This is a genomic window from Clostridioides sp. GD02404, from assembly GCF_045898275.1.
Taxonomy (GTDB): Bacteria; Bacillota; Clostridia; order Peptostreptococcales; family Peptostreptococcaceae; genus Clostridioides; species Clostridioides difficile_A.
Genome location: NZ_JBJOCA010000030.1, coordinates 1 through 49,657, shown reverse-complemented (window position 1 = coordinate 49,657; position 49,657 = coordinate 1). Strand labels below are relative to the sequence as shown.

Genomic DNA, 49,657 nt, shown 5'->3' with positions numbered 1-49,657 from the left:
TTTTCTACAAATGGCGCAATAGATTCTTTAAAAGTTTTATCTTTAAACTCTACCATCTGAGTATTTAATTCATCCAATTTTTTAATATTATTTTCTTTATCCTTAATTGCATCTTTTACAACCTCTATCTTACTTTCAAAACTAGACTTTACATTAAGACAATTATTAACACCGCTAATTGCTGTATTAACAAGAGAACAAGCAGAACTACCAATACTTAAGGCATTTTTAATAGCAGCTGTCTTTTGTTGTCTTTCAACAGCTTGTTTGCTCTTTTCTAGTGCAGCTAATTTATCTTTTTGTTGTTTATTGCTATAATTTGCTTCTAGCATGCCTATTTGTTTCTTCTCAATTTTTGTGTAGATTTCTTTATATTCGTCTTCACTTAATCCATTTCTTGCCGCTTGAATATCACTATCTCTTTCTGCATATGCAGGATTATCTACAGACTTAACTATAATATCTTTAATCTGGTCAAACTTCTCTCTTTTTCCTTCATCAACACCTGCTAAGTTATGTGTCATTTTTTCTAAAACATTCTTTCTATCATCCTTCAATTGAGCTCCAAGAACAACATTAATACCCTCAGAACTTAATTTAAAATCTGAGAACTCAACCATTCTGTTAGTCCAGTTATATTCTTCTTCTTTAGCTGAAAGATTTTCACTCAAAGATTTTGCACTATCAAATGCCCCTAAACAAGCTTGACCAATGCCACTAAATGCTGTTAATAAGCTCAACGCACTCTGTATCCCTGAAAGAATTAACTGTGTTTTCATCTGTTCCTCAAGTTTTTTCTGTTTCTCTTTTAGTTTCTCTATATCTTCTTTTTCATCTTCTTTTATCTTTAGAATCTCTTGAATCAATAGATTCATTTTTGCAGAAACAGAAATCATTTTATTCTCAAGTTCATTTCTTAAAACTTCTATTTGCTGATTTCCAGATTCAATTTGAGTCAGTATACCTTCTTTATATGTGTTGAAATATCCCTCTTTTAATTTGTCCTTCTGCCCTTGTTCCAATTCTTTTAAGGTCTTATCTAGGTAATTTGTTAAAGCACGAATATCGGTAACACGATTTCCTCCAATTTCATTTTCCTCTATCATTTGCACATAGAACGCAGTCTTTTGCTCAAGTGCAAATAAAATCATACTCCATTCACTAAAATTCTGTTTTTCTGCTACAAAAGATTCTATTTTATCAGACTGCATCAATTTATTTATAAGATATTCATAAATCTCTTTTGCCTCTTGATAAAATTCTTTCTTTATATTCATATCTTCTATAGAAAGTGGTTCTTTCTTTTTGCTCTCAAATTTAAAGTACTTTTGAAGTATTTCTTTATTTAACTGCATCTCTACTTTCTCAACGGCATGAAAAATCTCATAAATATGTGAAAGTTCTAAAATATCAGCTTCTAAGATTCCTACAGCACATAACAGTTTAAGGTTTCTATATCCCTTACTTCCAGTAAAACCAAATCTATCAAAGAACTCATAGAAGAACATATCCATTGATAAAGAATACTCTTGCTTTAATAATTCCTTTTCTTTTAGTGCATTTCCAAAACGCCCTTCTTTTCCCTCTGCTCCATCTGAACCTGAATCTTCACGTTTGCTAATTTTCCAATCTTTATGTTTTTCATAAAGAGCATTTAATTTTACTCCATCATCTGCTACCTCTGTTGAGTCTGAGGCGTAACTTAATACATATCTATCAAAATAATAATAGTTTCTATCACTATAATCGCCCCCTTCTCCACGTCTTATTGTTTCTTCATATATTCCTCTAATTCCTCCAAGACCTCCAGAGCCTCCTTTTCCTCCAGAACCTCCTTTTCCTGCCATACCATGATGTCCATCTTTTGTACTTATGGCACCTTTTAGTACAGATGCTTTTCCAAGAAGATAAATCTGTCCAGATTTACTTCCAAGACCAGCATTTCCACCGTCTCCACCTGTACCTCCAATTCCACCTTGTTTTCCTTTTTCTGCTTTTATCACAAAATATTTTGTATCGTTATCGTTAGCAAATTCTTTCGACTCTTTTTCAGAACCTATCTTTGCATTTGCTCCAATTTCTCCTGTTATTCCTGTCTCTCCTATTTTTCCATCATGTCCATTTCCACCTAGTCCACCATCTACATAAAGTTTAAGTTCTCCCTTTTTTTCTATCTCTTTAAAAGATAATAAAATGTCACCTGCAGTTCCTGCATTATTACCATCTCTTCCATTCATTCCATTATAAATAGTGTCTTCTCCAGCCAATTGCTCTGCATCTTTACCAGATACGTTAATTGAATGAGTTCCTTCTGGTATACATAATTTTTTTGCTAACAATACAATATTTTTACCTGAGAAAACTTCTTTCTCCATATTACAATCGATTTTTATCTCACAATCTCCATACATATATATAGACGATAAAATATTAAGTTGATAACCAGATATTATTTCAGTTAAATCTGATAAATTCACCTTAGGTATAGGTATATACATGGAAAGTATATTTTCTTTATCATATGATTTTATATATGTACAACTTCTAATCTTATCTCTTCTATATTCTGCATCTTCAAGCTTTTTGGCCTCTTCTTTCTTATTTTCCTCTTCTATTATCCAATATCTAATATCCCTTAATGCATCTTCTAATGTATTCTTTAGTAATGATTTTAATAGCTCGCTTAAGCCAACAATGTGAGTTTCACTACAATAACTATTTAGTTCTAAGAGAAGGCGTACTTCTTCTAATAGATTAACTTTTTGTAATCCGTCACCATATGAAAGTTCCTGTACAAACTCCATAAGTTCTCTAATATTAGCTACTTTACTACATAGATTTGTATACATACTCTCCAACTGTGATTCTGTATCTTTTAGACTTTTTATAGAAGGTAAAATGGAAATAGAGTCTTCTATACCTTTTTTTACACTTTGTATATAAGGAACTAAAAGTTTTTCTGTCTCATTATATGTTACATCAACAGCTTTTTGTATTTCTATTTTACAAGAAGCAGTAAGCATCAAGCCCATATCTGTCTTTTCAAAATTTCCAGGAAGATTCTTCATTTTATCTAATAATACTTCTGGCTTTTTATCCAGTGGATTACACAGTTTGATAGATATATTGTCTGATAAGATTACATTTAATAGATATACTAGCTCTTTGTAACCGTCATAATCTTTCTCTTGATTGTCTAGGTCTTTTTTTACTTTCTTCAATATAGCTCTTATTTTCTCTTCAGTTACTTTATCACTGAGTGACTTAGGTATTTTATTAATAAGAAAGAAAAAATTTTCTTTATACTTTGTATAATCATTAAACATATCTTTTAAGTTTTTAGCTGTTTCTATTAATAGTGTATGTCTAGAATCAAGTAGAGACTGGTAGTCTAAAATAACTACCATTCCTTTCACCTTTGAAGATGTAAAGATAGTTTCTCTTACAAGCATTGCTCCTGCAATCATATACTCTGGTCCACGATTATCAAAAAATCCTGGACAATCACATAATGAAAAGTCTCTATTTGTAACATCTACAACTTCTGGGCATAACGTCTTAGAGTATACACCATTACCAATTTCAACAGCTGAATCTTTTGCAGTAATATATACTTGTCCAGTTTCTGCATCTGTTTTTTCTTCCATTTCACAACCTTTTAAATAATTGATACAAGTGCTCTTTCCAACACCTGAAGCGCCTAAGAATAATAAAATTGATTTTTCTTTTAAGTTATATTTTTCAAGTGTGTCCCTTCCCTCTTCCAAAAGGTTTACGATTCCACTATAAAGTTTATTTGCCATATATCCATCCCTTTCTATATTTCAGAACAATAGCTTTGATATTTTTCTTTAATTAGACTTTCTTCTACTTTTGAAACGGCTGTTGATATCTTGGTATTTGGTGCATTAAATCCTCCATTGTCTCCTCTATCTCCATATTCAGCATACTCTCTTGATGGTCCTGTTTTCCCTTCACTCCAACTTCCACCACTAAGTTCCACACGATAATAAAATACTTTCTCTATTTTATAATCCCAACTTGTAAAATATCCTGTATAGTACAGAGTCTTATCTATACCACTTGCAGAGAATGAAAGCGTATTATAACCATTATAACCACCTTTGCCTCCATATCCACCTGAGCCTGGTACACCATTTGGACCTGCTTCTCCATCTCTCACTGTTACATCACAATGATTAATTATTCTATTTTTTTGTTCTTCTGAATCTGAAACGAAGTAAATATTACCTTTCTTACCAGCATTTCCACCTATTCCAGCATTTCCACCAGTTCCACCTTTATCACCTTTTTTACCTTTTGTGCCTTCTGCAAAATATCCCTTAAATATTTGTGCAGCAAAATAACTTGTATATCCTGCATCTGCTCCATTAGCTCCACTTGCTCCATCATCTCCACGTTTCCCATCTGTTCCTTTAGAGCCATTTCCTCCATTTGCAATTAATGTTAAGCGATAATTTCTAATTTCTTTCTTAATGTATAGGTAAATATTACCTGCATCTCTACCATCTTTACCATTTTGTCCATACATAGAATTATCTACAAGGTCTCCACTCTTTCCACTTACGTTAATCTTTACATTGCTACTTACATCGAGATTATTACAAGAAAGAATAATATTTTTCTCTGATGCAAATTCCATTCCAAGGTTATCATCCATATAAATAGTCTCTTTAGCAAAGAACATAAATGTAGTAGTATTGTCATCTACTTTTCTATTTTTAAAATATTTCAATACACTACTAATTACTAAGTTTGGAATCAATGCTCTTATTTCAACACACTTCTTATCATTAATATTAATTGTTTTTACTATAAATGGATTTAAGATGTATTTACTTACAAATTCTCTAATTATTTCGTTTCCTTCTTCTCCATATGCATTTAATCTTGTTATACTGTCTACTAATTCTTCACGCTGTACAGTCGTAACATTCATCAAAATTTCTTCAAAATCATTTACACTATACATATAATCCTTTTTATTTGCAACTTCCATCAATTTTTCTCTATTTTTTAATGTAAATACTTGTTTTTGTACTTCATGAGAAACTAAAACTTTTTCTAAATTCTTTCTTATTATAGTGAAGTTTTGCTCCATTATCTTTTTACTTACTTTTTCTATAATAGATTCCATGTGTACAGAAGGTAATAGAATTTCCCCAGTTCCATTCTCTATATATTTACTTAGGGCATCAATTATATCTAAATTTCCCTTTATCTTATTTTGTAACTTCATGCAACTATCTTTCAAGAATAATCCACTTTCTTTAGATAACACATTAATAAATTTGTCTATAGTAAGACTTGATGTATTTTCCAACCAATTTTTAAATGTCCCTACAACTCTATCATATGTTGATATTTCTCGAATCATTGTTATTCTTTCAATAACATTAATAAAGTCTTCTGTATATGCCTTCACATAATCTTCTAAACTAGATACTATACTACTTTGAATCTCTTTTATTAATGTATCTAAAACTAATCTTGCATCCGAGCTAATTGGATATTGGAATGCTGATGTCTTATCCTTGACTTCATTTAATTCTAGTGCTTGTTTTAATAAAGTCTCTCTCTCTTCAGCTACAAGAGGCTTACAAAGATGAATATTTTTGCCATTATCTTTTAGCAATTCTTCAAATAACCAAGCCTTTTCATCTATATTACTTTCTGAGGATTCACACAACTGTTCATATTTTTTTCTGATAATATTATATAATTGTTTTTCTGTTCTTCCTAAGAAGCTTTTTGAAATGAAAAAAGTTATACTTCCTTTAAAGTTATCTTTATGAAGACACATATTTAACTGTTGGAATAAATCCAGCACTTTTGTAAGTCTAGAGTCTAATATGTCTGCTTCTGGTATTAGTACAATTACTGCACATATAGATGCAGAATTTTTAAATACCTCACCTAATGAAACTGCTGCACTAATATCATGAGCTACTCCTCTATTATCACTAAATCCTGCAGTGTCACATAATTTTGCATTCATTCCTTCCACTGGTTTTCTCATATCTACAATATTCGGATATAGAGTTTGTGAGACAGCTCCTGAGCCAATCTCTGCTACAGGGTCTAAACATTCAATATATGATGTACCAGTATCTTCATCTTCTACTTCCTTCATTACACATCCCGCAAGATAATTAATTGCAGTACTTTTTCCACAACCTGTACCTCCAAGAACTAGAATTAAATTTTGACCTTGTGCCTTATTTATCGCTACTTTTCCTTCATCTAATAAGAGTGTTATTTCATCTAAAAGTTGATTTTGATTTTCTAGCATTTATTTGCCCCCTAAATTATAAATTTTGATTTAAATAAAAGGTTTTATTTTACTTTTGTAATTGATAAATTTCTATCTTATTTAGTAAAATAACTGTGTTGCAGAATATAGATTTTGTCAACACAGTTATTTTAATTAGTTCATTTATTTAGTTATATTTTTTTGTTATATCTTTAAACACTATCTTTTCATAGTTATCATATTTGTAGACTTTTTTCTTTTTATTATAGTTATACTTCTGTAAGAAATTTAGACATTACACCACTACTGGCTTAAACATTACACTTCCGTGATTATACTCTCTATCTTCAACTACAATAAAAACAGGTTCTAAATCTTTAGTAGATGTTATTTTTAATTCTAAGAAAATATTATTAGTTGGTAATATTTCTACATTATAATTATTTAAATTATTGTCTGTGATACTATTAAATACATCACCATGACGTTCAAAGAAAACATTATCAACTATTACAAAATAGACATCTTCTTTTTTACTATTTTCAACCTCTAGAGTGTTTTGTTTCGTTATATTTAATCTCATATCCTAGCTCCTATTAATATTACTTAATTACATTAATACTTGTAATTGTTGCATCATGCTCATCACAAGGAAGAGGTTTGAAAACTACTATTTCTGCTAAATAATCGTGTGGAGGATTTGTGACTGAAGTAGCATTACAAATAAATTTATAATTTGTTCCTGCAACAACTTGAGTAGCAACAATAAGTGCTTCATAATCAACACCTTTTAACATTCCTACAGCTTCATTAAATACTTTTAAATCTTCTTCCTCGACAGTTCTAAATTTTGACCATCCACCAACAAAAAGACTCATATAAAATACCTCCTATATATTTTTTTATTTATCCATATAATATTACTAATTTTCTTAATATTCAATATATTTCGTGTAACTGGTCAATCAAAATGCATAACTGGATAAATATTCAAGTAAATCAATATTTTTAAACAATCTTGTATAATTTAAGATAATATAATACACAAAAAACAATCATTCTATTAGGATAAAATGTCGTAAAAATTTCTTAGAATATTTTTTCATATTAAAATATTTATCTAAAAATGAAATATATTTCTTATAATTACTCGTTTGGAATCGAATTATTACATAAAAATATACATATAAACAAAAAACTCTCTAAGGGATATTTTCAAATATTACCTTTAGAAAATATCCCTTACTTAAATATATTGATTCTGTTAAACCTGTGTGTCGATGATTACACTTCCTTAGAAAAAGTAATCACAAGAGAGATTTTCCAAGAATACCAATATGTTACACTAACTACTTCCCAACCTTGCTTTGCCATGTCATTCATTATTGTTTCTGCTTGAGACTTCTTAGCTTCTACAATCTTATATTCTTTCATTGCTAATATCCCTCCTTAAAATGTTTTTGTTTCTCTCTACCCAATTAAGCCAATACAAACCGTTACCTATGTACTTGGTATAAAAATGTCTTACTCAAACTTTCAAGTTGCTATGTAGGGAATTAATATGGTTAATATGATAAATTAATAAAGTTTTATTCTATTCCATCATCATTGGCTTAATATAAATATAGCATTTTTCAACCTTTGAAAAGAGTCTTCAAAGACATTAGAAAAAGCTGATGCAAAATTTTTAATATCACCTTTTTTTAAATATGTAAGTATCTCGAAACATACATCAAAGCGTGTTTTCAAAATCTCATTATATTTTTTATGAAAGAATCTCTCTAAATAAATTCCAAATATCGTATGTTGTTTTAAATGTCTGAAAGTTTCCTGTACTACATAAATGTGTGTACAGTCTATTATCTTACAAAGTAAAACAAAGTCTGGATATACCTTACACTCTTTATAACTATTTTGTAAACCTTTTAAATGAGCTTCTATATTCTCTATATCTACATAATCCATTCTACTACCTAATAAAAATACTACATCTTCAAAGGTAATTGTAATAAACTCCATAGCTTCTAAAAGCAGTGTCAATCTTTTAGCTCCTTTTTCTGTCTTTATATAATCATCTGCATATTCAGAAAAAAGTGTTATATAAGTTCCTTTTCCATTAATTGTTCTAGCTATACCACACTCATTTAGTTCATTATATGCACTTCTAACTGTTGGAAGAGATACATTATACTTATTAATTACTGAAGTAATTGATGGTAGACAGTCTCCTACTTTAAGATTTCCTTCAAAAATTTTACAAATTATATCTGAAACAATAAAGTCATACAAATAACTTTTTTCTAATGATACATACTTAAAATTGTTTGAATACTTATCTTCTGAAACATATTTTTTTATCATGTTAAGTGTTAATTTTCTACAACTTTCATACATGTAAGTCAATAACTTCTTAAGTTCAATAAAATCTCTATTTAACCCATATAAATAACTTTGTCTTACCTGCTCTATATACTTACTACTAAAAAAAGTAACATAACAGTTCTCCAAATTATTGACACTATAATCCATTGGTGAAATCATAACATCATATTGAATAATATCGCAGAAATATTGAATCAGAGAATTATTTGTTTTGCTTATTAGTTTGTTTATATATTTTATCCTCTGTTTTCTAATTATAAAAGTGTCAGAACTATTCTCTTCCATATGATTGATAATATCATTTAATTCTTGAAAGTCTTTAGATGTAAATTGCTTAACATTATTAATAGCAATAGAAGGAAATATCAAACTGAAAATTTGATATATATCTGACATTTGCAAGATTTTCTCATATGATAATTCAGATTCAATTGATTGTTGTGTACTTGCATTGTATATCACAGTTGCTCTAGACCCAGCTTTGGTTTCTATAAAACCCTTTTCTAATAGCATTTTTATTACTGTTTTTATAGTATTTTTTGATACCATATACTCTTTGGACATCTTATTAATAGAATCAAGCTTGTCACCAACAGTAATTCTGCCTGTATAAATTTGTTTAATTATATCTTCAAATACAATTGAATATTGTGGTTTTCTTTTCATATTTTCCCTCTTTAATAAATTAAAATTATTGACTTTCATAATCTATATTTATTTTTATTTAATAAATTAAAATAGTTGCTTATTTTTTATTCATAATCTATAATTAGTATAGACCATTCATATATATGGTCTAAGTTTTGTGATGTTATAATTAAGTAAAATAGCATATTACTGATATAATACAATTATGTACAACAAAAAAGTGTAGATATGTTAAGTCTACCTAATTTAGATTTTAGCTTATGTTACCCTATAGATAAAATAAAAGAACACATTTATATAATAACTCAAAATCAAATGGAATTCAGTCTGTTTTTAAAGTTTATTTGGTTTACTTTAGAATATATACTGTTTGATAGTATACTGATTACATTTTCACCAACAAACACTCTAACTTATTACTTTATAATCGAAAGTAATATATTGCTAACCTTAAAAATACTTATATTCATCAATCATATATATTCCATTGAAAAAATATTTATTTAGAAAAAATGCCATAAATTAGAAATTATAAAACAAGTTGTATAGAGATATAAAAAATAGCACTTAATATCAATAATGAATTATCAAAACTAAGTGACACTTAAGTAGCATTAATGGATACACTTATACCATTTCTACCAGTTATGGATTAATTAAATGATATGGTATATCTGATATTGAAACTTTAATATCAAAATTGAATTCTTTAATGTATAAAAATAAGCTTAAAAATAAATCCAATTTAAGTTAGGTAATTTAGATATTCTATGAAATATATGCTATAAAGGAGTCCTAATAATGTCAAATCATGAAGATTTTGCAAATATTGAATATAGTTTATTAATGAATGCGTTAGATGTAAGCGTTAGTAGACACCAATTAGATGAACACTTTACTGTTGTTTGGGCTAATGACCGCTATTATGAAATGTTTGGTTATACAAAAGAAGAATATGAATCGCTATTTCATAATCAATGTGACCTTTTTTACAAAGATAATCCAGAAGATTGGAATTCACTTGTAGATTATGTGGAAAAGAAATTCTCTAATGGAGAAAAAAAATATGACTATGTTTGTCGTATGAAGCATCGTAATGGAAAAAAATTATGGATAAAGTTATTTGGATTTTTAACAGGAGAAATTATTGATGGATGCCCTATTTCATATTCCGTTATGATTGATATTACTGAACAAATGATGATTAAAATAGAGCAAACTGCAACTTACAAAAATTTTCCTGGTCTCATTGCTAAGTTTAAGGTTACTGATTTTGGTTTCCAACTTCTTGATGCTAACCAAAAATACTTTGATATTTTTAAAGATAATGTAAATTTCCTATTAAAAGATATAGATTCAGAAAGCTATCTTAGTGAAGTGTATAAACACTATAGTGATTTTAGAAATGGAAAATACATTTGTTTTTCTATTTCTCCACAAACTATCAATGGAGACATCGTTCACATGCAAGTTGTGGCTGAATGTATAGATTGGGAAGATGATAAACCTATATATCTTTTAATCTATTCAGATGTCACAAAATTAGTAAAACAAAATGAGATTATTGAAAAAAATAATAAGGAATTAAAGGAATTAGCTTTTATTGACCCAATTACTGGAGGTATGAACCGTACTAAATTTAACATAACAGTAAAAGAAGTTATTGAACAGTCACCATCTGATACATATACTCTTATATGGCTAAACATGCAAAAATTTAAATTAATAAATGATTCAGCAGGAAATATAGCTGGAGATAAACTTTTAAAATATATCTATAATTGCATAAACGAGCACTTACATGAAGGTGAGCTTGTAACTAGAATCTTTGCTGATAATTTCATTCTTCTTTTTAAAAATAATCAAGAAGACATAACTTCTAGACTAAACTCAATAGTTAAATATATCAATAAATTCAATGATAATGCTGATTATAAATACATGCTTTACTTTACTGCTGGTGCCTATGTAATTCATGATACTTCTTTAGATATAACAAATATCCAAGATAGAGCAAATGTAGCTTGTAAAGCAACTAAAAATATAGAAAATCATGGTTTATGTATTTGTAATTTTTATAGCAAAACAGATAAGGAAAAACTCATACTAGAGAAAAGTATAGAAAATAGAATGTATGAAGCACTTGAAAAGAGAGAATTTCAAGTTTATTTACAACCAAAATTGGAACTATCTAATCAAACGATATGTGGTGCAGAAGCTCTAGTTAGATGGATTCTTCCTGTTGGGAAAATAATCCCTCCTAATGAATTCATTCCATTATTTGAAAAGAATGGCTTTATTGTACAGTTAGATTTATACGTTTTTGAAGAAGTCTGCAAAACCTTAAGAAGATGGATTGATTGTGGATTAAATACTATAAATATTTCAGTAAATATGTCTCGCTATCATTTTTCATTCAAAAACTTTATTAATTCATATAAAGAAATAGCCCAAAAATATGATATTCCACCTAATCTTATAGAAATTGAGATTACAGAAACAATTGTATTTGAAGATGTTAAAGTATTTAGTGAAATAATAAATGAAATCCATAAATATGGCTTTAAATGCTCTATTGATGATTTTGGAAGTGGTTATTCCTCAATTAATATGCTTAAGGATATTTATGTTGATACTATAAAATTAGATGGCGCATTCTTTAAATCAGAACGCCTAGATTCTGAGCGTGAAAGAGATATAATTATCTCTATAATTGAATTAGCTAAGAAACTAAAAATGACTACTGTAGCTGAAGGAATAGAAACTAGTTTTCAAAAAGACTTTTTACAAGAAATAAAATGTGATATGTTACAGGGCTATATCTTTTCTAGACCTTTACCAATAGAAGATTTTGAAAAGCAATTATTTCAAAAATCCTCTAACTAATCAGTACAAAGTTATTTATTCTAAGAGATATATTACATAAAAAATGAAAGTTTAAAAAATAAAGTGGAGAATTAAATTCTCCACTTTATTATATTTCTGACTATTTTAGTTACTTTCTATAATCATTTTATTTATTCCTAGTCATTTACTTATAACTCTTTAACATTTACCACTACTGCCTTAGGTCTAGTCATAGCCTCAATTGAATACTTAACTCCTTGAGTTCCCATACCAGATGCCTTTACACCCAAGAATGGGAAATGGTCTGGTCCTCTTTCAGTCTTGTTATTTATTTGAACAGTTCCAACTTCAAGCTTATCCGCAACATAAAATGCTCTATCAATATCACTTGTAAACACTGATGATTGAAGCCCATACTCTGACTGATTAGCAATTTCAATTGCTTGATTTATATCTTTAACTCTTATAATTGGAAGTACTGGACCAAAAGGCTCCTCCCAAGCAATCTTCATATCAACATTTACATTGTCTAATAATGTTGGATAAAATAAATTATTTTTTCTAACATTACCTGTTATTAATTTTGCTCCTTTATGTAGTGCATCATCAACTAAACCTTGAACAAAATCAGTCGCTTTATTATCTATAAGAGGCGTGATAACTACTTCCTCCATTGGATTTCCAATCGTTAACTTCTCTACTAATGGCTTTATCTTTTCCACTAATTCATCAGCTACACTCTCTTGTACTAGGATTCTCTTCACTGCTGTACATCTTTGGCCTGAGTATGAATAAGCTCCAGACACTATATTCTTAGCTGCAAAATCCAAGTCTGCATCTTCTAATACTATAGCGGCATCTTTTCCACCAAGCTCCAATAATAATGGTACCATTCTAGATATTTTAGATATATGTTGACCAACTTCAGTACTACCAGTAAAGTTGATAAAATTAATTCCTTTGTGAGTTACAACATAATCCCCTATCTCACTACCCCTACCTGTAATAGTGTTAAGTACTCCATCTGGTATACCAGCTTTTCTCATAATTTCTACTACATGAAGTGCACTAATAGCTCCTTGTGTTGCAGGTTTTAATACAACTGCATTTCCACCAATAAGTGCTGGTGCAATCTTTGACATTGATAAATTCACAGGATAATTAAAAGGAGATATCGCTAGAACAGTACCTAATGGAACCCTTGAAACATAAGACATCTTATTTCTTGTTCCACCAGGGAAGTTATCACCACTAATAGCTTCACCTTCCATATTTTTTCCTACATCGGCTGTATATCTTAAAAAATCTGCCGTTCTTTCAACTTCTGCTCTTGCAGACTTTATATCTTTGGCTATTTCAAGTACCAATATATTAGCTATCTCGTCCATATTTTCTAACAATAAATCAGCAGCCTTATGGAATATATTAGCTCTCTTGTATACAGGCATTTCAGCCCATACCTTTATACTCTCTTTTGTATTTTCAATGGCTTCATCTACTTCGTGTTTTGTCATAGATTGTACTTTACCAACAAGAGAATTATCTATTGGTGAGTAAATTTCTATTGGTTTTCTTGAATTAGATTCCACCCATTTTCCATTTATTAAATTTTTATATACATTTTCTTTTGTTCTAAGTTCATTAAACATATTTTTATTCCTCTCTCTGATATAACTTTGTGTATTTAAATTATAGCCATTTATTCATTATGTAAACATTTCTTTTTTTAATAAACGTTTACCTTAAAAATTTTTTTCATAATCTATATTTTTTGTATTTTAAATGGCATTGTATTTTAAATAATTCTCTCATTATTTCACCCTTATATTTCTTGCAAGGTATAATTACACATATCATAATGTCAACAAGAATAGGACAGATTATACAATTAAAAGAACGCTATTCTCTTAATTATTGACCCTAATTTGCATATATGATATAATCCTAACAGAACACTATTCTGTTTAAAACTCAGAATAAAAAATAGACTGTTACAAGTCTTATTCAACAGATTTTGGAGGTAAAAAATATGCGTAATGTAATCTACTACTTTACTGGAACAGGAAATAGTATGCGAGCTGCTCAGGTAATCGCACAAGAACTTAATAATACGGAGATTATCTCAATGAGAACATCACCATCTGATTATTCAAAATTGACTGCTGAACGAATAGGATTTATTTTTCCTGTATACCATTGGACTATACCAGAAACTGTAATTCAATTTATAAAAAATTTAGAGTTATCCCCTGATGCCTATATATTTGCAATTTCTATGCCTGCTTTTATTAACGGAAAAAGCATGGAAGAATTAGCATTGTTACTCAAGGAAAAAGGGTGTAATTTATCTTATGGGAATAAAGTATATAGTGTTGCTAACTATGTAGCCATGTATCCACCATTTCCTAACCCTAAAAAACGTGTTCCTAAAACGGAGGAACAGCTTAGAATTATATCAAAAGAAATATCGCAAAAAGAAATAAGAAACTACCCAAAACCCAATTTTTTAGTAAATACACTTTTTCATAAAATAATGGACCATTATATAAAAAATTGTCCATCTAATGATAAATATTTCAAGGTTTGGGATGATTGCATTTCTTGTGGATTATGTTTTAAAGTATGCCCTTGCAAAAACATAATAATGCAAAATGGTAAACCAACATTTCAACATCAATGTAATCAGTGTATGGCTTGCATTTCCTTTTGTCCAAAAGAATCCATTAATTTCCCTTATTTCACTCGAAAACGCAAAAAATATCATAATCCTTATATTAGTTCAAATGATATAGTGTCAAATCGAAAATATTATAAATAAGGTTAGGAATCTGAAAAATATAGTGCTTAAAAATTTTTCGCTATCCTATCTCAAATATAAATAAGAAAATCTTATCACTGTAAAACAATTAAATTTGCCAGCTATCAAATACTAAGATATAAAGACATAAAGCCAATAACCTATAAATAACATCCCTTATGGCTATTGGCTCTTTTCATATAACAGCTTCCATATGAGATTAATAACAGATTGTAGCAAAAAATATTACTTACTTGTCAGGGTCAAGCTTGACAAATTTGTAAATGAACAATATTATATATCTATGACTTAAAATATATTTTAAGTCATAGATAACATATACTTATAGAGAGGATTGATAAATATGGCTAAAAGCTTTACAGAAATAGAAAAAAATAATATTAGAAAAAGACTAATTTCAGAATGTGAAATTCACTGGTCTAAATATGGATACAAAAAAACTAACATTGACGAACTTTGTTCAAAATCAGGAATTGCAAAGGGTTCATTTTACACATTCTTTGATTCAAAAGAAAAGCTATTTTTTGAAGTATTAAATGAAATTCAAAACAAACTTATATCATCAGTAGATGAAATTTTAAGTAACATGCCTCAAAAAGAGGGTTTTGCAAAAGCCTTGAAGATGTTATACCGATTATATGATAAAAACCCATTCTTATATTCACCAAACAATGCTGATTACATCTCTTTATTAAATAAGATGCCTAAAGAGATGCTTTCACAACTTGAATATAATAATGTACAAAGTTTTTACAACTTAATTGAAAGATACAATCTCAAATTAAAAATAGAGAAAGAAAAAGCCTTTGGTGTTTGCAATGCCCTACTTTCAAGTCTATTGATAAAAGAAGATATTGGATATAACTACATTGAAGTATTTGATTTTATGGTAGACAATCTTATAGAACACATACTTGAGTAATAATTTAAAATAAATTTTCTAAACATTTCTTTATAACTAGGAGGGGTAATATGATTGAATTAATACAAAAACTAAATGATATTATTTACAAAATAAATGATAAACTAAATATCCACACAAAACTAGTAGACCCTAGCAGCGAACTCATGCCATTCTACTCTATCTTATCTATAATATTTTCTGCATTTATAATAATATTAGGGATTAAAACAAGAAAAAACTTCCTTATAGTCATTGCTGTCATAGCAATCATTATAAATATTTTAATAATCTTAGATAGGTAGGTATATATATGGTAAAATCATTAAATACTTTTAATAAAAATTTTAACTTAATGGTATTAGGTCAAATAATTTCATTATTTGGTGCATCAATACTTAAGTTTGCTTTATCTCTCTACATACTTGATATGACTGGTAAGGCAGAAATATTTGCTACGATACTTGCAGTATCTTCAATCCCAATTGTGGTATTCTCCCCTATTGGTGGGGCTATTGCAGATATATTCAACAGAAGAAACTTAATGGTTATTTTCGATTTTTCAAGTAGTGTTGCAGTACTAATCTTATCACTCTTCTTATTTAATGATAATGGTTCAATACTACTTATAGGAATTATTATGACCATACTTTCAGTCATAAGCACAATGTATCAACCAACAGTTCAGTCAAGTACACCCATTTTAGTAGATAATGAACATTTAATAAATGCAAATGGTATCGTAGCTGGAGTTGCCTCTCTTACAAATATAGCAGGTCCTGTATTAGGAGGTGTTTTGTATGGTATCCTTGGTATCAATGCAATTGTCGTTATCAGTTGTATAAGTTTCTTTCTATCTGCAATTATGGAGATATTTATACAGATTCCTTTTGTTAAACAAGAACAAACTGGTAACATTATAAAAACTATATTTATTGATATAAAAGATGGTATTATCCATATATGTAAGGAAAATAGATTTACATTAAAAATACTCTTTTTAGCAATGGCAATAAATCTAGTTTTAAGTTCTATGCTAATCGTAGGTATCCCCTATATAGTAAAAATAACTATGGAATCTAATAACTTTCTATATGGTGTAGCAGAAGGAGCAATCTCTTTTAGTTCGTTAATAGCTGCTGTGAGTATTGGTATTTTCTCAAAGCATCTGAAAATAACCAACTTACATATTTGTTTCATCATATGTGCACTTATATTTATACCAATGGCATTTTCAGTCTATCCATTTATATTAAATACAGGATTTCCAGTTCCATTTTTAATCTTTATTATATCCTCTATGCTAATATTTTTTACAACGACTCTTATCTCAATATATGCTATAACAATCATACAATTAAAAACTCCAAATGAACTGCTAGGAAAAGTTATGGCTATTCTTTTTGCAGGAACATCTGTCGCAATGCCTATTGGTCAGGTTATATATGGTAGACTTTTCGATTTATTATCGGATAGAGTGTATATTATTATAATAGGAGTAGGATTTATTACATTACTTATAGCGTTTATATCGAAAATAACATTACAGAATGAAAAAATTTAGATACTCAGAATTTAAATAGAAAGGTTTTAGACCTAAAAACCAGACATAAAAATTCAATTTTCACTAATTTCTGAATTTACATGCAAAATTGTGTATCAGTGTGTTGACGTATTGGAAATTGATTGATATAATCAATGGAAAATAAACTTTATAAAAATTCAAAATATTCAGCTAGAGGAGTGATAAAAATGAGTTACATGCCAAATATAGAACAAGCATGGGAAATACTAAAAAAATACAATAAGGAAGAATTTCATATAAGACACGCTCAAATCGTATCTGGAGTTATGAGATACTATGCAAAAGAATACGACCCTGAGAGAGTAGAATTTTGGGAAGTAGTTGGACTTTTACATGACTTAGATTTTGAAATGTATCCTGATGAACATTGTGTTAAGCAAAGAGAATTAATGACAGAGCTTGATTTAGATAAATCTATAATCGATTCTACTGTAAGTCATGGATATGGACTAACTGGCTCAGATGTCAAGCCAGAACAGTTTATGGAAAAGGTATTATTTGCTGTAGATGAACTTACTGGTTTAATTGGTGCCGCTGCAATAATGCGTCCTTCAAAGAGTGTTTCTGATTTAGAATTAAAATCTGTTAAAAAGAAATTTAAAGATAAGTCATTTGCTGCTGGCTGTTCTCGAGATGTTATAAGAAGTGGTGCAGAAATGCTTGGCTGGGAACTTGATAAGCTTATTCAAACAACTATAGAAGCTATGAGAAGCTTAATCCCAGAAATGGCGATATAGCCTCTCATACATATATACCATAGAAGTTACATCTTTAAAGAGTTTTTCTATTTTTGATGCAACTTCTTTTTTTATTTATCACAATAAAAAGCTTACTATCTTAAGCTTATTAATATGCCCCATTTATAATATGTATAATATCCCAACTTTGAAAAATTTTGATAAATAATAAATAATTTCAATATGTACACATAATTATAGACTTTACCTGTATACATTAAATTACATGATTGACTACCTTTTTCACATTTTTAAGTGGTATAGCAATTTTAACTACAAATTTGTCATCATCATATTCAATTACAACATTACCACCATACTTGTTTACAGAGTTTTTTATACTTCTTATTCCAAAACCATGAAAAGGACCTGTTTTATCTGTCACAATATCTCCATTTTTAGTAATAATCTCATTTACTTTAGTATTTTCCACTCTTATTAGATAAAAATTTTGCATGACATCGCCTTTAATACAAATCTTTCTATCACCACTATCTATTTTGTTACATGCTTCAATCGCATTATCTAAAATATTAGAGAATATATGACATACATCTACTAATTCAATAGCTTCACAATGACTAAAATTTATTCCTGTTCTTAGTTCTATATCATTTTTATCACAGATTTCTTTCTTTTCACTTAATATACTATCTAATATGAAATTACCAGTATTAAAAAATAAGTCATTACCATGAATCTCTCCTTGTAGATTATCTAAATATGAAGTAACATCAATACCTTTTTTAATCATGGCATTTATACACAATAAATGATTTTTCATGTCATGACTTAATAATCTAGTCTTTAGATATTTCTTTTCTATATCTTCATAATACTCACTTTCAGATTTTAAAACGTTTTTAATCATATTATTTTCTACCATTAAAGTATTATATTGCTGTAACTTCTTAGCAATTAAGATTAAAATAATACTTGATATAAGCAGTACAACAGAAATCATAACAAATTGACTATTATGCATTCCACTACCAGACTTTGAATTAAATATGTATTTAAAAATAATAAAAAAAGATGCTATATTAGCGACTATTGGGATGATTATATAAGAGAATGTCTTTTTGTTTATTTCTATATTCAATTTTATCTTTAATGTTCTGTATAAAAATAAAGCTAAAATCAAAAGCATCTTTCCAGATACCATAGACTCAATTCTGTATATATAACCTGTTGCCATCTTACTCATATCATCTATAGAATTAAGCCAAACTGTTAAAGATATGCTTAAAGCATCTGTAGCAATTAATAACATCCAGTAAATTAAGGATATTAATACAGACTTCATAAACCTCACATCATATGAGATTTTGTAAAATACGACAGTAAACACCACAGATATAATTACTCTTATATCTGGAGATACATCAAAAAAATAAATTATATTAGCAAAAATAATAATGCTACCCATGTATATATTTATTTTTCTATTAGAAATTTTTTGCTCACTTGTATAATCTAGCATTTTCTTACAAAGAAACCATTCTATTATAAAGGATATCATAATGAAAATATTCCAAAATAAGCCTGACTTTATCATAATACTTTCTCCTAACGTATTGATAAATTATTTTTTATATTTTACGTATAATTTAATTATATACGACTCTACACGTGTAGTAAATAGATTGTCAAAATTATTCCAAATAAATCCATATTTCTTTTCTTTTTTAATTATATCACTTATTTTGCTAAATTAAATTAGACTTTATATCATTTTTTAACATAATGACTATATAAATTTATCTAAAACTAAATATAAAATATATTATCCATAAAACTTTTACATTATTTTCATATAAACTCTTATAATCTTATAATAACACTATGAAATATTTTTTCTCATGATATACCTTGACAGGCGAGGTATATCAAAGTATTATATATTTAATCGGAGGTGATGTTCATGACAATCGCATCTGACATGATAAGAGGTCATACAGAAACAATTATCTTAAAACATTTACTTGAAAAAGACAGTTATGGTTATGAGATTAATAAATCTATACTTGAAAAGACCAATGGATTGTACGAGTTAAAAGAAGCCACTCTATATACAGCGTTTCGTAGACTTGAGCAGTCTGGTGCAATAACCTCTTATTGGGGAGATGAAGCTACTGGAGCTAGAAGAAAATATTATTCTATAACAAACATAGGCAGAGAAAAATATATAAAAAGCCATGAAGAATGGGATAATACAAAAGCACTAATAGACATATTAATTTAGGAGGTGAAAATATGTTAGATAAAATACGTACTTATATTGATAATAGCTTTACAGGAATTAATGAAACAAAAAAAGTCAGAGAACTTAAAGATGAATTATTTGAAAATCTAAAAGAAAAATACAACGACCAAATACAAGATGGTAAAACAGAACAAGAAGCATATAATTCAGTAATCTCAGGAATTGGAGATTTATCTGAGTTAATTGAAAGTGTTAAAGAACCATATTTTGTACCTTCTGAATTAATTGAGGAAAAAAAGAAAAGAGCCTTAAGAGCATCAATAGCAATTGCTCTTTTTATAGTAAGCCCTTTCTTGTTTGTAGTCTCAATTGTGAGCTTTGGTATAGAGCCAACTCTAGGGATTCTTTTAATGCTTATATTAATAGCAATTGGAGTAGGACTACTAGTTTATAATCAAATGACAAAACCAAACTATGCTCTATATAATGATACTTCAACAAAAGAATTCAAAGAATTTAAAGAATTTAAAACAAATTATGATGATATAAATCCGGCTTACAAATCATTTATTAGTGCATATTGGATTATAATAGTTGCTATATATCTAATCACAAGCATGCTATTTAATATTTGGTCTTTTTCATGGATACTATTTATAATAGGTTCTGCTGGTGTTGAGATTATTAAAGGAATAATACAACTAAGTGAATCAAAGGAGGATAATAAACATGAATAAAAAACTCATAAAAACAAAGATTTTAGTATGGAGTATTGTTGCAATATCACTTTCTATAGTATTTATCCTTCTTCTTATAGGAAACATATTCTCGCATTCTTTTAATCTTTCTTTTAATAATTTACATTCTAAATACAACTATGATAAGTATATAGTAGCTAAAAATGAAAGTTTTTCAGATAAAATAAACGATATTAATGTTGACTGGATTTCAGGTGAAGTTAGAATTAAGAAAAGTGATTCTAATCAAATCAAATTAATTCAAAAAACTCCTTCTAATTTTTCAAAGAAAAAACTTGCGAAGATAAAGGTTGATGGAAATTCTCTTTCTATAGATGATAATTCAGCAAAGAAATTCTTTATTGGAGTTAATCTTCCAAAACCAACAATACTTGAACTATATTTGCCTAATAAGCTTTATGATAAAATAAATTTATCTACTACTTCAGCAGATATATATAGTACTTACATAAAAGGTAATATAATGGAAGCTAGCACGGTTTCAGGCATAATAGAGCTTTCTGGTAATATTAATAAAGTAAACTTAGACACAACTAGTGGTGATATTGATATAACAAAACTAGATAGTAAAGACGCCACATTTACATCAACATCTGGCAGAATACAACTTTCTGGCAAAATTGATAGTTTAAATTTAGATACAACTAGTGGTGATATAAGTTTAAAAGATATAAATAATAAAAGCCTTGTCTGTAGTACAGTTTCTGGACGAATGGATGTATCTGGAACACTTTCTGATATTAAAGCAGAATCAACTTCAGGTGATATAAAAATTATATCTAACAAAATGTTGTCTTCTCTAAACTGTGAGACTACTTCTGCCAATATTGATTTGTCTATTCCTGATAATCCAGGATTCACTTTAAGCTTTGATAAGATTTCTAGTTCTTTAAATAGTGACTTTGAATTGAATCGTCACGATGATTTATACACTTATAAAAATGGGGCTACAAATTTCTATGTAAGTGCTACAAGTGGAAATTTTACTATTCTAAAAAACAAGAATTAGATAAAATGATTATTACAACCAAAATACTTTTATTATTATGACAAAAACATTTTTATTATTAAAATCAAAACACTTCTATGGTAGATTTATTATTTATTGATAAATCAAATACTCATAGAAGTGTTTTTATATATCATAATTTTATATTGCCTCATTCATTTTCACTATTAAACATCTCTCCTATAATACTCTACTAAGTTCACTCTATTTACATATAATCTCAACATATCCTTTATATGCATCTATTCTCAAATAATCTCCTGTTTTAATCAGACTTGTAGCATCTTCCACTCCCACCAAAGCAGGTATACCATACTCACGAGATACTATTGCACCATGAGTCATAAGCCCTCCAACTTCAAGTACTAACCCCTTCGCATTTACAAAAAGTGGCGTCCAACCAGGGTCTGTAAATTTAGTCACCAAAATCTCATTCTTTTGTAAACTGTCATCATTTGGATTCAATATAACTCTTGCATATCCTTCATAGATACCTGCTGAGACTGGCATACCAACAAATGCTCCTTCTGGTACCCCCTCTTTTGAATAGCTCCCAGAGAATATCTCTCCTTCATTTGTAATTACCCTTGGTGGATTCAGTTTTTCATATTTATCATACTCTATTTTTCTGCATTGTATACTTTCTTTGAAATTTACTTTTTCAGTTAATGCTTGATATATTTCATCAAGGTTTAGATAAAATATATCATATCTATTATCAAGTAAATTATCCTTTTCTAATTTATCCCCTACTTCATCAATTACTTTTCTTACTTCATTAAATACACCAACTATAATATATTTTCCATATTCACGTAAAGGCAAGAAAGTCTTTATATTATTTAGATGATTCTTAACTTTTTTGACTAAATAATCTTTACCTATCTTCTCATAAGCTTCCAAAATTAATCGTTCACTTTCACTCGATTTTTCAATCAATCTTTGATAGTTTTCTCTATGTTCATTTTTTTCCAATGTATTTATATTATTCAATATAGACATACTTATTGGAGTGAAATCTTCTTGATAACGATGATTTGTTATATCTATTTCTCCAATTCCTCTCATACCAAATTGTCTTAAAAAATCACTTAACTCTCTCTTTAATTCATCACTACCATTTTTTAAAAGCAATAAATGAGCATCTTTAGGATTTTTATTTAATATATCAATCTCTTTTAGATTATTCCTTATTAAATCAGCTAAATCACCTACTCTTAATCCCATCTCAGTAGTAATATTTCCTTCTAGTCCACTTACAAAACTATCTTCTAAGTACAATAAATCTAATTCTTCAAGCATATTTCTAAGTTTTCTATCACTTAAAATTCCTGGAGCTACATTTGGTATAAGTTGCTTTGCTAACTTAAATATAAAAGCAGATAATAACTCTTCCACGATTACAATCTTTTCACATAAATCATTTCCCTTGTTTATATTTCTATACACATCATAAATAAGTTCTTCTTTCAACTCCACTAAACTTGCAAGAGCATCTGGTTTTTTATCAAAGGCATAATTTTGCTTTGAGATTTTTAAGATAGGTATTATTAAATTCTTTGCCATTTTTAATGTAGTTTTAGAAGGCAGTTTTTTCTTTAAGGGATATTTTTCAATATACTCTCCAAGTGCACTTGCTACAAGATAGTCTACATTGGGCATTAAATCTTTGATTATCTTATCTCTTATTGGTAATCTCAGTATTTCTGTACAATTGGCATAGAGTCTACCTCCAGCTTGACTCATTATCTTGAAGTTACTACCTTCTTCGACTCTATCAAAAGGCATTACTCTTTTGAATATATCAAGACCTAAGGGTTTAATTGGTTTTGTCATTACTTGAATATGACTTGCTGATATATATACCTGAGATTTTCCATTTATATTACTATTTTCGACTCTAGGATATAGAGATGTTATCATTCTACTTTGCAAAATATATATTTTCCCACTCTCATCAATTGCCCATTCTATATCTTGTGGAGTCTGATAGTATTCCTCGATTTCATGTCCTAGTTGTGCTACATTATAAATCTCTCGTTCTGAAAGTACTTGTTCTTTCTGTTTATTTTTATCAAGTAAGATTTGCTCTGTGCCACCATCATTTTTTCTGTATATGGCTAACTTCTTCACATTTATTTCTTTTGCTATAACTTTATTTTCGTTTTTATTTACTTTGTACAAGTCAGGAGTTATTAATCCCCCTACCAAAGCTTCACCAAGTCCAAAACCTGCATCAATAGTCAAATGATTATAGTTATTGTTAATGGGGTCAGCAGTAAACATTATTCCTGACTTTTGTGAGTCGACCATTTTCTGAACTACTACAGAAATTAATACATTATCTTCATTCAAATTATTTTTCTTTCTATATACTACAGCCCTTTGAGTATAAAGTGATGCCCAACAATATTTTACATTTTCAATTAAGTTTTCAAATCCATGTACATTTAAATATGTATCTTGTTGACCTGCAAAAGACATATCTGGCAAATCTTCTGCTGTTGCACTAGAACGCACTGCATAGAAATCATCTTCTCCAATGCTTTCTATGGCCTCTTTTATATTTTGTTTTATACTATCTGAAAGTGACTTTTCTATGATTAAATCCCTTAGACTACTAGTCAATTCTTGAATTTTTTCTAAATCATCAACATCTACATTATCTAATTGTTTAAATAAGTCATTATCTTTTAATGGTTCTATAAATTTGTAAAAGGCATCTGTTGTTATACAGAATCCTTCTGGTACAGGTAGGTTTCTCTTAGTCATTTTGCCAAGATTAAACCCCTTCCCACCAACTAAATTAAAGCTATCTTCATTTATTTGATTAAAAAACAAAATAGTGGTATTCATATCACACCTCCAAAGTTAACTATGGGTATATCAAATTTATTTGCATAAACTAACTTTATTTAATTTTATATATCTCTCTTTACTTACAATTATACAACTTTTATATATATTTAAATTAATATACACATATAAATACATTAATTTAAGCATCTTTTATACATCTCTAAATTAGAAAACATATAAATATATTATTTAAGCATCTTTTATACATCTCTAAATTAGAAAGCATATAAATATATTATTTAAGCATCTTTATACATCTCTAAATTAGAAAACATATAAATTATATTAATTTAAGCATCTTTTATACATCTCTAAATTAGCAGACATATGAATACATCATTTAACCTACAACAAAAAAATTAGAGGTACACTATCATAAAAATATGATTAACTGTACCTCTAATTATATTTATCTTTTCATAAGTTTAATTTCTACATATCGATTAAACTTATATTATCTATTAATATCTTAAATATTAGTTTTGAATAATACTTTCTCTTGATTCGATTTCTTTTGAAATACTAGCTATAAATTCATCTAATTTAATGCTACCTATTTCACCTTTATCTCTTGATCTAACAGAAACATTATTCTCCTCAACTTCTTTTTCACCTACTATTAACATGTATGGAACTTTTTCAAGCTGAGCTTCTCTTATCTTAAATCCAATTTTTTCAGCTCTGTCATCTAATTCAACTCTTATACCCTTATCAAATAACTCTTTCTTAACTTCATTTGCATAATCCATAAATTTATCAGATATAGGAAGTATCTTAACTTGAGTTGGAGATAACCAAACTGGGAATTTACCAGCATAATGCTCTATTAATATACCTATAAATCTTTCTATACTACCAAAAGCAACTCTATGAATCATAACTGGTCTATGTTTTTCACCATCTTGTCCGATATAAGTGTTATCAAATTGTCTTGGAAGTTGCATATCTAATTGGATAGTACCACATTGCCAAGTTCTTCCTAAACAGTCTTTTAGATGGAAGTCTATCTTAGGACCATAGAATGCACCATCACCTTCATTTATAGTATATGGTAGACCTAATTCTTCTAAAGCTTCTCTTAATCCATTTTCTGCTGCTTCCCACTCTTCTTCGCTTCCCATAGAATCTTCTGGTCTTGTAGATAACTCTAAGTTATATTCAAATCCAAAAGTTTTGTAGATACCATCTATTAGGTTAGCTACTCCTTTTATTTCATCCTTTATTTGCTCTGGTAACATGAATATATGTGAATCGTCTTGAGTAAATGCTCTAACTCTCATTAATCCTTGTAATGCACCAGATAACTCATGTCTATGAACTCTACCAAGCTCTGCAACTCTCATTGGGAAATCTCTATATGAGTGTAATTGAGAATTATAGTAAATTAATCCTCCAGGACAGTTCATAGGTTTTATAGCATAATCTTCATCATCTATTTTAACTGTATACATATTTTCTTTGTAATGATACCAGTGACCTGAAGTCTCCCATAATTTTCTATTTAATATAATAGGAGATTCTATTTCAATATATCCAGCTTTTCTGTGTATTTCTCTCCAGAATTTTAATAGTTCATTTTTAAGTTCCATACCTTTTGGTAAGAACATAGGGAATCCAGGACCTTCTTCAGGTATCATAAATAATCCTAATTCTTTACCTAGTTTTCTATGGTCTCTCTTTTTAGCTTCTTCTAATAAATGTAAGTACTCTTCTAAATCTTTGTTTTTCTCAAAAGAAGTCCCATAGATTCTTTGAAGCATCTTATTTTTTTCATCGCCACGCCAGTATGCACCTGCAACACTTTGTAATTTAACAGCTTTAACTTTTTTAGTAGATGGTAAATGTGGTCCTCTACATAAATCAGTAAAATCACCTTGCTTGTAGAAAGATATTATTTCACTTTCAGGTAAATCAGATATAAGTTCTACCTTATAGTCTTCTCCTTGTTCTTTCATAAGCTCTAAAGCTTCATTTCTAGGAAGTTCAAATCTTTCTATTTTTAAATCTTCTTTAGCTATTTTTTTCATTTCAGCTTCTATTTTTTCTAAATCTTCTGGAACTAATCTATGGTCTAAATCTATATCATAGTAGAATCCATTTTCTATACTTGGCCCTATAGCAAGTTTTGCTTCTGGGTAAAGTCTCTTTATAGCTTGAGCTAATATATGTGCTGATGTATGTCTAAAAACTTCTTTACCTTCTTTATCTTCAAACTTAAATAAATTTAAGTCACAATCAGAATCTATAATGTGGTCCATACCTACAACCTCTCCGTTCACAGATGCTGCTACCACATTTCTAGCTAATCCTTCGCTAATGGATTTCGCTACATCCATAACAGAAATAGCACTTTCAAATTCTTTTATTGAGCCATCTTTTAAAGCAACTTTAATCATTGTTTTTTCCTCCTTATTGAAATAATTTTTAGATTTTTTGTAATAAAAAATCGCCCCAAATATGTTTGGGACGATATTAATTCGCGGTTCCACCCAAGTTGGTGTATACAAGTATATACAACCCTCTTGATGACTATAAGGTCGTCACCCGAGCACTTTCACATATAGTATAAATACAAATACTGCTAATAAACTCAGCTCCAAGGTAGTTTTCAAATAGACCTGTTACATGGGCTCTCAGCCATAGACCCAAATTCTCTGAGAATGGTTTCTACTCTACTCTTCCTCTTCAACACTATGATTTTTAATATATTTTCATTATAACAGATACTTATACATCAATCAACATTAATGTAATATAATAATTACCCATTATTTTTCATCTTAATCAACTCTAAATCAATATTCTAATATTTTTATATTACTTTAATCTTTTGATTTATAGTTATATTATAATATTTTCACCAATTTTAAATTTTTAAAATATATCTACATGCATGATAGATATGACTAGATAAATACTAAAATTAATTATTATTGAAGTTAATTTTTAGTTTTTGTATACTTAAATACAATAGCTAATTATTGTATATTTAAATAAATATAGTAACCAAACCTTGAACTATACCTATTAAAAAACCTAAAACAAGACCTAAAAACTCTATATGCTTTAATTCTTTTTTAGCTATTTTTATTATTATCTCTTCTAATTCATATAAATCTAGTTCATTAATCTTATCTTCGACCATTTTTTGTATATCTATACGTTCATTTGCTTTATTTATTATATTTTTACTCAATTCATCTATACTCTGTTTAACTTCAGACTCAATTATCTCTCCTAAATAGTCTTGTATCATGTTTTTTATGCCACTTGGTATAAATGAGACTTTCTCATGTATTATAATTTTTACCCTTGCTTTTATGTATCTTACAACTTCTTCCTTATCTTCGTCAGTAATGATATTTGCAAGTATTTCGTCCATAGAAAGAAATTCTTCTTGAATTATTTCTCCTACATTGGCTGCTATTTCTGCTCTTCTCTTTGGTATAAGCCCTACTATTTCTATATTTAAAATAGGTATTTTAATAGGCTCTATTGGTCTAAATATTAGTCTTATCGCAACTACATTTGTAACATAACCTATAAATCCACCAATAACAGCTAATATCAGTATCCTAATTAAATTATCCATTATAAAATTTCTCCTTATCAATTGTATATTTGTCAGCTATATTACACTTAATCAGTAGATATTTTTTATAGTTAATAGCCCTAGCTATATTATAGCTTTATATACAATTATAAGTCTTTTGTGTCGATTTAAAAAGAATTTTTTTAGTTTTATATCTTTAGTTCCTAATTCTCCATAATTATACTAACTTTATTTTCAAAAATTGCCTCTACAGTATCTATAATTTCTTTTGAGCAATTATTATTTAATAAATCTAATATTTCTATTTTTCTAGGACATAAAGTTAATAAGGTACTTATTAAAAAGTCCTCATAGTTTAAATTCTCTCTTATTACCATATTTATGATTTCTTCATCATCTATACTGTCTATTTTGTTTCCATTTTTATCGTATAAAATAAATGTATTATCTTCCATTATATGAACTTTTAGCAAATCAATCTTTTCTTCTTGAGTATCTATAAAGTATTTTAAGACTCTTATAAATTCATCTTGGTCTTTCTTTATTAAATACTCCTCAACTGCAATATCACCTATAGCAGAAATATATTTCATAAATTCTCGCATTCTAAATCTAATAAAACCTTCTACGTTTATAAAATCATTTTCCTCTATATAGTTTCTCACCCTTGTAAATACTGTTTCTCTCATAAAAATCTCTTTTTTAGCAAATATGTTCAGTGAATATATGTATATATTATTTTTATCTTCAGGATATGTACGCCCATAGCATTTTAGAATGTATTCTTTTAAAAGTTTCTCTTTCATTATACTTATTATCATACTAGTTATTTCTGTTGATATCTCATCAATATTTAGAGCTCTTTGTTCAGTTTTAGTACCATTAAGTATTTTTTTATTTAATACTTCTTGCTTTGCAGAATCTATCACTACTTCTACAATGTCATTCGTATATATTAATCTATCGTTTACATTATTATTCCTCAAAAATTTCATAGAAGAAATATTATCCTTCTCAACCAAAGTTATCGCTCCTTTCTTGTCATGAGAGGAACTATAGAACCTATATCTAGTAAATTCTCACAGCTAAGTGTAACTATCTCCTTGTTTTTACTTTCTACAAAACTTTTTATACGTTCATAGTCAGGATGTTTTTTAACATCTCCACAAAAAGCTAGTTTATCCTTAGAAATTAACCCTGTACATCCACCTATAAATCCATAATTCATCTCAAATAAATTTATATGACCTTTTTCTATTAATAAACACTCTATTTCTGTATTCTTCATGCTTTTCCAAATACCTTTATCTGATGTTATTATAGATGTTCTATCTACTATACAGATTGAGCATTTAGAATAGCCCTGCTCTATATTTATCTTTTTAAGTTTATTATTTTCAATATAATCTAATATTACTTTGTCAGTGTACTTAAAGTTATGTATAGCATAGTCACCAACTATAGCAATATTGTAAGGTATATCATAAGGGTATCTATTTAATAAATTAGCTTCTCCCTTAATTATATTAAATTTATATCTACTTAATAACTCTTTGTATTGATTATATACATTCGGCGCAACAATTATATCTCCTTTTCCTAAATTACAAATACATATATCTGGGTGATATTTTATGCTTTCATATAATTCTTTACATTCTATTGTTTTTATTATCTCTATATTTCTTAATTTTAATTCATTTTCCATTAGATAACTAATTCTTTTGTCCACCAAAGCTAGACACAAATCGTCATCTAGTATAAATGGCTCTCTTGTAAATTCCATTTTTTACTCCTTTTTCTTTTTTTTGATAAATTTTTTACTTGAAATAAATAAAGTGTGTAGCAGAATTTTTCTGCTAACACACCTATTAATTAGACTTTTCTATAATTAACTCACACCCATAAAGTGCATTTTTATAAACTTTTAAAACAGTTATTAATATGTATCTTTCACTTTGTTATACTCTTTTTTTATGTACTCTAAAACATCTGGTGGTATATTTCTACTACTATTTGGAGTCAATCCTATTTCTCCATCTTTTATTTTAAATTCCATTACTTTACTTCCATGAAAACCATCTTTTATAACATTCTTTATTAATTCATAGACTGGTTGTTCCACATCTTTTACAATTGAACTTATTACATTGTTTGGTGCCATATCATATTGGTCTTTATTAATAGCTATAACTTGGCCACCATTTTCTCTTGCTACCTGAATAGCTCTTTTACTATCATCTTCTGTAACTGAGAATACAACATCTCTATCAGAATCTCTCATTTCTTTTGCAATAGTTCTAGCTGACTCAGGATTTTCAAATACATTTGAGTATTTAACTAGTAACTCAGCATTTTTATTTGAAGTTTTTAGACCTTTCCTAAATCCAGATTCATACTTATCCCTACTAGAACCCTCAACACCTCCTATAAAACCTACTTTACCAGTATCAGTCATTTTACCTGCAATAAGACCTGCCAAATATCCAGTAGAATTATCTTGAAATGATACTGAAACTACATTAGCAGGTTGGACTTTATAAGCATAGTCAACTATCGCAAATTGTTGTTTTGGATATTTGGTAGCATCTTCTTTAATTAACTCTGCAAACCTAGCTCCAACTGCTATTATCAAATCTGGTTCAGATTTATGTAGTTTTTCTAGACTTTCTTTAAAATTCTTAGAAGTCTTTGGTTTCTCAAGTTTTATTCTAATATCAAAATCCTTATCAGCTCTTTTTAGAGCTGATAGTACATTGTTATTATACGATTCATTATTTAAGTTTTCAGTGTCTAATAATACTCCAACAGTTTTTCTCACATAAGAATCATCATCTTTTATTTCATATTCCTCATTATTACTTTTGTTATCTAATTTATCTTTATTTACTTTATCTTTATTTGAAGATGTTGATACACTTTTAGACTCACTCTGTTTGGATTTAGCACTATTTATATTAGAATTATCTTTGTTTACTTTATCAAGTCCAAAATCAAAATCACATATAGCTAATATAAAAATTGTAAACACCACAACAAAGCAGAGCATCAATAGTCTTTTTATTTTCACAAAATTCACTCCCTGATATAGAACATGAAGTCTCTATAGATTATTTATTGTTCTTATTAACATATTCTAACACATCTGGAGGAACATTTTGAGAGCTATTTGGAGCAAGTCCAGTACTTCCAGACTGAACTGTATTTTCTATAACTTCTCCACCTTTATAATTTCCCTTTACAAAACTTTGTATCATATTATAAGTGGGCTTTTCAAAATCTTTTACAATAGAGCTTATAACATTTTCTGGAGCCAAATCATGTTGGTCTTTATTAGTAGCTATAACTTTCTTATTTTTCGCTCTAACTGCATTTATTACAGTCTTTGAATCATCTTCAGTAGCAGAGAAAATAACATCTACCCCATTATCCATCATTTTTTTAGCTATAGACTCAGCCGATTTACTATCCTTAAAGACATCCACATATTCAATTGAAACATCCTTTATACTACTATTAGAAAATTTAATACCTTCTTTAAAACCTGCTTCAAATTTATCTCTACTAGAGCCCTTTACTCCACCAATAAAACCGACCTTATCACTTTCAGTCATCTTTCCAGCGATTAATCCAGCTAGATATCCAGATTTATTATCTTCATAAGAAATTGAAGTTATATTAGAAGGTTGCTTGTCATATTCATAATCTACAATTGCAAATTGTTGCTTTGGATATTTCTTAGCTACCTTCTCCAGTGGTTTTGCAAACCTCGCTCCTACAGCTATAATTAAATCTTGATTGTCATTGCATAAAATATCTATACTCTTAGAAAAAGTCGACGAATCATCTGATTCCACTTTATTTGTATCTATATTAAGTTTCTTTTTAGCATTGTCTAATGCCAATAAAGCAGCATTATTCATAACTTCATTGTTTGTTCCTTCAATATCTAGTATCATAGATATAGATTTTTTTGAATTATTTTTGTCAGTTATATTACTTTTATTATCTTTGTTAGAATTAGAATTGTTGTCAGGATTATTGCTACACCCAACCAACATTCCAGCTGTCATTGCTACGGTTAATATCAATATCAACACTTTTTTTAAATGCATCAAATTTCACTCCTTATACTTTCATGACATTTTTATATACTGCCTATAAATTTTTTATATATAATTTACACTCTTATTTTGAACTCTTTACAATAAATCTTACTATAAAAAAGTGTGCAATAGAATTTTATCTATTTACACACTTCCCTAAAAACTAAATCTAATATATCAACACTTAATTTTATCTAAAATAAATCCAATTTAGCATATCAATATTTAATATTTTATCTTAATCTAATAAAAAAATAACTAATAATTTAAAAAATATTATTTATTTTTTTAGACATATGATACCAGTGACACCAGGTCCAGCATGTGCACCTATACACACACCAATTTGGAAAAATCTAATTTCCTTAGGTCTTAATTCATCTTCCATAACCCTAGATAATTGTTCTTTTTCCTTAAAATCATCACTATATCCTATATACACAATTTGGTCTGATAAATCATCCCCACAATTTGATTTTATCAAGTCCATCATCTTAGAAATTACATTCTTCTTTCCTCTTACTTGAGATATTTGTGAAACTAGTCCATCTTTTATCTCTAGGATAGGTTTTATATTTAATATGCTTCCTATTGCTGCTTTAGTAGATGATATTCTTCCTCCCTTTTGTAAATATTCTAGTGTATCCACCGAAAATATAACAAAAGCTTTCTCTTTTAAATCATCTAAAACAGGCAATATTTCATCAATAGACTTTCCTTCACTTGCAAGTTCTCCTGCTTTTATTACAAGTAAACCAGTTCCCATACAAAGCAAGTTAGAGTCGTATGTATATATTTTACCTTCTACATCATTTTTTGCCATTACAGCACTTTGATACGTCCCTGTGGCTGTGGCAGAACCTGCTATATAAAGTATCTCTCTATCTTCACTAGTATACTTCTCAAACACTTCCTTAAATTGGGCATAAGTAGCTTGAGAAGTTTTTGGATATGCATTTTCTTCTCTAAGCTTTTTATAAAATTCATCTCCAGATATATCGATTCTATCCTTATACTCTTTTTCCTCTAATATAACTGTTAACGAGACAATATCTATATCATATTTATCTAACAAATCTTTTGGCACGTCCGATAAACTGTCACAGATTATCTTTAGATTTTTCATTAAGTATGCTCCTTTCTCATTTAGGCTTGGTAAACTACCTCATATTAGGGTATCCTATTTGTCTTAAAGCTTCGTACACTACTATAGCAACTGAATTTGATAAATTTAGTGACCTAGCTTTTTCAACATCCAACATAGGTACTCTAATACAAGTATCCATATTTGCTTTCAACAAAGGTTCTGGTAATCCCTTTGTTTCTTTGCCAAATACTATAAAACAATTTTCTTCATATTTCACATCTGAATGTGACTGCTTAGCCTTTGTTGTAGAAAAAAAGTATTTGCTGTTTGGATACTTTTCTTGTAATTCTTCAAAGCTATCGTAATATTGTATATCAGCTATATCCCAATAGTCAAGCCCACATCTTTTTAGGTGTTTATCATCTAATGAAAAACCTAATGGCTTTACTAAATGTAAAGTTGAACCTGTTGCTGCACAAGTTCTTATTATATTTCCTGTATTTTGAGGTATTTCTGGTTCTACTAATACTATATTTAATGACATTTTTATCCTCCCTAAGTATTGCTCTTAATTTATTAAACTTTATTTTATAAACAGAATAACAATAATATTATACTATTATATATAATAATGTTAATAACAATTTTTACTTAGTTATATATAATAGTTTTCTATCTAACATTTTCATAAGTATTATTATATCAGAAAATCCCTCTTGTACAACTTACTTTGATAAAAGTTATTTCATTTCATTAATTTCTTTATAATAATTACAATCTTCTTTTATTGGGCAATCTCCACATTCTGGATTTCTAGCTTTACACATTCTTCTTCCATGAAAAATTAATACATGATGTGAGTGTGACCATCTTTCTTTTGGTATAGCTTCCATAAGTGCAAATTCTGTTTTTTGAGGATTTGGCTCATCCACTATCCCAATTCTATTGGTAACTCTAAATACATGAGTATCTACTGCTATTGCTGGTTGATTAAAGGCGTTACTAAGTACAACTCCTGCTGTTTTTCTTCCAACGCCAGGTAATTTCACAAGTTTTTCTAAACTATCTGGTACCTCACCATCATATAATTCACATAGTTGTTCAGATGTATCTTTTATTTTTTGAGATTTACTTTTATAAAGGCCACAACTTTTTATCTCTTTACTAATTTCTTCAATACTCAAGTTGGCAAAGTCTCTTGCTGTATTGTACTTTTTAAATAACTCTGATGTAACTTTATTTACCCTTACGTCAGTACATTGAGCTGATAGAATAGTAGCTATCAAAAGTTCAAAGGCTGTCCCATAATTTAACTCACATGTAGCATCTGGGTATAGTTTTTCTAATTCATCTAAAATCTTGTTTACATCTTTATCATTTACTGACTTATTCTTATTCTTAGATTTACTTTTAGTTTCTTTATCTGATTTTTGTGTTTTCTTATTGGAATTAGTACTCTTTGATTTTTTGCCTGTTTCAGTTTTTTTATCTTCTTCAATATCACTAAAATTTGATATATCTTTCTCATCAATTATTTTATCTTTTTTACTAATTGCTTTATTCATTTCTTTTTTAGGTTCAACTTTATTTGTATCTTTTTTATCTATATCTTCTTTCCCTTTTAGATTTTTTTCATTTATCTCTTGGTTCGCTTTTATGTCTTCATTTTCTTTTATGTCTTTTTCATTTATCTCTTTTAGATTTACATTTTTCATAATTATCCCCCTTTAAAGTACTAATTTATAAGACTCTATTTATAAATAGTTTAATCATCTCAACAAAAAATAAACATCAATATATAAAATATACAAAATAAAAATTCAATCTACATATATTTCACAAAAAAAGCAAAAACCTATTAAAGTTCTTGCTTTTTATTATACATAAATACCCATTAAATTCTATAATAAACTTATTCTTTTGACACAGTTTGTATCTTACTAAAGGATATCAATTTTTCTTTTACTAATTTCTTTATTTCTTCAAATTTAACATCTGTCAGTATCTCTATAGCCTCTTCTACTCTTTCAACTGTATATATCTTAAATTTCCCATCTAATATAGCATCATTAACTTCATCTGATAAAACAAGGTTTCTCTGATTCTTCTTAGGAATTATAACTCCTTGCTCACCATTTAATCCTTTAGTTTTACATATAGAATAAAATCCTTCTATCTTTTCACTTATTCCACCAACTACTTGTATATCTCCCTTTTGATTTATAGAGCCTGTAACAGCAATATTCTGCTTAATTGGCACTCCACTAAGAGATGACAATAGTACATATAATTCTGCCGAAGAAGCACTATCTCCATCTATTCCACCATAATTTTGTTCAAAACAGATATATGCATTTAGTGACATTATTAAATCCTGTGCAAAGTTCTCAGAAAGATAACCGCCTAATATAAGCACTCCTTTGTTATGTATAGAGCCACTCATATTTACTTCTCTTTCTATATTTACTATGCCTTTACTTCCTGGACTAGTGGTTGCTGTAATCCTTGAAGCTCTACCAAAAGAGTACTCTCCTGTACTTAATACAGATAGACCATTTATCACTCCAACCTGTTTTCCCTCTGTCTCTATTAAAGTAAATCCATTTTCAATTGATTCATCCATATGTGTCTCTACTCTATTAATTCTTTTTCTCTTTTCACTTATTGCTTTCTTAACATCACACTGCTCTGTATATCTTGAATTTCTAAATTCTGCATATGCACTTCCTTCTATTACAACTTCCATTATTTTATTAAATTTAGTTGATAATTTTCCTAAATCACCAGACAGTCTAGTGCTAAATTTGACAACTTCACCAACAGCTTCCTTAGTAAAATGTCTTAAATTATTCTTATCACATTGAGATGCTATAAATCTGGCAATTCCCTCTTCATTATTTTCATTCTTATCCATTTCACTATCAAAATCCACGAATATTTTAAAATATTTTTCAAAATCTTCATCATATCTGTATAGAATATCATATATATAGTGGCTTCCAATCAATATTAATTTTACATTTAATGGCATATTTTCTGGCTTAATTGCTGTCTGGGTTTCCAATATTACTTTTTTTGTTTGCAAAGTCTTTTTAAGGATTTCCCAAGACATCGTATATTTTAACAACTGGTCTGCATAAATCACTAAGTAACCACCATTAGCCCTATGAAATGCTCCTGATAATAGTTTTGTAAAATCAGTCTTTATATTGCCATTTGCATAATCGTATTCTGCCTTTCCAAATAAATTTGCAGGACTTGGATTTATCTCTACTATAACAGGTGCTGATTCTTTGTTTTTTGAACCTCCATTGTCTACAAATAGGTTGATTTTATATTTAATAAAATGTTCTTTATCATATTTATCTTTTAATTCATCTTCATCTAAATAGAATAAGTACATATATTCTATTATATCTTTTTTTACTTTTTCCAAATAAGCTTGGATTTTATCATAATTTTCATATTTTTCGCACAATGTCTTGATGTGAGGTTCTACTACAAGTTTAGCTATCTCTTCTTCAAGCTCTAAAACAGCTTTTTCAGCTATTTCTTCTAAATCTTTAATTTTATATACGACCTGTATAGCCATGTTTTCCAGTTCTCTTTTTGCCTTATAGAACTCCTCATCAGATATGTCACTTTCATCTTCCTCTTCTTTCAAAGGTATAAAGACTATTCCCATTTTACTCTGTTTTAATTTAAATCCTTTTTCTTCTCCGTACTTCTTAATTTGCTTTAGTAACATATCTTTTTCTATTTCATATTCGTCCAAAAGTTTATTTTTTTCTATTTCAAAGCTTTCACTTTCAAACGCATTTTTAAAATCTTCTAAAAGACTCTCAATTAACTTCTCCATGTCTTTCTTAAGTTCTCTTCCAAACCCTTTTTCTAACTCAACTATAATAGGCTCTCTAGGGTTTTCAAAATTATATATATAGCACCAATCTTTATGTGTATTTTTTTTGGATGCATATTCATTCAAAACCTTTAAGGCATAAGTACTTTTTCCTGTTCCAGATTCACCAGCTAAGTATATGTTATAGGCTGGATTACTTATTCTTAGACCTAATTCCATAGCTTCTACAGCTCTTTCTTGACCTAGTATACAATCTAGTGGATTTATTTCAGATGTATTATTATATTTCAATATTCCCCCACCTCCCCATATTTAACGTTAATGATATAATATGACTTTGATACAATAAGTGTTAAAGTAAGTTCACATTAAAGTATATGAAATAGACTCTTATTATTAGTCATTATACTTATCTAAAATTATTTCCATATTTCTCTTTATTATATTTCTGCCCCTCCAACTAAATGCTCTATCTCCATATCTCCTTTTAAATTCTTTATTTGAAATATTTTGTATCTCATCATAATCCAAATAATCTATTATATTTTCTTTAAATTCCAAAATATGAGTTGTTGGTATTCCAACATTATGTGGACATACTTCTTGACAGATATCACACCCAAATACCTTTTTACTACTCTTTAAAACAGATTTTTCTTCCTCTGACAAATCTCCTTTTTTTTGAGTTATATATGATAAACATTTCTTGGGATTCATATCATAATTTCCTAATATAGCATTTCCCGGACAATATTTTACACACTTACCACATTTAAAACAGCTTTTTTCTAGTGGTTTATCTTCCTCAAATTCATAATTATTTACTATATATCCTATAAATATATAAGAACCATACTCATCAGTTATGATGTTATTGTTTATTCCAAAATATCCTATACCTGATAAATAAGCTAAATATCTGTCAACTAATGGCCCATTATCAGCAAATATCTTGTATTTAAAATCTTCTACTGTTTTGGATATATAATCACAAATTTGTTGTAAAAAGTCCTTTACTACAATATGATAATCCTTTCCACGACAATATTTTGATAAATTTGAATTTTCGATTTTTTCTTGTCTATTTATATGATATGGAAATGCACATACTATTATAGAATTAGCTTCCTCCATTATATTTCTTGGATTAATCCTGTTATCAATTATTGGTTCTTCCATCCCAGTCAAATAATCTTTTTCCTGTCTATCTTCAAGTATCTTTTTTAGATTGTCATACTTGTCTATACCAGCTATTCCTACACACTTTAATCCTATAAGATTACAAAATTCTTTTAATTCCTTATTATTCATAAAATTATTCCTTTTTAATCTATTTAATACTACTTAATCTATTTAATACTACTTAATCTATTTAACCTATTTAATTTAGGTTATAAAACTACAATTATTATTACTATATTATAAAATGAGCTAAATTATAATATAAGCCTCATCTCTTTATAATAATATCCATTTATCCTTTAATATAACTTGTTTTATATACTCTATTTCTTATTATTCTACAATAACAACTTAGTTTAAACTTTTTTTACTATTTTTTTAGTAATCATCTTACTAATATGATTTCTCTACTTTACTCCAATACTTATACAACTCAAACTTCACCATATAATTAAATTATCATCTATTTTCCATTTTAATATAATTATAATTTTTATGTTTTCAACAATGTAATACATATCATACTGATAAATTATAGTCACAAAATTAAATATAACTTTAACTTGCAATTATATAGTGTATTTTACATTTTTAAATTTACCATTCATAATAGGCAATATAAATTTTATCATATCTAAATTTATCACTTACAAAAACATTAAAAATAAGAATTTGCTTTTAAATCATCCACAGATTATAATAAATACTGTATAAGGATGGTGAACAATTTGATTAAAATAACAATTCCAGGTAGACCCATTAGTAAATCTAATTTTAAACTTCATAATATAAATGGTCAAGCATGGATGCCTTCAAAGGGAAAGTATTCTAAGTATTTAGCATATGAAAACATGATTGCAGGTTTTATAAACCAACAGTATCAAGGAGAAACTGTTGAAGAAAATCTAATAACTGTTTTAAAATTATACTTCCCAAACAAGAGAATGGGAGACTTACATAATTATCCAAAGAGTATTTGTGATGGTATTGAAAAAAGCGGAATAATAAAAAATGATAAACAACTTAAGCCAGTACTTTTATTCGACTTTATCGATAAGGATAACCCTAGGGTTGAAATTGAACTTTATCCAGTATCTAAATATGATATATCTTATAATATTTTTGAGAAATAAAGATTTTATATACTAATTGATACTATAGTAATGCTATACAAACTATAACAATAATATTTGTGCTATAGCTATACTCACACAAATTTTAAATTTATATGATACTTGTAGCTATGTAAATTTAGTACTTATAAAATTACTGCATTCATATAAATTTAACATTTGTATATAAAGACGTATCCATATAAATAAAACATATTCACATAAATAAAGCATATCCATATAAAAAGAAATCGGAGTAAACTTACTACACCGATTTCAACAAATAAAATCTATCCTAATTTTTCGACAACAGTCTTCAACATTTCTCTTATTGGAAGTTCATATGGACATCGACTTTCACAAAGACCACAGTCAATACACTCAGTAGGTTTAACATCCATAACCTGATATTTTTCTTTAGCCCACTCTTCAAGTCCATATCTAGTGTAATATCCTTCACATAAAAAGCTCAATGGTATATTTATTCCAACAGCACAAGGCATGCAGTATTCACATCTTCTACAGAATTTTTTACCTAAAGAATTTCTTATTTCCTCAATTTCTTTATTATCTTTTTCATCTAGCACAAGATTTTCAAGTACAGCAACATTCTGTCTAACCTGTTCAACACTTTCCATCCCTGGTATAACTACATCTATATAGTCTTTAGATAATATGTACTTAATAGCTAATGTAGCATTATCTAAAGCCCCTCCAGCTAAAGGCTTCATTACTATTATTCCAATTCCTTTTTCATGAGCCTTTTTAAATACCTCATCTGCTTGTCCTTCAACTATATTGTAAGGAAACTGTATAGTGTCAAATTTTCCACCTTCTATAGCTTTTTCTATAGTACTTAAATTATGGCTAGTTATCCCGATGTGCTTTATCTTACCTTGTTCTTTTGCCTCTAAAAGAGCATTATAAGCCATCTTATCTTTAAAAAGATTGTCATACTCCTCTTCTTTAACATTATGGAATTGATATAAATCTATAAAATCAGTTTTGAAATTATTCAAACTTATCTCAACATCTCTCTTCATTGAGTCATAATCTCTAGACATACTTTTAGTAGCTAAGAAAAATTTATCTCTTTTCCCTTCAAGAGCAATTCCAATTGCTTCCTCACTTATTGTATACCCTCTTGCACTGTCAATAAAGTTTATTCCTTGTTTTTCTAACTCATTTATGACTAAGTTAGTATCCTCTTGAGTAATTCTTTGTATTGGAATTCCCCCAAAGCCAACTCTCTTTATTTTCATATTGGTATTGCCTAAATTTCTCATATCTTTCCCCACCTAACTTTTAATTAATTTTTATATAATATAAATGTATCACTTTTAATTATACAACAAATTATGAGAATTTTTGCAATATATTTATATTCTATTAAAATTACACATAGCAAATAAAATTTTATTTACTAGATAGTATCTCTTTTATCATTTTAAGTTCTCTCTTATGACCTTCATCATCAAAAGGAGTCTCTAAGAAAAATGGTAGGTCTTTCAGGCTAGGATGTTCCATAAAATCAATCAATGCTTTTAATCCTATCTTTCCTTCTCCTATAGGAGCATGTCTGTCCTTTTTATCTCCAAATGGCATCATACTATCATTTAGATGAACAGTTTTTAACTTATCTATCCCTATAATCTTATCAAATTCTTCTAAGACTCCATCTAAATCGTTTACTATATCATATCCAGCTGAAAAAATATGACATGTATCAAGACACACACCTATTCTTTCTTTGTGTTCAATTTCATCTATTATACTTTTTAATTGCTCAAACTTAAATCCTATTTCAGTTCCTTTTCCTGACATAGTTTCAAGAAGTATAGTTATATTTTCATCACCCTTAATAGCATTATTCAATCCTTTTACTATTCTCTCTATACCAAAATCTACTCCACCACCTACATGACTACCTGGGTGAAAACACATGTATTCAATTCCTAGTGAATCCATCCTTCTTATATCTTCATCTATCACTCTTGTCGCAAATTCGTATACATCATCCTTTGTACCACCTAAATTCATAGTGTATGGAGCATGTACAAGTAATGGTGCAAAATTATTTGCCTTTCTAATCTCTTGAAACTTGGCTATATCTTTTTCATCAAATTCTTTAGCATTTCCTCCTCTTGGATTTCTACTAAAAAATTGAAATGTATTTGCACCAATGTATACAGCTGTCTCAGCTGCTTTAGCAAATCCTTTTGCTATTGAAAGATGTGTTCCTAATTTAATCATATTAATCTCCTTTTATTTTTACTTAGATTCTTATTTGTACTTATATTTGTGCTAAATTTTAATTATAAATTTCTAATAAGTAAGTTTTTATTTTAATACAACTTTAATTTAATGTAACTATAATCAATTTCATGTATATTAATTTTAAATTTTAATATTTACAATTTAATTATACCCATTTTAAGAAATTTCAAATATTATAATCTTATAGATTATTTATCCACTCCTTACATATATCTATATATGTCTTACATTTTAATTATAATTTCACCACATTTTATTTATATAAACATTACAATTTGATTATATATCTTTTACAATCCTTTATATAAACAGACAAAAAAATAGAGACTAAAAATCATTTTTTACTCATACCAAAAGCCATTTTTTGATTATTAAGTAAATTCTGATGTTCAATCTCTAACTTTATGTTTTTAATTAATCCATAATTAATGGTTCTAACTAGGACATTCTTCCTCAAGTGTAGGAATTACAACCATTGCTATATCATACTTAGAACCTTCAACGTTGTGTTGTCTTTTATTTAAAATTTCATCTATCTTTGACTTCATAGCATCACTGAGTTCAACTAATTCATCATGAGTAAGAGAAATATCATGATAATCAACTATATTTTCATTTTCTAAAACATCTTCTTCTGCTGCCTTATAAAAAACTTCACTCATGTTTTCAAATTTTGATATGTACAATTCTTCTTTTTCTTCCCCATTGTCTAAAGAAAAATTAAGTATCCTATTCCCTATAACCACATTTTTTGCACTTGGATAATAGTATTTTTCCACAATCCCCGACTTTATTTTTTCCTCAACTAATTCTAAAATACCAACTTTGTATAACATTTTTATATGGTAGTTTATTTTTGCATGAGGTTCTTCCAATAATTGAGATAATTGTTTTGCTGACAATGGCGATTTGTCAAATGCTTTTAGAATATCTATTCTACGTGGATGCGCAATAGCCTTTATGCACTCCAAATCTCGTAATACCAATACCTCTTTCATTGACCCCTCCTAAAAAATTTATTTAATTCATATTTCTTTACAATTTAATTATATATTAAATTATATGTTGTTGTCAAAAAAATCCTTTCTTAAAATTTTAAAAAATATTTAATTTGAGTTTATTTGACAACTCCTCTAAAACTTTAACTCCTGCGACGCTGTTACCTTTTTTGTCAAGTGCAGGTCCATAAACACCAATACCCATACGTCCTGGCACAGAAGCCATTATACCACCCCCAACTCCAGATTTTGCAGGAATCCCAACTTTAATAGCAAATTCCCCAGAAGCATCATACATTCCACAAGTCATCATAAATGTTTTGACAATTCTAGAAACCATTTCACTCATCAAATGCTCACCATTTTCTATGTCTACTCCATAATTAGCAAGATTTATGCCAATTCTGGCTAAATCTACAGAATCTACTTCAATTGAGCATTGTTTAAAATAAAGGTCTAAAACATCTTCTACATTACCTCTGATAAATCCATCACTTTTTAATAAGTAAGCCATTGCTCTGTTTCTATCTCCAGTCATTTTTTCAGACTTATAGACATCATAGTTTATTCCTATATTATCATTCTTTGCTAATTTCCTAAAGAAACTAAGCATTCTTTCTTCTTTTTCTTCCAAACAGCTCCCATTTATAAGAGAAGTAGTTACTATAGCCCCTGCATTTATCATTGGATTACAGGGTTTTTTTGTGTCATTAATTTCAAGTTTCATTATAGAATTAAATGGGTCTCCACTTGGCTCCATTCCAACGTTTGAAAAAACGTCTTCCCAATCATTGTCCATAAGTGCCATAGCAAGCACAATTGGTTTTGAAATACTCTGTATAGTAAACTTTGTGCTACAATTTCCAGCACTGTAAAGATTGTTTTCACTATCTATGATACAAATTCCTAAATCATTTCTTCTAGCGTTTTTTAATTCTGGTATGTAACTAGCAACTTGTCCATAATTAGTATATTTCTTATTAGAACTTATAATTTCTTTTAATAATGTCTCATCTAACGTATTCATAGGCACCTCTTATATTATGATATATATATTCTATTTTAGCACAGATTTATACTATAATAAAACAGTGTTAAAAAAAATTATACTTTAAAACTATTTTTTACAAGAATTTATTCATTTTTCAAACAATTTAACCGTTTTAACAGTTTAATAGTTCAATATTTTAAACTTCCTGTCTTCATCTCTCCAAATAGATTCTAATATATATTTTAAAACTTGTAACCATTATAGCAAAATAAAATGGCAGTTTTTTCAACTGCCATTTTATTACTAATAAATCTAAAGACAAATACTATAGTCCAGATTAATCGACTATTTTACTTCCTCCAATAAATTCTCTAAGAATTGAAGTCCCTGGTATATCAGAAGTATCATCTAGCTCTACAAAATACTGCAAAAACTTTAGTAATCTAGTTGCTTCAATGTGAGCAGGATTATCTTCTTTTATCTCTTCCAGCAAGGGCTTAGCAAATCGCTTTAAAACTGCTAATTCATATACACAAGCAGAATTAAATATGGCATCTGCTTCATCTTGATATGGGAATATATTCTTCTTTTCGCCTCTTCTAACTGATGCCCATTGTAAGATAGTATTATCAGCACTATAACCTCTAAAATTATAATCTCTAACAATTCTTCTTATCATTCTCAAATCAGCAGTAGGAATTCTATTATGGTCATCCAAGTTTATTTGAGTAAGGGCACTTATGTATATCTTAAATTTATCTTCATCTGGTATAGATGACGTTAAAATAGGATTTAGCCCATGTATACCTTCTAGTATAATTGGTTGGTTTGAGTCTATCTTTATTTTTTTACCAGTATATTCTCTCTTTCCTTCTTTGAAGTTGAATCTTATAGCATCAATTTCTTCCCCTGCTAAAAGACTCTTTAAGTCTAAGTTAAATTTTTCTAAATCTATAGCATAAATTGATTCAAAATCATAATTTCCATATTCGTCTAAAGGGGTATGTTTTCTATCTATAAAATAGTCATCTAAAGAAATCGAAATAGGATTTAAATTATTTACTCTGAGGTGTATAGATAATCTATGAGCAAAACTTGTTTTTCCAGACGAAGATGGAGCTGCTATTAAGACTACTCTCTTATTATTCTCTTTTATCATATCTGCTATTTGAGATAATTTTTTTTCATGTAACGCTTCAAATGTTCTTATTATATCTCCATATTCTTTGTTTTCTATTATCTTATTAAGTGATACTACCTTGTCAATTCCCATAAGTCTTGACCATTCTTCCGCTTCATAATATACGCTTGATAATTTAGGCTGAGGTATAAATTTCATAGGTTTAGTCTTATCTTCTTCACTAGGGCCTAGAATTATAACTCCTCCATTGTAAAGCTTAATATCAAATGATTTTATATAAGCAGTTGATGGTAGCATATACCCATAAAAATGGTCTATATAGTTTCTACACTTATATACTTTAGCACTATCATACTCTTTATACTTTAAAAGCTCTGCCTTTTCATACATTTCATTGTTTTCAAATATGGAAATAGCTTCGTCTCTTGTAACTTCAATTTTTTCTATGGTATAATCATTGTTTACTATCTCTTGCATCTTGTTTTTTATATTTTCAACATCCACTTCTTTAAGTTTTCTATCTATGTGAACTTCACAGTATAGCCCACCAGATAGTGAATGTTCTATTGTAACTCTACTATCCCAAAATATTTCTCTACAAGCCATTACAAATACAAATGACATGACTCTAAAGTAAACTCTCTCACCATCTTCATTAGTAGTATCTAAAAAATTTATCTCACAATCATTCTTCACTCTGCAATTTAACTCTTTTAACTTATTGTCCACAACTGCAAGTGTTATATAACCCTTATGCTCATCACAAAATTCTTTTGCTATATCACCTAGTCTAATTCCTAAAGAGTTTTCTTCTAACGAATATTCTTTATTTTTTCCGTCTATTTTTAAGTTTATTTTTTTCACTTCAACATCTCCTTCCTTTTGATGAATACAAATTTTAATCAACGAGGCATATCAACAAGTTAAAGAGAGGTATTTAACCCTCTCCTACAATACGATTCAATTTACTTATAGTATCTTCAATGTCTTCGTAGTTTATTTCTAGTACTAAATATTCTGCATCTAACTTTAAGACCTCTTTAATTCCCTCTTCAGATAAAATTCCTTTTCCTATGCCTACATGTATATCATTGATACCATCATTATCACTTAAGTGTATCAACTTTATTTTATCCTTCAAGTTCTTTATATAATCATCCTCATCAATTAAACAGTGTCCAGTATCGTAACAAAAACAAATCTTAGAATTTTTAATCCTATTAAATATATATTCAAAATCATAGGATATATTTCCAATATTTGAAAAATCCCCACTTTTTGAATATGTATTCTCTATACATATATACGAGTTTGTATTTACCTTATCTAAAAAATCTACACTATTGTCTAAATACTTGTTTCTATTCTTTTTAATCCTATTTGTCATAACATAGCCCAAATGAAGATTAAAATACCTTATATCAAACCCTTTGAGCTCAAATTCTATTTTCTCAATAAAATTTATCCATGAATCTCGTATATACTCTATATTTTCGCAAGTATTTAACTCCATAGGTAAGTGTATCCCTACAGATAATCCTAGTTTAGAAATTCTATCTTTATATTTACATAACTCACTACATTCATATATATTGTCAATCCCAATCTCTAAATGAGTTATTTGCTCTATTTTTTCACAAATATCTAAAGCCTCCTCAAGATTAAACAATAAGGATGCTACACCAACTGCCATACAAATCACCTACTCAAAAATGCCTATGTCTGTAAAAGGAAACACTCTTAAAATAACCTTCCCTTTAATATTTTGCTCATCTACTAATCCTACTTCTTTATATCTACTATCCAAGCTTACTTCCCTATTATCTCCCATCGCAAATACTTTTCCCTTAGGAATCACCATATCAATATCGCCTTCAGTATAATTATCATGTATATATGAAACTTCATTTAATAACTTGCCATTTATATAAACCTTTGAATCACTAATCTTTAGATGGTCACCAGGTACACCTATAACCCTTTTTACAAGTTCTTTTTTTCTTCCATCATCCTGTAATAAGTCAGTCTTAAATATCATTATATCTCCACATTTTGGTTCTGATAATTTATATGTCATCCTATTTGCTACCAAATAGTCATGTGACTTAAGTGTTGGGTACATAGATTCTCCATTTACTAGTGTTGGTTTTATAAAACGAGTTATAATAAATGCAAAAAAAAGTGCAGTAATAATTATTTTTATCCACTCTACAATCTCTTCTTTAATAGTTTCATTCATTCACAAATTCTCCTTTATAGTTATATTATCTTTATTAATAATGCATTTCTAACATTATCTTTTAGATAAGTCTACTAAATAAGGTGTTGTCTTTTTTATACAGACAACTATTGTGCATGGTCTGGTGATTTCAGTTAATCAGCGATTGCTCCAAATTTTATATGTTTAGTCAATAGTTCCTATCTTAGAAAATGGATACAATCTGACTAGAACCTTTCCTAAAACGGTATGCTCGTCGACCAATCCAACCTCATCGTATCTACTATCTAAACTTTTTTCTCTATTATCCCCCATAGCAAATAATTTTCCTTCTGGAACTACGATATCAATATCTCCATCAGTACGATTATTATGTATATAGGAAGTCTCATTTAACAATTTATCATTTACATATACCTTGGAGTCTTGTATTTTTACATGGTCACCAGGAACTCCGATGACTCTTTTTACTAAGTCTTTTTTCTTTCCATTTTCTTCTGTTAAGTCGGTTTTGAATACTATTATATCTTTGTATTTTGGCTCTCCTACCTTGTACGCGATTCTATTAACTATTAGGTAGTCACGTTCAACCAGTGTAGGATACATTGATTCTCCCTTAACTATTGTTGGCACTATAAAACGAGTTATTGCAAATGCCAGAACAAGAGCTATGACAATCACTTTTATCCACTCTACAATTTCTTTTTTAACTGCTTCACCCACTAAAATCGTCTCCTCTGTGTTAAATATTAAGTCAATCTACAGCAAAATAATCTACCATAAACTTACAATATAAATATTATACTTCTTTTTTCTACTAGTTTAAAATAATTTTCTAAGACCTTTAGGATAATGATTCTTAATTACACCAGCAGATTCTTTTCCCCAACCTAAAGGTATGCCTTCAACTGATACCAAAACCCAGCCTCTACTTTCATTAGAATTTACAACATCCCCTTTTAAGTATTTAAGAATTGAATCACTCTGTACACTAAAGTTTTCGACATTTTTTACATCTTCAACCTTTAAATAATGAGATAGTGCATGAGAAGGCTCAAATCTATTCTTCTTTAAAACCCCTAAATGCAAACCGTATCTCAATACTTTTAGTTTTTTCGTATCTGGATATACTTCTGGAAGTAGGTACAGGTTTTCTCCTCTTAAATAAAATTTATTTTTTTTATTACTATAAAAATCAACCTTTAAAAATTTCTTTTCAAACTCCCTATAATCCTTTATTTCTTTATCTAAATTTTTTATTTTTAATTCTTTGACATTACACTCTTCATCTTCCAATTTTTTTATTTTGGCAACAAAATGACCTTCTCCCTTTATTTTATGGGGCCATAATCTTTCCATTTCAATAAGTTCTGCATATGGATATTCACTTATAAACTCATTTATAACATGTTCATTTTCTTCTCTTGAAAAAGTACATGTTGAATAAATTAAAATACCATCCTTCTTCAACATTTTATATCCATCTCTTATAATTTCTTTTTGAATAGATTGACATTCTAATACCTTTGCATAACTCCAATCTGATATGGCCACCTCGTCCTTTCTAAACATACCCTGACCAGAGCAAGGTGCATCTATAACCACCTTATCAAAATACCCATTAAATGTCTTTCTTAAGCTTTTAGAATCGGTATTTGTTATAATACAATTTCTCACTCCAAATCGCTCTAGGTTTTCACCTAAAGCCTTAATTCTACTAGCATTAATTTCATTAGAGACCAATAGACCTGTATCATTTAATTTAGACAATATATATGTAGATTTCCCACCAGGAGCAGCACACATATCGAGTACCTTATTGCCCTCTTTAATATCTGCTTTTGGTATCACACTCATGGCAGAAGGCTCTTGCAAATAATATGCTCCAGCCTCATGCAGTGGATTTCTACCAGGTCTATTGATTTTATCATCATAATAAAAACCCTCTTCTGCCCATGGTATCTGTGACAAATCAAATAAATTTAAATCCAACAGTTTCTTTTTCTGAACCTCCCATGACTAAAGTCACAGGGTTCCTGTTTCATAGAATTTCGCATACTGAAATATGTCTTACCAATTCTCCACAGGCTATCCCCGTAGTTCCTACGG

General features: G+C 28.4%; 39 protein-coding genes, 1 pseudogene and 1 other annotated feature. Of the genes and pseudogenes, 10 read left to right on the top strand and 30 right to left on the bottom strand.

Annotation, left to right across the window (positions count from 1 at the left end):
- From Q3287_RS15990 to Q3287_RS15960, 7 genes and pseudogenes are all read right to left on the bottom strand, one after another.
- On the bottom strand, nt 1–3,803 hold a 3,803-nt coding region (locus Q3287_RS15990; RefSeq protein WP_407964405.1), incomplete at its 3' end, for a hypothetical protein.
- Nucleotides 3,804–3,817: 14 nt separating this feature from the next.
- Nucleotides 3,818–6,313, bottom strand: coding sequence for an ATP-binding protein (locus Q3287_RS15985; RefSeq protein WP_407964404.1), 2,496 nt, complete (start codon nt 6,311–6,313; stop codon nt 3,818–3,820).
- A 256-nt stretch (nt 6,314–6,569) separates the two neighbouring features.
- On the bottom strand, nt 6,570–6,857 hold the full coding sequence (locus tag Q3287_RS15980) for a hypothetical protein (protein WP_407964403.1): 288 nt from the start codon (nt 6,855–6,857) through the stop codon (nt 6,570–6,572).
- Nucleotides 6,858–6,876: 19 nt separating this feature from the next.
- The gene (locus Q3287_RS15975) at nt 6,877–7,152 is read right to left on the bottom strand and encodes a hypothetical protein (protein ID WP_243194037.1); all 276 of its coding nucleotides are present in this window, start codon (nt 7,150–7,152) and stop codon (nt 6,877–6,879) included.
- A gap of 406 nt (nt 7,153–7,558) precedes the next feature.
- The gene (locus Q3287_RS15970; RefSeq protein WP_169466549.1) at nt 7,559–7,708 is read right to left on the bottom strand and encodes a DUF4177 domain-containing protein; all 150 of its coding nucleotides are present in this window, start codon (nt 7,706–7,708) and stop codon (nt 7,559–7,561) included.
- A gap of 37 nt (nt 7,709–7,745) precedes the next feature.
- Nucleotides 7,746–7,853 (bottom strand): annotated as a pseudogene (locus Q3287_RS15965) (IS1595 family transposase); the annotation flags it as partial.
- A 26-nt stretch (nt 7,854–7,879) separates the two neighbouring features.
- Nucleotides 7,880–9,322, bottom strand: a complete 1,443-nt coding sequence (locus Q3287_RS15960; protein WP_407964402.1) for a GntR family transcriptional regulator — start codon at nt 9,320–9,322, stop codon at nt 7,880–7,882.
- A 783-nt stretch (nt 9,323–10,105) separates the two neighbouring features.
- Between Q3287_RS15960 and Q3287_RS15955 the strand changes: the two genes are divergently transcribed.
- Entirely contained in the window at nt 10,106–12,190 is a 2,085-nt protein-coding gene (locus Q3287_RS15955; protein ID WP_407964401.1) for an EAL domain-containing protein, read from the top strand.
- A 149-nt stretch (nt 12,191–12,339) separates the two neighbouring features.
- Here Q3287_RS15955 and Q3287_RS15950 read toward each other — a convergent pair whose 3' ends face one another.
- Entirely contained in the window at nt 12,340–13,800 is a 1,461-nt protein-coding gene (locus Q3287_RS15950) for an NADP-dependent glyceraldehyde-3-phosphate dehydrogenase (RefSeq protein WP_407964400.1), read from the bottom strand.
- Nucleotides 13,801–14,180: 380 nt separating this feature from the next.
- On the opposite strand from Q3287_RS15950, the gene Q3287_RS15945 reads away from it, so the two are divergent.
- From Q3287_RS15945 to Q3287_RS15925, 5 genes are all read left to right on the top strand, one after another.
- On the top strand, nt 14,181–14,969 hold the full coding sequence (locus tag Q3287_RS15945; protein ID WP_054269105.1) for an EFR1 family ferrodoxin: 789 nt from the start codon (nt 14,181–14,183) through the stop codon (nt 14,967–14,969).
- 343 nt (nt 14,970–15,312) lie between these two features.
- A complete protein-coding gene (locus tag Q3287_RS15940; protein WP_054275847.1) occupies nt 15,313–15,891 on the top strand; it encodes a TetR/AcrR family transcriptional regulator in 579 nt (192 codons plus the stop codon).
- Between the two features lie 50 nt (nt 15,892–15,941).
- Nucleotides 15,942–16,175 (top strand): hypothetical protein, encoded by a 234-nt coding sequence (locus Q3287_RS15935; RefSeq protein WP_054269103.1) that lies wholly within the window; start codon nt 15,942–15,944, stop codon nt 16,173–16,175.
- A gap of 8 nt (nt 16,176–16,183) precedes the next feature.
- Entirely contained in the window at nt 16,184–17,434 is a 1,251-nt protein-coding gene (locus Q3287_RS15930; RefSeq protein ID WP_054269102.1) for an MFS transporter, read from the top strand.
- 188 nt (nt 17,435–17,622) lie between these two features.
- On the top strand, nt 17,623–18,192 hold the full coding sequence (locus Q3287_RS15925) for a hypothetical protein (RefSeq protein ID WP_054269101.1): 570 nt from the start codon (nt 17,623–17,625) through the stop codon (nt 18,190–18,192).
- 217 nt (nt 18,193–18,409) lie between these two features.
- Here the strand turns inward: Q3287_RS15925 and Q3287_RS15920 are convergent, their stop codons facing one another.
- Complete coding sequence (locus Q3287_RS15920) at nt 18,410–19,750, bottom strand: GHKL domain-containing protein (protein ID WP_407964399.1); 1,341 nt, start codon at nt 19,748–19,750, stop codon at nt 18,410–18,412.
- Nucleotides 19,751–20,116: 366 nt separating this feature from the next.
- On the opposite strand from Q3287_RS15920, the gene Q3287_RS15915 reads away from it, so the two are divergent.
- Genes Q3287_RS15915 through Q3287_RS15905 form a run of 3 tightly spaced genes read left to right on the top strand, consistent with a single transcriptional unit; the run spans nt 20,117 to nt 22,165 of the window.
- Nucleotides 20,117–20,437: a PadR family transcriptional regulator gene (locus Q3287_RS15915; RefSeq protein WP_054269099.1), complete on the top strand. Its 321-nt coding sequence runs from the start codon at nt 20,117–20,119 to the stop codon at nt 20,435–20,437.
- 11 nt (nt 20,438–20,448) lie between these two features.
- On the top strand, nt 20,449–21,135 hold the full coding sequence (locus Q3287_RS15910) for a permease prefix domain 1-containing protein (protein ID WP_167639739.1): 687 nt from the start codon (nt 20,449–20,451) through the stop codon (nt 21,133–21,135).
- Nucleotides 21,128–22,165: a DUF4097 family beta strand repeat-containing protein gene (locus tag Q3287_RS15905; protein WP_407964398.1), complete on the top strand. Its 1,038-nt coding sequence runs from the start codon at nt 21,128–21,130 to the stop codon at nt 22,163–22,165. The genes Q3287_RS15910 and Q3287_RS15905 overlap by 8 nt, the downstream gene beginning before the upstream one ends.
- Before the next feature lie 204 nt (nt 22,166–22,369).
- On the opposite strand, the gene Q3287_RS15900 is transcribed toward Q3287_RS15905, so the two are convergent.
- The 12 genes from Q3287_RS15900 to queG form a co-directional block, all read right to left on the bottom strand.
- Nucleotides 22,370–25,021: a phosphoenolpyruvate synthase gene (locus Q3287_RS15900; protein ID WP_407964397.1), complete on the bottom strand. Its 2,652-nt coding sequence runs from the start codon at nt 25,019–25,021 to the stop codon at nt 22,370–22,372.
- Between the two features lie 479 nt (nt 25,022–25,500).
- Nucleotides 25,501–27,420, bottom strand: a complete 1,920-nt coding sequence (gene thrS, locus Q3287_RS15895; protein ID WP_054269095.1) for a threonine--tRNA ligase — start codon at nt 27,418–27,420, stop codon at nt 25,501–25,503.
- Between the two features lie 63 nt (nt 27,421–27,483).
- Nucleotides 27,484–27,722, bottom strand: a binding site (T-box leader).
- Between the two features lie 291 nt (nt 27,723–28,013).
- Nucleotides 28,014–28,616: a DUF445 domain-containing protein gene (locus tag Q3287_RS15890; protein WP_054269094.1), complete on the bottom strand. Its 603-nt coding sequence runs from the start codon at nt 28,614–28,616 to the stop codon at nt 28,014–28,016.
- 164 nt (nt 28,617–28,780) lie between these two features.
- The gene (locus tag Q3287_RS15885) at nt 28,781–29,572 is read right to left on the bottom strand and encodes a putative sporulation protein YtxC (RefSeq protein ID WP_227832229.1); all 792 of its coding nucleotides are present in this window, start codon (nt 29,570–29,572) and stop codon (nt 28,781–28,783) included.
- 29 nt (nt 29,573–29,601) lie between these two features.
- Complete coding sequence (locus tag Q3287_RS15880) at nt 29,602–30,363, bottom strand: DUF6873 family GME fold protein (protein ID WP_054269092.1); 762 nt, start codon at nt 30,361–30,363, stop codon at nt 29,602–29,604.
- Between the two features lie 153 nt (nt 30,364–30,516).
- Nucleotides 30,517–31,647 (bottom strand): BMP family ABC transporter substrate-binding protein, encoded by a 1,131-nt coding sequence (locus tag Q3287_RS15875; protein ID WP_223152737.1) that lies wholly within the window; start codon nt 31,645–31,647, stop codon nt 30,517–30,519.
- Between the two features lie 40 nt (nt 31,648–31,687).
- Nucleotides 31,688–32,692, bottom strand: a complete 1,005-nt coding sequence (locus Q3287_RS15870) for a BMP family ABC transporter substrate-binding protein (RefSeq protein WP_407964396.1) — start codon at nt 32,690–32,692, stop codon at nt 31,688–31,690.
- Nucleotides 32,693–32,963: 271 nt separating this feature from the next.
- Nucleotides 32,964–33,809 carry a DegV family protein gene (locus Q3287_RS15865; RefSeq protein WP_054269090.1) on the bottom strand — a complete coding sequence of 282 codons (846 nt, stop codon included), beginning with the start codon at nt 33,807–33,809 and terminating at the stop codon, nt 32,964–32,966.
- Nucleotides 33,810–33,843: 34 nt separating this feature from the next.
- Nucleotides 33,844–34,314: a tRNA (uridine(34)/cytosine(34)/5-carboxymethylaminomethyluridine(34)-2'-O)-methyltransferase TrmL gene (gene trmL / locus Q3287_RS15860; protein WP_003429657.1), complete on the bottom strand. Its 471-nt coding sequence runs from the start codon at nt 34,312–34,314 to the stop codon at nt 33,844–33,846.
- 196 nt (nt 34,315–34,510) lie between these two features.
- Nucleotides 34,511–35,485, bottom strand: a complete 975-nt coding sequence (gene nth, locus Q3287_RS15855) for an endonuclease III (RefSeq protein WP_407964395.1) — start codon at nt 35,483–35,485, stop codon at nt 34,511–34,513.
- A gap of 197 nt (nt 35,486–35,682) precedes the next feature.
- The gene (locus Q3287_RS15850; RefSeq protein ID WP_054275841.1) at nt 35,683–37,920 is read right to left on the bottom strand and encodes an ATP-binding protein; all 2,238 of its coding nucleotides are present in this window, start codon (nt 37,918–37,920) and stop codon (nt 35,683–35,685) included.
- Between the two features lie 105 nt (nt 37,921–38,025).
- Complete coding sequence (gene queG, locus Q3287_RS15845; protein ID WP_407964394.1) at nt 38,026–38,940, bottom strand: tRNA epoxyqueuosine(34) reductase QueG; 915 nt, start codon at nt 38,938–38,940, stop codon at nt 38,026–38,028.
- Between the two features lie 599 nt (nt 38,941–39,539).
- Here queG and Q3287_RS15840 point away from each other — a divergent pair.
- On the top strand, nt 39,540–39,944 hold the full coding sequence (locus Q3287_RS15840; RefSeq protein WP_021383211.1) for a RusA family crossover junction endodeoxyribonuclease: 405 nt from the start codon (nt 39,540–39,542) through the stop codon (nt 39,942–39,944).
- A gap of 269 nt (nt 39,945–40,213) precedes the next feature.
- Here the strand turns inward: Q3287_RS15840 and Q3287_RS15835 are convergent, their stop codons facing one another.
- The 9 genes from Q3287_RS15835 to Q3287_RS15795 form a co-directional block, all read right to left on the bottom strand.
- Complete coding sequence (locus Q3287_RS15835; protein ID WP_054269087.1) at nt 40,214–41,209, bottom strand: aldo/keto reductase; 996 nt, start codon at nt 41,207–41,209, stop codon at nt 40,214–40,216.
- A 130-nt stretch (nt 41,210–41,339) separates the two neighbouring features.
- Nucleotides 41,340–42,176 (bottom strand): deoxyribonuclease IV, encoded by an 837-nt coding sequence (locus Q3287_RS15830; protein ID WP_054269086.1) that lies wholly within the window; start codon nt 42,174–42,176, stop codon nt 41,340–41,342.
- A 458-nt stretch (nt 42,177–42,634) separates the two neighbouring features.
- Complete coding sequence (locus Q3287_RS15825; protein ID WP_054269085.1) at nt 42,635–43,198, bottom strand: transcriptional regulator; 564 nt, start codon at nt 43,196–43,198, stop codon at nt 42,635–42,637.
- A 97-nt stretch (nt 43,199–43,295) separates the two neighbouring features.
- A complete protein-coding gene (glsA, locus tag Q3287_RS15820; protein WP_054269084.1) occupies nt 43,296–44,225 on the bottom strand; it encodes a glutaminase A in 930 nt (309 codons plus the stop codon).
- 301 nt (nt 44,226–44,526) lie between these two features.
- On the bottom strand, nt 44,527–46,194 hold the full coding sequence (locus tag Q3287_RS15815; protein WP_054275838.1) for a nucleoside kinase: 1,668 nt from the start codon (nt 46,192–46,194) through the stop codon (nt 44,527–44,529).
- Between the two features lie 73 nt (nt 46,195–46,267).
- On the bottom strand, nt 46,268–47,023 hold the full coding sequence (locus tag Q3287_RS15810; protein WP_054275837.1) for a sugar phosphate isomerase/epimerase: 756 nt from the start codon (nt 47,021–47,023) through the stop codon (nt 46,268–46,270).
- 9 nt (nt 47,024–47,032) lie between these two features.
- A complete protein-coding gene (gene lepB, locus Q3287_RS15805; RefSeq protein WP_054269081.1) occupies nt 47,033–47,569 on the bottom strand; it encodes a signal peptidase I in 537 nt (178 codons plus the stop codon).
- Between the two features lie 165 nt (nt 47,570–47,734).
- A complete protein-coding gene (gene lepB, locus Q3287_RS15800; protein WP_054269080.1) occupies nt 47,735–48,271 on the bottom strand; it encodes a signal peptidase I in 537 nt (178 codons plus the stop codon).
- Nucleotides 48,272–48,370: 99 nt separating this feature from the next.
- Nucleotides 48,371–49,543 (bottom strand): RsmF rRNA methyltransferase first C-terminal domain-containing protein, encoded by a 1,173-nt coding sequence (locus Q3287_RS15795; protein ID WP_407964406.1) that lies wholly within the window; start codon nt 49,541–49,543, stop codon nt 48,371–48,373.
- Nucleotides 49,544–49,657: the final 114 nt, after the last annotated feature.

What these genes read in the sequence shown, in the direction of transcription:
- Q3287_RS15930 (WP_054269102.1), top strand. Translation starts at nt 16,184, where the DNA reads ATGGTAAAATCATTAAATACTTTTAATAAAAATTTTAACTTAATGGTA.
- Q3287_RS15985 (WP_407964404.1), bottom strand. Translation starts at nt 6,313, where the DNA reads ATGCTAGAAAATCAAAATCAACTTTTAGATGAAATAACACTCTTATTA.
- Q3287_RS15885 (WP_227832229.1), bottom strand. Translation starts at nt 29,572, where the DNA reads ATGAAATTTTTGAGGAATAATAATGTAAACGATAGATTAATATATACG.
- glsA (WP_054269084.1), bottom strand. Translation starts at nt 44,225, where the DNA reads ATGAATACGTTAGATGAGACATTATTAAAAGAAATTATAAGTTCTAAT.
- Q3287_RS15905 (WP_407964398.1), top strand. Translation starts at nt 21,128, where the DNA reads ATGAATAAAAAACTCATAAAAACAAAGATTTTAGTATGGAGTATTGTT.
- Q3287_RS15810 (WP_054275837.1), bottom strand. Translation starts at nt 47,023, where the DNA reads ATGGCAGTTGGTGTAGCATCCTTATTGTTTAATCTTGAGGAGGCTTTA.
- Q3287_RS15920 (WP_407964399.1), bottom strand. Translation starts at nt 19,750, where the DNA reads ATGATAAAGTCAGGCTTATTTTGGAATATTTTCATTATGATATCCTTT.
- Q3287_RS15975 (WP_243194037.1), bottom strand. Translation starts at nt 7,152, where the DNA reads ATGAGTCTTTTTGTTGGTGGATGGTCAAAATTTAGAACTGTCGAGGAA.
- Q3287_RS15825 (WP_054269085.1), bottom strand. Translation starts at nt 43,198, where the DNA reads ATGAAAGAGGTATTGGTATTACGAGATTTGGAGTGCATAAAGGCTATT.
- Q3287_RS15955 (WP_407964401.1), top strand. Translation starts at nt 10,106, where the DNA reads ATGTCAAATCATGAAGATTTTGCAAATATTGAATATAGTTTATTAATG.
- Q3287_RS15865 (WP_054269090.1), bottom strand. Translation starts at nt 33,809, where the DNA reads ATGAAAAATCTAAAGATAATCTGTGACAGTTTATCGGACGTGCCAAAA.
- lepB (WP_054269081.1), bottom strand. Translation starts at nt 47,569, where the DNA reads ATGAATGAAACTATTAAAGAAGAGATTGTAGAGTGGATAAAAATAATT.
- Q3287_RS15830 (WP_054269086.1), bottom strand. Translation starts at nt 42,176, where the DNA reads ATGATTAAATTAGGAACACATCTTTCAATAGCAAAAGGATTTGCTAAA.
- Q3287_RS15925 (WP_054269101.1), top strand. Translation starts at nt 17,623, where the DNA reads ATGAGTTACATGCCAAATATAGAACAAGCATGGGAAATACTAAAAAAA.
- Q3287_RS15900 (WP_407964397.1), bottom strand. Translation starts at nt 25,021, where the DNA reads ATGAATACCACTATTTTGTTTTTTAATCAAATAAATGAAGATAGCTTT.
- Q3287_RS15945 (WP_054269105.1), top strand. Translation starts at nt 14,181, where the DNA reads ATGCGTAATGTAATCTACTACTTTACTGGAACAGGAAATAGTATGCGA.
- Q3287_RS15870 (WP_407964396.1), bottom strand. Translation starts at nt 32,692, where the DNA reads ATGCATTTAAAAAAAGTGTTGATATTGATATTAACCGTAGCAATGACA.
- Q3287_RS15910 (WP_167639739.1), top strand. Translation starts at nt 20,449, where the DNA reads ATGTTAGATAAAATACGTACTTATATTGATAATAGCTTTACAGGAATT.
- Q3287_RS15935 (WP_054269103.1), top strand. Translation starts at nt 15,942, where the DNA reads ATGATTGAATTAATACAAAAACTAAATGATATTATTTACAAAATAAAT.
- trmL (WP_003429657.1), bottom strand. Translation starts at nt 34,314, where the DNA reads ATGTCATTAAATATAGTATTAGTAGAACCAGAAATACCTCAAAATACA.
- queG (WP_407964394.1), bottom strand. Translation starts at nt 38,940, where the DNA reads ATGAATAATAAGGAATTAAAAGAATTTTGTAATCTTATAGGATTAAAG.
- Q3287_RS15970 (WP_169466549.1), bottom strand. Translation starts at nt 7,708, where the DNA reads ATGAAAGAATATAAGATTGTAGAAGCTAAGAAGTCTCAAGCAGAAACA.
- Q3287_RS15890 (WP_054269094.1), bottom strand. Translation starts at nt 28,616, where the DNA reads ATGGATAATTTAATTAGGATACTGATATTAGCTGTTATTGGTGGATTT.
- Q3287_RS15915 (WP_054269099.1), top strand. Translation starts at nt 20,117, where the DNA reads ATGACAATCGCATCTGACATGATAAGAGGTCATACAGAAACAATTATC.
- Q3287_RS15960 (WP_407964402.1), bottom strand. Translation starts at nt 9,322, where the DNA reads ATGAAAAGAAAACCACAATATTCAATTGTATTTGAAGATATAATTAAA.
- Q3287_RS15940 (WP_054275847.1), top strand. Translation starts at nt 15,313, where the DNA reads ATGGCTAAAAGCTTTACAGAAATAGAAAAAAATAATATTAGAAAAAGA.
- Q3287_RS15980 (WP_407964403.1), bottom strand. Translation starts at nt 6,857, where the DNA reads ATGAGATTAAATATAACGAAACAAAACACTCTAGAGGTTGAAAATAGT.
- Q3287_RS15880 (WP_054269092.1), bottom strand. Translation starts at nt 30,363, where the DNA reads ATGGAATTTACAAGAGAGCCATTTATACTAGATGACGATTTGTGTCTA.
- thrS (WP_054269095.1), bottom strand. Translation starts at nt 27,420, where the DNA reads ATGATTAAAGTTGCTTTAAAAGATGGCTCAATAAAAGAATTTGAAAGT.
- Q3287_RS15950 (WP_407964400.1), bottom strand. Translation starts at nt 13,800, where the DNA reads ATGTTTAATGAACTTAGAACAAAAGAAAATGTATATAAAAATTTAATA.
- Q3287_RS15835 (WP_054269087.1), bottom strand. Translation starts at nt 41,209, where the DNA reads ATGAGAAATTTAGGCAATACCAATATGAAAATAAAGAGAGTTGGCTTT.
- nth (WP_407964395.1), bottom strand. Translation starts at nt 35,485, where the DNA reads ATGAAAAATGTAAATCTAAAAGAGATAAATGAAAAAGACATAAAAGAA.